This window comes from Sulfurimonas sp. (genome assembly GCF_023228785.1).
In the GTDB taxonomy this organism is placed as follows: domain Bacteria; phylum Campylobacterota; class Campylobacteria; order Campylobacterales; family Sulfurimonadaceae; genus Sulfurimonas.
Genome location: NZ_JALOAN010000002.1, coordinates 56,930 through 101,129, shown reverse-complemented (window position 1 = coordinate 101,129; position 44,200 = coordinate 56,930). Strand labels below are relative to the sequence as shown.

Genomic DNA, 44,200 nt, shown 5'->3' with positions numbered 1-44,200 from the left:
CAAAAGGTGCAAAAGGACCTTATGAGGCAGACTTAGTTGGTCTAAAAATTGAGGACTTGACGCAACCATTAGAGATAATCAGAATCATTCACTCTTATGATCCTTGTATAGCGTGTGCAGTTCATGTAATGGATACAAAAGGCAATAAACTTAGCGAGTATAAAGTTGACCCGCTTTACGGCGAATGTAGTATTTAAGGATTCATTATGCAGAGTAAAGATAAATTAGAAAAAGAAGTAGATGACAAAATAGAGGTGGAGATAGAGTTTACTCCATTTTATAGATGGCATCACTGGATTAGAGTATTTAGTATAATCGCTTTAATTGTAACTGGGTTTTATATCTCAGTTCCTTTTGTAATACCTGCGGTAAACGCTGAGCCAACAAACTTTTTAAATGCAGAGTTTAGAGCAGTACATCAGATATTTGGATTTGTACTGATATCAATGTTTATAGCAAAGACTTACTATTTTCTTTTTGCAAAGAAAAACAAAATGGAAGTCCACTCTTTTAAAGATATATTTTGCCTTAAAAATTGGGTAAACCAAGTGGGTTACTATCTCTTTTTGACAAAGCATCCTAAGATAAGTGGTGCATATAATGTTATTCAACTATTAGCTTATGTAATGTTTTATATAGCTATGGCTGGACTCATCATAACTGGTCTTATATTATATGTTCACAATTATCATGCTGGGATAGGTGGTTTGTTATATGAGCCAATGAGATACATAGAAGCATTGCTAGGTGGCGTAGCTTTTGTTAGAGAGTTACATCATGTCCTTATGTGGGGAGTTATTCTCTTTGTAGTTGGACATATCTATATGGTTGTCTTTAACGCTATTCATTCAAAAGAGGGAACAGTTGACGCTATATTTAGTGGATATAAATGGAAAAGAAAACATTAGTTTTAAAAAGGATTCTTTTTGAAGATTTTAATCTTAGGTATAGGCAATGTCCTCTTTGGTGATGAGGGCATTGGAGCTCATTTAGCAAATTATCTTGATGAGAAGTATGAGTTTAGCTCAAATGAACATGAAGTTGATGTTCTTGATGGGGGAACATTAGCTCATAGATTGATACCTATTATTACTGAGTATGAGGCTGTTTTACTTATAGATTGTGTCAATGTTGCGGATGCTAGTATAGGAGATGTTTATAATTTTGACTTTGATGATGTCCCTGACTTTATAACATGGAATGGAAGTGCTCACGAAGTTGAGATGCTACAAACTCTTCAAATGATAGAGATGCTAGGAGATCTGCCTCCTACGAAAATAGTAGGAGTTATTCCTTTTGTTATCGGTGAGAATAGTACATTTACTATGACTGATGAGGTTTTAAAAGCAGCAATAACTATGGAGAGAGTCATTTTAAAATATATAGAAGATTTTGGAGTGAAGATCACTAAAAAGAAAGATGTCACCTTGGAAGAAGCTTCAAAATATACATATTTAAAGGCTAGTTTATGATATTGGAATTTTCATTTAATTATCTATCATCGTCTTTAATCTATGAGAAGATAATACTAAGAACTCTAGGAAACTTTGCACTTGATTATAAGATGCTAAGAGATAAAGATGAACTTTTTTTATACGTAGAGGGTAGTGATGATGAATTAGAAGCCTTTGCACAGAAGCTCTCACTAGAGCTTCCTCACTCTATATTTTTATATGCAACAGATGCAAAAATTGTAGAAATTATGCCAGAACAAGAAGCTCTTGTTTTAGATAATAAGCCAAAACTCTCAATGCCATTTTGTCCAAAATGTTTAGCTGAAGTTATGGATGAGTCAGATAAAAATTACTATAATATTTTTCATGAATGTGAAGTTTGCGGTTATGATGAAGGTGGTGAATCACGGAGTTATAAAGAAGAGTTAACAGAGATCGCAAAAGAGATAGGCGAGGGCTCAAGTGTTAGCATAAATACATTTTATGGAAAATATTTAGTTGGTAAGTTAGATAAAAACTGCAGTGCGAAAGAGTTTGACATCATTAGTTATGATCTAGGAACTATTGCAAAGTATACAAACGCTACAAATAGTGAAATAGCAGCTCTTGGAGCGATAGAGAAACCACTTATAAAGCTAAAAACAAATGTTAAATTTAAGATGGATTTTGAAGATGTAACAAAGGAGCTTATACGCTTTAAAATGCCAGATGATCTTGTTTTGCATCTTCTTCTTTGTGAACTTAATAAACTTGGAATAGACCTTATTTTTATATCAAAAGATGAAGTTGCTAATAAGAAGAAATTTGAGTTAGTCGAGCAAGCAAAGAAACAAGAGCCTATAGAGATCGTTGTTGGAGATAACCATCTAGCAATAGTAAGTGGTCAAAAAGGTCTGCCTTATGAAAATTTAAAAGAAGACAGAGCATTAGTTCCATATATTGGTGCCTTTTTCTCAGTAATAAAAGAGCATAAGCTAGAAGAAAAAACTGTAGCAGGTATAAATTTAAGTAAAGATTACCACAATAACATTTTGATCTACTCTAAAAAGTTTGGGATGATTGAGTATCTCTCATTTAAGTTTAACTTTGATTCAATTGAAGATGTTTTTAATAAAATAACTGCCTCAGATGAGAGTGGTAAAAAACTAGTAGAGAACTTTAAAAATAGTAATCCTGAACATTTTAACGAGATCAGGGGCATAGTTTTTGAAAAACAAGAGTTTAATGTTTACAAACTATGGGGAATCGTAGCTATAGTTTTAGGTCTTACAAAAGAGAAAAAACCGTTTAATGCGGCAAAAGTTATAGAAGAGAATGCAACTCTATTTTTAGGAACAAAAGGTCCTAGAATAGACTATAAACCAAAAAGAATTGACTCAAAAGTCTACTTAGATCCACTAATGTGCATTAGAACTGCAATGAGCTTTAAACTTGCTAAAATTGATGATCTGACACTTTGTTTTGGGGTAATAGAGAGTTTCGTAGAGTTCTTGTCTTCTGTGCTTGATGAGATAAAAGATGAGATGAAGAGTGACGCGGTGGTTGTAACTGGATCTTTACTACAAAATAGAGGACTCTTTAGTAAGCTAGCTAAAGAAGCCTCAGCAAACCATAAAGTATACTTCAACAAAGAGTTGCCAATTGATGGTAGAAATATTTTATATGGTGGAAATGAGCTGATTTGAAAAGGTTCAGTTATAGTATAAAAGGGCAGGTTCAGGGTGTTGGATTTCGCCCTTTTGTCTATAAAAGAGCAATTGAGCTAGATCTTGTTGGTTTTGTTAACAATAATGAAACTGGGGTAGAGATCCAAGTTCAAGGAAAGGATTTAAATATAGATGCCCTAGAGAGATCTCTAAAAGTTGATCTTCCTCCACTTGCTAGAGTTGACTCTATAAGTAAAAAAGAGATAACTCTTCTAAAAGAACCAAGCTTTAAAATAATAGAAAGTTCACAAAGCTCAAAAAACTCAAAATCAGCACAAGTAGCTTGTGATATTGCTATATGTAAAGATTGTTTAAGAGATATAAAAATCAAAGGCAGATTTTACAACTACTTTGGCACAAACTGCACAAATTGTGGACCTAGATACTCCATAATAAAGGGTGTTCCTTATGATAGAAAAAAGACTTCTATGCAAAGCTTCTTAATGTGCAACGAATGCCAAAAATCTTATGAAGATCCACATGATAGACGCTACCATGCACAGCCGATCTCATGCAATAACTGCGGACCAAAACTATCTCTTTACCGTGATAATATTCAGATAGAGACACAAGAGATCTATAAACGAGTTGCTTCTTATATAAAAGAAGGCAAGATAGTAGCTATAAAAGGTATTGGCGGTTTTCACATAGTTTGTGATGCAAGCAGTGATGAAGTTGTAAAGAAGTTACGAGCATATAAAAACAGACCTACAAAACCATTTGCCCTAATGTGTAAAAGTCTTGAGCAAGTAAAGAGTTTTGCCTGTGTTAGTGAGAAAGAAGAAGAGCTTTTAAGTTCCAAAGAAGCACCTATAGTTATTTTACAAAAAAACAAAAAAGTGGATGATGAGATCTCATTTAACATAGCTCCAAATATAGATAAAATAGGGTGTTTTTTGCCTTATAGTGGCTTACACCATCTCCTTATTGAACATCTACAAAACCCAATAGTTGCTACAAGTGCGAACTTAGGTGATGAGCCTATTATTACAAATAAAGAGACAATAGTTCAAAAGCTCCCTTTTGTTGATGTTATACTCGATTTTGACAGAGAGATAATTAATGGTGTGGATGACTCTTTAGTTCAAGTAGTTGACGAGGAGATTCAAATACTTAGAGCTTCTCGTGGATATGCTCCAAAAGTTGTAAAACTTCCATTTGCATCTACAGAGAAAATCCTGGCAGTTGGAGCAAACCAAAAAAATTCCATAGCTTTGGTTATGGATGAAAATATTATAATATCTCCGCATATTGGAGATTTAGGTTCATTAGAGGCTTTTGGTTACTTTGAGCGAACACTTGAGACTTTTAAAAATTTTTACGACTTTGAACCTGAGCTCATAGTCCACGACAAACATCCAAACTATGAGACTACAAAGTGGGCGAAAAAACAAGATAAAGATCTAGTAGAGCTTGGGCACCATTTAGCTCATATCTATGCTTGTAAGGCAGAGTTTGGGCTAGTTGGTGACTATTTAGGTTTTAGTTTTGATGGCACTGGTTATGGAGATGATAAAACTCTTTGGGGTGGAGAAATATTTGTGGGAGATTCTCGTAAGTACCACTTTAAAAGGGTTAAGCTTTTAGGCGGAGAGAGGGCTATAAAAGAGCCTCGTAGAGTTGCTCTTAGTATGCTTTTAGAGGAGCTTAGTTTTGATGAGATTATAAAGCTTGATTTAGATGTTGTAAAAGCATTTTCTAAAGATGAGATAAAGATGCTTCATCAAAGTTTTACAAAAGATCTAAATGCTCCAAAGAGTTCCTCAGTTGGAAGACTTTTTGATGCTATCGCTTCATTTTCAAACATTGCTCAAAGCATAAGCTATGAGGGAGAGAGTGGACTTTTATGTGAGAGTTTTTATGACAAAAGTATAAAAAAATGCTTCAACTACACCATTGAGAGTGGCGTGGTTGATATGAATGTAGTAGAATACATTTTAAAGTATAAAGTAGATAAAAAAGAGTTAAGCACGATGCTTATAAATACGCTAGTAAAAATCATTATAGAGATCTCGAAAATCGAAAAACTAGAAGTGATTTTAAGTGGCGGAGTCTTTCAAAACAAAACACTCTTAGAGCTTGTTTGTAAAGGCTTAAGAGAGGAGAATATAAAATTTTACTCTCAAAAAGAAACGGTTATTAATGACGGTGGCATCGCTTTAGGGCAGGCTTATTATGTTTTATCAAAAAAAATTAAGGATATAAAATATGTGTAAAGATTGTGGTTGCTCAATAACAGAACAAAGAGAGAGTCATGGACATCATCATGAGGGTTCTCATGACCATCAAGAAGCTCATGCTCACCTACATGATAACCCTCAGTTAAACGATCCTAAAACGATCTCAATTATTACTAAAATCTTAGATAAAAATGATCATGAAGCAAAACATAACAGAGCACACTTTGACTCGCATAATGTTTTGTCGATAAACCTTATGAGTAGTCCAGGAAGTGGAAAAACTGCACTCCTAGAAGCTTTAGCAGATCTGGCAAGCTTTAAATTTAATGTAATTGAGGGAGATCTAGAGACTAGTCGTGATGCAGATAGACTAAAAGCAAAGGGCATTGAAGCTCATCAGATCCAGACAGGTTCAGCTTGCCACCTTGATGCCTTTATGGTTCACAAAGCTCTTCATCATATGGACTTGGGTAGTGTAGATGTCTGTTTTGTAGAAAATGTTGGAAACCTAGTTTGCCCTGCAAGTTATGATGTTGGAAGTCACTTAAATGTGGTTCTTGTGAGCATTCCAGAGGGTGAAGATAAGATTGCAAAGTATCCTGTAATGTTTCGCCAAGCAGATCTAATCCTCTTTACAAAAGTAGATCTACTCCCTCACTTTGAGTATGACATCAAAAGAGAAAAAGAGATGGCAAGAGCACTAAAACCGAGCGTTGATATACTAGAAGTTAGTACAAAAGATGAAGAGTCGATCAAAAAAGTAGCGGCTTGGATAGAATTTAAATTAGGAAATAGATAATGTGCCTCTCAATTCCAAGTAAAGTTGTCAAAATAGACAAAGAAAACGAGATCGCAACTGTTGATACTATGGGTGTACAAAGAGATGCTTCTTTGTCACTTATGAGCGAAGAAGATATAAAAGTAGGTGACTATGTACTCTTACACATTGGTTTTGTTATGAACAAGATCGATGAAGCCGAAGCACTAGATAGTTTGGAACTCTACAAAGAGATCATAGCCGCCATGAATGAAGAAGATAGGCTCGAAGCCATATTAGAAGCAGATGAGTGTCCAAACAGAGGAGCATAGCGTGGAGTTAGAACTTGTAAACTTATATGATGATTTTAGAGATGCCAACACTATAAAAGCTTATGCAAAGATCATAAAAGAAGATGCTAAGAAGTTAAAAACCCCTATAAATATCATGGAGGTTTGTGGTGGACATACTCACACAATTATGAAGTTTGGTCTTCCTCAACTTCTTCCAGCAAACATAAAGTTCATTCATGGTCCTGGTTGCCCTGTTTGTATCATGCCAAAAGAGCGGATAGATCATGCTTATGTTTTGGCGATGCAAGAGGATGTTATCTTGGTAACTTTGGGAGATATGATAAAAGTGCCAGGAAGTAGTGGAACTTTACAAGATGCAAGAAGCAAAGGCGCTGATGTTCGTTTTGTTTACTCGCCCCTAGAGTGTATAAAAATTGCTAAAGAGAATATAACAAAGAAAGTCATCTTTTTTGCTATAGGCTTTGAGACAACAACACCGATGACAGCGGCACTAATCGACTCTGTAATCAAGCAAGATATTAAAAATATCTACTTTCACATAAACCATGTAACAGTTCCTGAAGTGATGCGCGAGTTAATCGACTCAAGAGACGAGCATGTCGATAGTTACAACAACAAAATAGACGCTTTTTTAGGGCCCTCACATGTGAGCGTAATAAGTGGAAGCAAGATCTATGAAGAGTTCCCAAGAGACTATAACCGTCCTGTTGTGGTCGCTGGATTTGAGCCAGTTGATGTTATGCAGGCTATAAGCATGATAGTAAAGCAGTTTGTAGAAGATAGATGCTCTCTTGAAGTTGAGTACAAACGCCTTGTCTCTTATGATGGAAATGTAAAAGCACAAAATCTGATAGATAAGTATTTTAACAAACGAGATCTCTTTAAGTGGCGAGGTTTAGGTAATATTCCAAAGAGTGGACTAAAACTAAGAGATGAGTTCAAAGAGTACGATGCAGAAATGATCTACAAAGATATTTTGCCAATAGGCGAGATAGAAGATCATAAGCTTTGCATCTGCGGAGATATATTAAGAGGAATGGCAAGCCCACCAGAGTGTACAATTTTTGGAACTGCATGTAAACCAACAAGCCCAGTTGGAAGCTGTATGGTAAGTAGTGAAGGCGCATGTGCGGCTTACTATAAGTATGGGAATTTGGTATAAATTGTTTCTTGTTCCCACGCTCCGCGTGGTAACTAATAGGATTCTTGAGATTGAGAGAGTGATTTATATATGCATTCCCACGCGGAGCGTGGGAACGAGGAGGGAATGAAATGACTAAAACAGTAACCTTAGCACAGGGTAATGGTGGAGAAGAGAATAATGAACTGATCTCTAAGGTTTTTTATAAGGCTTTTAACAATGAGATCTTAGCTAAAAGTGAAGATGCGGCTATTATTCATGATGGCGAGTTAGCATTTTCTACTGATAGTTTTACGGTCTCACCTCTCTTTTTTGCGGGAGCAGACATTGGTAAGCTTGCTGTTTGTGGTACTTGTAATGACCTTGCAATGATGGGAGCAAAGCCTAAATATCTTACTTGTAGTGTGATTATAGAAGAGGGTTTTGCTACTAGAGATCTAGAGAAGATCGTGCGAAGTATGAAAAAAGAGCTTGAAGTTAATGGGGCTTTGGTTGTAAGTGGCGATACTAAAGTTGTACCTCGTGGTAGTGTTGATAAGATTTTTATAAACACTAGCGGGATCGGTGAGGTGATAAAAAAAGGGATCAGTTCTAACAACATTACTATGGAAGATCTCGTCATAGTAAATCGTGATATTGGGTGTCATGGAGCGGCTATTTTTGTCGCTCGTGAGGGCATTGAGATGAAGAGTTCACTAGAGAGTGATTGTGAATCACTCTACCCACAAGTAAAAGCACTACTTGACGCTAATATAAATATAACTGCCATGAGAGACGCTACTAGAGGCGGAGTTAGTGCAGTTTTAAATGAGTGGGCGAAGCAGTCAAATATCTGTATAGAAGTAGAAGAAGAGAGTATTCCTGTGAGCGATGAAGTCAAAGGGATCTGCGAGATGTTAGGCTTTGAAGCTACTGCTTTAGCAAATGAGGGTACTTTTGTTTTGGCTGTAAAAAAAGAGGATGCTCAGAGGGCTGTGGAGATCTTAAAAGGTTTTGAGAATTGTCAAAGAGCTACCATAATTGGTAAAGTCAGCGACACTCATATGCAAAGAGTTATACTAAAAAGCAGTTGGGGAACTTCAAGGTTTTTAGAGACTCCAAGTGGTGAGTTACTTCCTCGGATCTGCTAAGAGATGAGAATTCTTCTAGTTGTATCTGCTTTTAACTCTCTAACTCAGAGAGTTTTTTGTACTTTGCAAGATCTGCGTCATGAAGTTAGTGTTAAATACGCTGTAGATGATAGGAAGATTTTAGAAGAGATAGAGAGATTTAAGCCTGATATTATATTTTGTCCATATCTCAAAAGCTACCTCTCTGCGGATATCTTTTTAAAAGTTCCTACCTTTATACTTCATCCTGGCATCAGAGGCGATAGAGGTCATAACTCACTAGACCACGCTTTAAGAGATGAAAAGAAAGAGTGGGGCGTTGTGATACTTAAGGCTAATGAAGAACTAGATGGTGGAGATATCTACGCGCAAGTAAGATTTAAAATGAGAGAGAGCTATAAGGCTTCTATCTATAGAAACGAAGTCTCTGATGCTACGATAGAAGCACTTTTAGAGCTTTTAAAAAACTTACAAAACAAGAGCTTTCAACCCATAAAGCAACTAGAAGCTCCCTTGCATCCTTATCTTAAACAAGAAGATAGAGCTATAAACTGGCAAAAAGATACAACAAAAGAGATTATAAAAAAGATACATTTGAGTGATAGTTATCCCGGTGTTAGAGATGAGTTTTTAGAAGTTGAGTGTTATCTTTTTGGAGCTCATGAAGAAAAAACCTTGCGAGGAGAGCCAAAAGAGATAATTGCCAAAAGAGATGGAGCTATTTGCGTGGCAACTGTTGATGGTGCTTTGTGGATAAGTCATCTCCAAGAGATAGGTAGCTTTAAACTTCCCTCGACTTATGTTTTAAAAGAAAAGATAATAGGTGTTAAAGAGATACGCATTCCTTTAATAAGCGAGGTAGGAGAGAAAACCTTTCATGAGATAAGTTCTAAAATTATCGGTGAGGTTGGATATCTCTACTTTAATTTTCATAACGGTGCAATGCATTCTGAACAATGTATAAGACTAAAATACGCCTTTGAATACTTAAAGGAGAGTTGCAGGGTTATAGTTTTAATGGGTGGAGTTGATTTTTTTAGTAATGGCATCCATCTAAACATATTGCAAGACTCAAAAAAGCAGGGAGAAGATGGTTGGAGTAATATAAATGCTATGAACGATCTTGTGAGATCTATTCTTTATGCAGACGATGTTATAACTGTCGCATCTCTGGGCAAAAATGCAGGAGCTGGTGGAGTGTTTTTGGCACTTGCATGTGATTATGTAATTGCAAAAGAGGGTGTTGTCTTAAATCCTCACTATAAAACTTTGGGGCTTAGTGGGAGTGAATATCATACTTTTACCTTGCCAAAGAGAGTTGGCGAGGAAAAAGCTCAAGAACTTTTAAATGAGTGCTTGCCCATAAGCGCAAATAGTGCATTTGGGATTGGTATGATTGATGAAGTTTTTGAAGCTGATGGTTATTTTGACTCTTTAGATGCATTTGCTCAAAAACAATGCGAAGATGAAGAAATATATAGTGATTTTTTATATGAAAAAGAAGATAATCTATCTCAAAATAGTTCTACTCTGGAGCTAAAAAAAGAGCAAGAGTTAAAAGCAATGCATCCAGAGTTTTGGGATGAAGATAGCTCTTTTCATAAACTAAGATATGATTTTGTACACAAAGTGTGTGCTTTAGAGACACCGAAGAGGTTGAAAAATAAAATCAAGGAATAAGAGATGCATGAGTATAGTATAGTTCAATCACTTTTGGATTCGTGTGATGAAAATGCGGCGAAAAATCAAGCTACAAAAGTTACAAAAGTAGTGATAAAAATAGGCGTTATGAGCGGAGTTGAACCAGAACTTTTAAGAACTGCGTTTGACACTTTTAAAGAGAAAACCATTTGTGAAAAAGCCGAGTTTATAATAAATATCCAACCAGTTATTATCAAGTGTAATGGATGCCAAGAAGAGTCAACCATAGAGGGCAACGAGTACCATTGTCCAAAATGCAAAAGTGTAGACTTGAGTGTTTTGGATGGCGAGGATATGTATCTGATGCAGTTGGAGCTTGAGTGATTTTTGTATAAATAATCTGTACTTTTTAAGAACCCTCCAAGATTATGATAGAGTTAGGTTATATAGATAAAATCTATGTAGATATAAAAAAGGAACTCAGATGCAAAAAACAATAGAGGGTATAAGTGTCAATACTTTTGGTGAAGTTAGAAATCAAGCGATAGTTTTTATACACGGCTTTCCTTTTGATCATACGCTTTGGGATGATGTGATAAATGAGTTTAAAGATGAGTACTACTGCATCTCGTATGATGTTAGAGGATTTGGCAAGTCTGAGGTAGGAACTGCTCAGTTTACAATGGAGAGTTATGTACAAGACTTAGAGAGTGTTGTCTTGGGCTTAAAGTTACAAAAACCCATACTTTGTGGGTTTTCTATGGGTGGTTATATCGCACTTCGTGCAAATGAGAGAGAAAGTTATAAGGCTTTGGTACTTGCAAATACTGCAACAAACAGTGACAATGATGAAGCAAAAATAAAAAGAGCTACTGGCATCTTAAACATAGATGCTAAGGGTGTTGAACCTTTTGTAGATGGCTTTTTATCAGTTGCTTTTAGTGAAGACTTTATCAAAAAAGAGCCACTAAAAATAAAGAAAATGAAAGATGGCATCATGAACTTTAATCCACTAGGCATAAAAGCGGCACTGCTGGCGATGATTAGTAGAACTGACACATCTGAGAGTTTACAGATGATTGATATTCCTATTTTGTTGATAACTGCAGAAAGTGACAAAGTGATACCTAAAGAGACGATGGAAGAAATGGCAAGTAAGATAAAAAACTCAACACTTGTTAGCCTAAGCAAAAGTGGACATGTTAGCATGGTAGAAAATTTAGATGGATTTAGTAGTGCGGTGAGAAAATTTTTAAAGAGTCTTTGATGTTTTGTAGGAGAGTGTTCAGAGTTTATGCAAGTAACTTATTGTCATTTTACTTGAAACATAGATAAAGTTTCAAAAAGAACTATTTATGACATATAAAAGTCTACTATGTAGCTCAAAATAGAATAAGGTATAAATTTTTGAATAAATATGCTAAAATGACAGAAACCTGTCACATAAACACACAAAAGGATTAATATGCAAGCTGTAAACTATACAAATGCTCGTAACAATCTCAAGACTCTGATTGATGATGTATGTGATAATAATGAAGAAATCATCATAACCACTAAAAATGACAAAAGTGTTGTATTAATTTCACTTGATGAATACAATCGAACTCATGCTGCTTTGAAACACGAAGTTCAAGAATCAATAAAAGAAATAGAGAGAGGTGATATTATTGGTATTGAAGAAGCTTTTGAGAAGGTTTTAGCAAAATATGAAGATTGATTTTTCTCAAAAAGCATATCAAAGACTTGAGGAATTAGCAGAATATATCTATCAACAAAGTGGATCAAAAAAAACGACAGTTTCTTATATAAAAAAGTTGCGTCAATATATTACCCAGACTCTTAACCACTTTCCCCAAGCAGGCAGACCCAGTGCGGAACTAGCTCCAAATACTAGAAAATTAGTGTATCAAGGTTTTAGTATTATATACCGTATCTCAGATGAGAGTATAGAAGTCCTCACAATTTACCGCGAAAATCTTTATTGATATTCACTTTTAGTTTTATGTTTTGTTCTAAAAAGAACAGGTTTTTGAACTTAAGGAACATTGTATTTGTTATGTAGTTTTTTGGGCAATTAACACACATGTCATGTGTAAGTCATTTTTGTTTTTTTAGGTTATTATGTATATAATGTGTTTGATAAATAGTTAGTTGCCATAAACAAGGAAAATTTCTGTGAAAGAGAAAGTGTATTTTGATTCAGTTAAAGAAAAGCATGAAACTTTCTTCGTCGAGTATCACCCTCCAATGAATAGCGTTCCATTCGCGACACTACATATTAACTATCCAAGAGCTGTAAATACAAAAGAAGTCATAGTGCAACTTGAAATACAGGCAAGTAAATGGGCTAAAAAATATCCAGTCCCAGTTATGGCAAGTGCCTTTGACGAATATGGTGATTTAATTAGTATAGGAAGAGAAAAAGAATCGAGTCACCTTACAGTTATTGAGCGCTATGGTCAATATGAGAAACACTGGAATTTACTTAAAGATGATGAGTTCCCAGTGGAGGTATTAGATACGACGTTCTTATTATCTGTATATTCGGATATTGGTTATCGAACGCAGTCAGATGTAACTAAAGATGCTCATAAAAGAATAAAGCCTATGCGGCAATTAAAGTTTATATTGTTGATTTGGGCGGTCTTTATTCCAGCATTAATCGCAATACTTGAGTTTTTTAGTCCTACATGGATAGCAGTGATTGCTCTCGCTTACAGTCTTTGGAAAGCCTATCAGCAATGGCTACTGATGACTGGGAGAAAAAAGAAATCTGAGGAAGATATTGCAAAGGAAAAAGAAGAATTAAGAATGAGGCATCATCATTACCATTGTGAGCAAAATCCAAATGCATTCAGCCTCATGAAAATAGAAAATTTTAAACGAGAATCTAAAAATCGGATTAAGAGTGAGTTTGACTCATTACCAGAAAGCAACTAACAAGAACGAGGAGACAATAATTCACCTTAGCGGGAAAATTATTGCTCACGACAGCCGTTATAAGACAGGAGAGTACCTTGAAAGAAAAATTAATCTTAGTGACACTATCTAAAAAACAAATTGAAAAAGCCAAAGAAATCAATGGTGCAAGAAAAAAAATCACACATGCACTTCTATGTGGTTCACTTGGTCAAATGTTTGGAACAGAAAAACAATGTAAAAAATACTATTTTGTATGGAATAATATTTTCCCACTTGTGTTTGAAAAAGGAATTGAAACTAGTAATTATGAAATTAGCTATTTTAATTCAACACCTGGATTGGTTAATATTATTCTTGAAAAAAACGACAGTCCAAAAAAAGATATACTACAACAGCCTAAAAAAGGTTTTTTTGCTAAACTATTTGGCACTTAAATTTTAATAATAGTAGAAGGAAAATAATGAAATGTATGTTTGATACAAATATATTTAATGATATTTTAGATGGAAAGATTAATATTAATACTTTTAAAGAGAATATTACTTGTTATGCCACTAATGTTCAATATGATGAAATTAATAAAACATCAGAGACTACTCGTAGAGACAAACTCAATGCAGTATTCTCAAGTTTAGACACTACACGATTAGCAACAGAAACATGTTGTTTTGATACTTCAAGACTAGATACAGATAAACTTGGCGATGGGGTATTATATACAGAGATAAAAGAATTTATGGATAAGCTAAATAAAAAAAAGAAAAACAATGAAAGGGATGCTCTAATAGCTGAGACTTCTATCCAAAATAAGTTAACATTAGTCACTCATGATAAAGAACTATATAAAGCTGTTACAGAATTTAGAGGGTCAGCAGTGAATCTTTATTACATTCTAACTGATTCTTATAGAGATATCTAAAGTATGAGCTGTATTAACCTTATAATAAATACGAGCAAACCAATAGTTTACCCTAGCGGAAAAACTTTTGCTCATGATAAACGTTAAGTTTCTCAAGCCCTTATTTTTGGAACAATTTTTAGTAACGGAAGGATTGTTCCAAATAGAGCTGTATTTTGGAACATTATGAAGTAATCATATTGACTACTCCTTTTTAGCTACATCTTTTATAGCTCTATAGATTGTGTTACGAGCAACATGAAAAAAGTTTGATAGCCATATTACTGACTTTCCTTTTTGATGTTGTTTATATATTACTTTTTTATCTTTATATGAGAGAATAGCACTTCTACCAAACTTTATTCCTTTTGCTTTAGCAGCTGCAATTCCTTCTTTAACTCTCTCATTGATTAAATCACGTTCAAACTCTGCTATAGCACCAAGCATTGTAAAGAGCAGTCTACCTGCAGGTGAAGTAGTATCAATGTTCTGATTTAAAACTTTCAAATCTACCTCTTTATCTTCTAAGTATTTTGCAAACTTGTGTAAGTCTATTACAGACCTAGCAAGTCTGTCTAGTTTTGTTACAAATAGCACATCACCTTCTCGTACATACTCTTTCATGGTTCTAAACTCTTTCATGGTTCTAAACTCTTTTCTATCTGTTGCATTCTTTCCAGATCTTTTTTCTGAGAAAATCTTTTCACACCCTGCAGCTTTGAGCTGTTCTATCTGATTTTCAAGACTTTGGCTTGATGTTGAAGCTCTTAATATTTTGACTATAGCTTTTTTAGGAATTTAATTTATGCTATAATTCAATTAATTATATAAATAATTATTCAAAGGATTATTATGCAAGCCTACAAACGAGATGAGATGATCTCAGTCACTGATCTACTCAAAGGATTTAAAATGACCCTTGAGAAACTAACTTCACATCAGCTTGATAAAGTTGCTGTGATGAAAAACAATAAGCCAGAAGCTGTTATTGTGAGTGTTGATGAATATGAGCGTTTGCAATCTAAACATTATTGGAATCGCCTGGATGAAGCAACATATTTGACAAAAGCTTATGAATCTTTGACAGATACAGATTCCAAAGCAATATCAATTGACGAACTTGATAACAAACTTGATGAAACTATAAGTCGTTATGAATCTTGAATTTTTACCAGCATTTGTAAATAGACTTGAAGGCTTTGTCGAAATCATTGCTGAGGACAAACCCTCAGCAGCTAGAAAGTTTCAAAAAGAGATCATTAATACCTGCAAAGAGATACAACACTTTCCCTATAAGCATAGAAAGTCAATATATTTTGATGATAAAGATATTCGGGATCTAGTGCATAAAGGTTTTGTGATTATCTACAAACTTGATGGAGATACAATAAGAGTTTTTGCTTTCATAAATCGCAATGAATTTTCGGAACGAACAGCCCCCTAGCTGTTCAAAAAAGAACTATATTTGGAATTGTCTAGTTTATAGGGGACATTCCAATAATCTCTTATTTTTAGAATACAAAGCACTCATATTATTTTTCCGTGTTCCACAAAGTGTTCAAAAAGTTAAAACTGTAAAGTTCCACAAATCTTAAGGGATTATTGAACAAAAAAAGTGAGCTTTTAAAAAATATAGTCAGCTGTGAAAGTGTTAAACTGTAATTCCAGATAGGCATTGTCCACTTTTTGTGGCATAAGCCAAACTTCTATAGGTTTTAACTCTATAGAAGTCGGTTTTTAGTTTTTAGCAAGAGGGAACATTGCCACTATCGTTGGCATATTCATAAAAGAAATCATAATAGTGTTCTAAATATTTGTCTTTTAAAGCTTTACTCGGAGTTTTTGGACAAATCTTCTTTAGCTCATCTGCTAATTTACCTTCACTTTTGAATGTTTCCCACTCAAATTGAGAGTGTTGTGAAGCCATTTTGGCACCAGTCATGTCGCAAGAACTCTTTAGTTTTTTAAGGTAGAGTTTTTGTCCCTTTGCAACATCGGCAGATGCGACTGTTGTTCCCACTGCTAGTATCATTGCACTAGCTAAGATCGATTTTATTAACTTGTTCATAATTTTCTCCTCTTTTGTTTTTGTTATTTTGTTGTTTCAATGTGCTTTGCTAAAGCTTCAATTTGAGCATCGTCTAAAGATTTAACTTGACCTTTCATTAAACCCTTCATAGCCCCACCATAAGTTCCATCTTGGTAGCCCTTAAGTGCTGCAATAGTTTTGCTAGCTTCCCAGCCAGTAATAACTTCTGATTTGCCCAGAGCTTTTTTCTCACCAGACGCACCATGACATGCCACACAACTCTTGTAAAGTGCTGCACCATCCGCTGCTGCTATTGTTAGTGAACCAACTACCGCCAAACCTAGTAAGATTTTGTTAAGTGTTTTCATCTTGTACTCCTTTTTTGTTATAGAAGCAGTATATAAAATAATCGTGGAATGATTGAGGAATTTACCAAGAGATGGAGACTTCTGTCCAATGGTCTAGTTTTGATCTTATGTTTATGCTTAAGTCGTACTCACTACAGATCATTTTTACAATGTTTAAACCAATGCCAAAACCGCCAACAATCTTATCAAACCTTGCATATCTCTCAAACATCAGATCTAGATGCTCATCTTTAATGCCTTTGCCTGTGTCTTTGATGGTAAGTCTATTTGGGCTGAGATCTATATCTATGGAGCCATTTATTTTATTGTACTTAATGGCGTTTGATAAGATATTGTCTATGAGTTTTGAGATTTTTTTATTGTCAATATAAAGTACAACACTAGGATCTAGAGTAGTTGTGATTTCTATTTTTTTCATAGCACTAAGAAGAGAAAAATACTCAAGCCTCTCCTCTATTAACTCTTTTAACTTTATATCTTCGTTATTTGAGATGATCCTATTATTTAATATTAGATAGCTCAGATCATCATAAATATTGGAGATCGTTTTTGCTCCTATATCTATGCGGTTAATGCTCTTTAGAAGAAATTTGTCTTTAATGCTCTCTTTATCAATAAGCTCAATATTGGTCATAATCGTACTAACTGGAGTATTTAACTCATGTGTAGTGTCTTTTATAAAGGTGTCTAGTAGGTGCAGAGCATCTCGCATGGGCTTTAGAAAAAGCTTTAGCAAAAAATACCCAACAAGCATCATGGTAATGAAAAACAGAGATCCAAAGATGACAATAGTGTTTATGGTCTCACTCAACCACTCTTTGTCGTCAGTCATCTCTACTACTATGTACTGAGTGTTTAAGTAGTACTTTTCTGGCTGAGTTACATATCTTATGATCTTGTTGTTTGTGTAAGTTACTTCTGTTAGTAGGTTTATGGGGTTCTCAAGAGTTGAGTATATAAGTTTATAGTCCTTGTCGTAGAGTGAAGTTTTAAACTTTTGATCTAGAGGGTATAACAAGGTGTTAGTTTTGTCATTGTGCAGATCTTCTAGTGCCACTAAAAACTCATTTGCATACTCATCTAAGAGGATTGTTTTTTGACTAGATGCAAGCTCTTTTTGTAGAGTGTAGTAGAGTGAGACTGTTAAAGCTAAGATGACAATGCTTAAAAAAACATATAGAGCTAAAAATCTATATAGTGTTTTTTTTTCACTTTGTGGTAAATCTATATCCAAGTTTTTTAATACTGACAATTTTCTCTTTCCCTAGGTATTTTCGTAGATTTTTTATATATGTTCGCAAAGCACTCTCACTTATCTCTTCGCCGTACTCCCAAAGAGTGCTATAAATAGTCTCGTGAGTTACAATTGTGTCCTTATTTTGCAAAAAGAGTTTTAAGAGCTTTGCATCTTTGTTGTTAAGTTTAACTTCCTCGCCATCTATACTTAGCAGGTCGCTTTTAGTATCATAGTAGATATTTTCGTCAATCTCTATTTTATCACTTCTACTATGAAAAAAGTCTCGTTTTAAAATAGTCTCAACTCTTAGTTTTAACTCTTTTAGTGCAAATGGTTTTCTTATGTAGTCATCGCAACCGCTGTCGTAGCCACTCTCTAGATCCCGCATAGAGTTTAGTGAAGTGATGAAGATCGCTGGAGTTGTAGACCCTTGCTCTCTTATGTTCTTTAGGATCTCAAAACCATTTATATCTGGGACATTGACATCAAGGAGCAAGAGATCAAAGTTGTTCTCATAGATAGCGTCAAGCGCACTGTTTCCATCATATACAGGAGTAATACTAAAGCCAAGACTCTCAAAATAATCAACAACAGTCTCATTTAAAGCAAGATCATCTTCAAGTAGCAAAAGTTTCTTTTTCATAGGGTCATTATATCCTAGAAAAAATTAACTATAAATGCCATAAGGTCTTCAAAATGTACCCCATTAAATGAATTTAATATAGCATTCATAAGATAGAAGATATAATTTTTCAAGCTACATAATATTAACTTATGTTAAAAGGATTTAAACATGTCTAAGCTTCTTCCTCCCGATACTTCTGCCTTAAAAAATGTACAAAAGCTTTGTGAAATTACAGATGCTTACGCCTCTAGCGATGAGCTAGATGCTCTGTTTGTTAGTGCATTTAAAGAGATCATCTCTTGGCATAGAAAAAACAATGAGTTTTATAACAAACTAACTTGCGATTTTGATCTCTCTAAGTTACAAAGCGTTGATGATTTAAAAGAGCTTCCTTTCATACATGCTAACTTTTTTAAGATGCATGAGTCTATCTCTATCGATAAAAATAGTGTTACTGAGCATCTCACATCTTCTGGAACATCTGGTCAAAAGTCTCAGATGTTTTTTGATGAGTGGTCGATCTTAAGTGCTAGAAGGATGGTTAAGTTTATCTATAATGAGATAGGTTTTAACTCACCAGAGCAAGAAGCAAACTACCTTTTACTAGCCTACGAACCCCTTAAAAACTTTAAAGTAGGAACTACAAATACAAATATTTTTCTTACCTCTTTCTCAAAACCAAAAGAGGTCTTTTTTGCACTTCGCCAAACGGCAGGAACTCATGAGTTTGACCGTTTTGGGACGGTGAAAAAACTTCAAGAGTATGCAAAACAAGATCTTCCTGTTCGCATCCATGGCTTTCCCTCATTTATGTACTTTGCTCTGATGCAAATGAAAGAAATGGATATAAAAATCAAGCTCCATCCTGAGTCCCTTGTGATGTTTGGCGGTGGCTGGAAAGGTTATGCAAACAAAGAGATCTCAAAAGAGGAACTCTTCTCGCTCATAAATGAGTACTTGGGCATCTCACTTGCAAGGATCCGTGATGCTTATGGCTCGGTTGAGCACTCCATCCCCTACATAGAGTGTGAAAATCATAAACTTCATGTTCCAACATACTCAAGACTTTTTGTAAGAGATGTGAAGACGTTAGAAGTACTTGGCTACGGAGAAAGTGGCTTTATGAACTTTGTAACTCCGTATATAACTTCAGTTCCTGCTGTGAGTGTTATGATGGGAGATCTAGGAGTTATGCATAGAGCAAGTGATTGTTCTTGTGGGGCAAAGACACCTTTTTTTGAAGTTCTTGGTCGTGCCGGAGTTAGTCAAAACAAAAGTTGTGCAGTCTCTGCATCAGAGCTTTTAAAAAAGAGAGGGGTTTAAGATGCAAAAACATTTATGGCAAGGAGAGTGGATAAGTGATGAGACTCTTCAAAATAACCTAGACAACATAACAAGTTTTATAGAACCGGTTTTAGGTAAGCCTTTTGTTATAGAGTATTTTTTAGAACTCTCACAAAAGATGCATAAGGAACTCTCATCTCATGGCGAACTTTTTGAGAAGTTTGTAGATCTCGCTATGAAAACACAAGAGGCTTCAAGACCAAAAGCGGAGGCGATGCTAGGTAGTATTATCTCTTTTATATCTAAGGAAAATCTTGAGAAAAAACTAATCTCTGAGCTTGGAAGTGATAACCCTTTTAGTATCGATAGAAGTTCGATGAAAGAGGAGCATTTTGAAGCTTGGATGCCACTAGGAACACTTGTTCATATCGCTCCTACAAATGTTTTTACCGTTGGAGTTCTTTGTGTATTTGAGGGACTTCTTAGTGGAAATGTAAACATTTTAAAAACTTCTACAAATCAAAACCAACTTCCACAACTCTTTATGGAAGCTTTTTTAGAGTTTGATACAAAAGAGTTACTAAAGCCTTACATCATCATTTTAGAAGTCTCTTCAAAACAAAAAGAGCTACTTCAACAGATCATAGACTCCGCAGATGTTGTGTCTGCTTGGGGAAGCGAAGAAGCGATAAAGAGTGTGCAAAATATGACTCCACAAGGTGTTAGATTTGTACCGTGGGGACATAAGATCTCTTTTGCTTACTTTGCAAAAGAGAAGATAAAAGATAGTAACGCTATGAGAAAAGTAGCAGAAGATATTTGTTTACTAGATCAAAACGCTTGTTCAAGCCCTCAAGATATTTTTGTGGAGAGTTCAAATTTTGAAGAGTTAAAGAGTTTTGCAGATAGTTTTGCAACTATCCTAGGTGAGATTTCACCTACTATGCCAAGATCTACTCCTAGTAGTGGAGCTGAGGCTGAGATCAGTACAGTTGTGAGCATCGCTAAAACTGAAGAAGCTCTAGATCTTACCTATGTTTTAAGAGCAAAAGATCTAAGTTGGAGCGTTATAGCTGACAAACGAAAAAGTTTAGGAGTATCGCCTCTTTTTAGAACTATTCTTATCAAACCTCTTAAAGCAGATGAGATCATATCTGTACTGCATCCTATGAAGAGTTACCTTCAAACTGCGGCACTTATAGCTCCAAAGCACAGAGTTGTAGAACTCTCAAGAAGACTCTTTGGTTCTGGTTGTTTAAGAGTGCGGGAGGCTGGTCATATGCATGATGGGTATATTGGCGAGCCTCACGATGGTGTTTATGCTCTACCTTCTTTTATGAAAAAGATCTCTTTACTCTTGGGTGATGAACTAGATGGAGTTGCTAGTTTTAGAGAGTTTGAGGGATCTTACACAAGAGATCTCTCAAAGATCTCTATTATGAGTAAGGAGAAGTTTCAAGCTCTTGATGTTGAGAGTAAGTTTGTAGATCTAACCTTTAAAAGCGGTGGTTCTTCTGGAAAAACAACTTATTCTTACTACACCTATGAAGATTACCACACCCAAATGAAAGCTACTGCTTATGGTCTCTTTAGTGCAGGGCTAGATCCTAAGAGTGATAGCGTTATAAATATGTTTGCGGCTGGGCATCTCTATGGTGGATTTTTAAGTTTTCATACTATTTTAGAGTACTTAAGGGTTCCACATTATCCTATGGGAATTATGGAAGACACTGAGGTGATAGGAAGACTTATAGTTGAGAAAAACATAAATTCAATCTTGAGTTTGCCAACTTTGATTATGAAGCTCTTTGCAGATAATAAAGAGCTATTTAAAGAGCATAGAGTGGTAAAAAAACTCTTCTTTGGAGGGGATCATTTTCCACAAGAGCAGATAGAGTATCTGAAATCTGAGTTTGGAGTTGAGCTTGTCCGCGCTGCTGCTTATGGAAGTAACGATGCTGGTCCTTTAGGTTATCAGTGTAGTGAATGTAAGTCAAATGAGTATCATCTACTATCTCACATTCAAGAGCTTGAGATCTTTGATCTTGATAGTGAAGTAAAAGTGTCTGATGGAGAGAGCGGAAGACTCATCTTCAGCTCAAAGAAGAGAAAAGGTCAAAATATATTACGCTACGAGATAGGCGATAGCGGTTTTATAAACAAAGAGCCTTGTTCTTGTGGACGAGTAGAGCCAAAATTTACACTTCAAGGAAGAAGTAGTGATGTCTTTAAAGCGGGAGGTCCATTTCTGCATTTTAACAAATTTGCAGACTTTCTTAAAGATGGATTTAACTATAGCGGAGTAGTTCAAGTCCTTCTTACAAATGAGGGTATTGACACAAAACTAACCCTAAAATTAGATGCAACCATTGGTGTGAGTAGTGATGAGATAAGCACTTATTTGCAAAAAAACTATAAAGACTTAGAAGTCAGTGTAGACATAGGCTTAAAGTTTGAGACTCACTTAGTAGATATTGAGGAGTTTGAGATGGTTACTCACTCAGGAAAGATTAAACATATCATAGACAAAAGGATTGCAAAATGAAGAAATTTTTAGATCATGTAAATTTCGTTAGAGAAAACTCGCCTTACTATTTAAAACACTATGAAAATGTGGCGCAAGGTTGCGATGATATCTCAAAATATCCTATAGTAGATCAAAAAGAATTTTGGAGAGCAAATGAGAACTTTGGAAAGGGAGTTCTTACAGCAAAACATGAGAGCGGTTTGGTCTTTAAGAGTGGGGGAACTTCGGGCAATCCAAAATACTCTTACTTCACTGCAAGAGAGTGGGGTGACTTTGCAGAGGTTTCGGGGAGAGGCTTTAGAAACAATGGCATAAAAAAAGGTGATCGCATTGCAAATCTTTTTTATGGTGGAGAGTTATATGCTTCTTTTATCTATATAACAGATCTTATAAAGTGTGCTGATGTTGGTGTGAGTTATCCTATCGCTGGGCAGACTGAAATATCTGTAATGGTAGAGATGCTTGAGAAGCTAAATATAAATGTTATCGCTGGTGTTCCAACTACCATTATGAATATAGTCTCTTACCTTCAAGAACACAAAGAGATAGAGCTAAACATAGAACTAATCCTCTTTGGTGGAGAGTCATTTTATGATGATCAACTTCAAGCTATAAGAGAGTTCTTTGGCGATATAAAAGTTCACTCAGTTCTTTATGCATCTGTTGATGGAGGGGAATTAGGTTACTTTGATGAGGCAACTTGCAAAAATGGTGAGCATAGAGTATTTGATGAGAGTACTATTATGGAAATAGTAGATGAAGATACGCTTGAAGTAATAAGTGAGCCAAATAGAGGAGGCGTACTTTTAGTTACAAACCTAAACAGAAAACTTATGCCACTTATTCGTTACCCAGTTGGCGATATGGCTATGTGGTGTGAGGAGGTAGGAGTCAAGGATAGAAGGTTTAAACTTCTTGGTCGCTCTGAGGAGGGTGCTAGAATAGGTCCAGCTACACTATATGCTCAAGATATTATGGACGTTTTAAAACATTTTAGCGATGAGGTAAAAGTAGTAAACTTTCAACTTCTAGTGACTCATGACGGTAAAAAAGATAGAGCAGTTATAAGAGCAGTTGCCGTATCTTTGCCATCAGATCAAGAACTACTCTCAGCTAAGATCATAGAGTACCTTTATGAGCAAAGACCAATGTTTACAGAGTTGCTTGCTAATAATATAATTCATCCAATCTCAGTAGAGTGGTGCAACTCAGATACTTTAGAAAAAAATGCAAGAACTGGTAAAACAAAGAGAATCTTAGATAAAAGGTTGATCCTTTAGCATGTATAAAACTAGTAAAGTAATCATAAAAAATGATTTTGACTCTATTGAGCCTTTGGTTGGTTATTTAAACTCTATAAGCTCACTCGTAGGACTTAGTAAAAAAGAGACACAAAGACTCTCTTATGCCTTAGAAGAGAGTCTGCAAAACACTATCTCTTTTGATTTTGAGTCTGGTAGTGAAGAAGATATTGAAGTAGAGATCTCGCAAATTGCATCTGGCTTAAGAGTTTCTATCTCAGATAATGGCATACCTAAAAACCCTTTTAAAAAAGTAGATCAGAGTCTTGATGAGATGGTAAAAAATGTCTCTTTTGAGAGCCTTGCAAAGAGTGATGGGGATGATATAAGTGCTCTTAGTGACTTTGTGATTCATAAGCTTTTAGATAAGTATAGATATATAAACAAAGGAAAAGATGGTCGCTCCATAGAGATGACAATCTACGCATCAAATACAAGAATAGATGAAAATTTAGAACTACAACAGGCTATAGAAGAAGATAGGTTTGAACTCATAAGAGTTCCAACAAGCGAGGATATAACCGGGATCTCCCGCCTTTTTTATAAAAGCTATGGTTACTCTTATGTTAATGATTTGGTTTATTACCCAGATAGATTAATCAACAATATAGAAGATAATTCTCTTATATCAAAAGTCGCAATCTCACAGCAAAATAGAGTCATAGGACATATTGCTTTGATGCAACCATTTGAGGGGGCAAAGATAAGTGAGTGGGGAATGGCGATAAGTGATCCTGTGTTTCGTGGGCAAGGTATTATGAGTCAACTTATATCTAAGATTATGCATGAAGCAAAGGGATCTTCATATCATGGGATCTTCTCTCACTCAGTTACAAACCATGAGTTTACACAAAAGATCTGCGTTAAGTATGGCTTTAGTGATGTAGCTCTTTTGGTTGGGTATGCTGGATCTGAGCTATCTTTTAGAAATATAACCAATAGTTTAACTCAAAGAGAATCAACTATCATAAGTTATATAGCTCTAAAAAAAGAGGAGATAGTTGAACTTTTTATGCCAAAAAAACATGAGCAAATGATAACAAAACTCTATGATGGTATAGGTATAAAAGTTAGACAAAAAGCCCCATCAAAAAGGGAAATAACGCCACTAAAAACTCAGATAGTAGATACTATTATACCTGCTATAAACATCGCTGAAATAATTCTTCAAAGCATAGCCTCTGATGCACTAGATCTTGTAAAGTTTCTAACAAAAAAGTTCTCTATTGCTAAGATTGATATTACCTACATATACCTAGATCTAGAGGATGAAAACTTACCAGATCTAGTAGAGAGTCTAGAAGAGATGGGCTATATATTTGCTGGAATATTTCCACACTACCATCACGACAATGCTTTAGTATTTCAGTTTATAAATAACCTAAAGTTTGATTACTCTCTTATTCAAAGTTACACACCATTAGCAAAAGAGTTAAGAGATTATATTTGCTCACAAGATCCAAACCAAATAAATGAGTAAAAAAACTATCTTTTTTATAGCACTGCTCATAACTGGAAATATGGTCGGTGCTGGAATTTTAGCTATGCCTATTGTTGCAGGTATAGCTGGTTTTTACCCATCACTCATGGCAATGTTTTTTCTTTGCATAACTATGCTCTATACTGGTTTTGTTCTTGTTCGTGAGATCAATGAAGCAAAACAAGAGACATTTAATCTGCCTAGTCTTTACGAGCAACACTTCGGCGAGAGCGGGAAATGGCTCACATCTATAGCAAATATGAGTATTTTTTATGGAGTGCTAACGAGCTACCTTGCTGGAAGTACACAGTTAGTTATGATTCTCTTTAGTATAGAGAGTAGTTTTGAGCCATTAATTCTCTTAACTATTTTTGTTTTACTTACGACATTAGCGGTATCTAGTATAGAGATTATTGAAAAGTACAACACATTTTTTATGTTTATTCTTGGGGTTTCGTTTTTATCTCTCGTAGGGCTTGGATCTACAGAGATAGATAGTAGTAGGTTTGCTAGTGCAGATTGGAAATACTTACCAATTGCATTTCCAATGATCATAGCTGGTTTTGTTTTTCACTTTGTTATACCAAGTTTATGCAAAGCTTCTAACTGGAGTAATGAGATATATAAACCGATCTTGTTGGGAATGGGCATAGCTCTTTTTATGAATATAATTTGGCTAATAGTAGGCATAGGAGTTGTTCCTAAGTTTGGAGATATAAGCTTAAATACTGCATATATAACAGGGGTTCCTGTGACTGTAGAGATGTCAAAGATCTTAGGCTCAGAACTCTTTTTAGTAGTAGCTACAATCTTTGCCATTGTAGCAATTACCACTTCATTTATATCTATAGGAATGTCATTAAAAGACTTTTTAAAAGATATATTTTCCAATAGTTTTAATATAGAAAATAGATATCTTCTTTTTGTAGTGGCTTTTTTACCGCCTCTTATTATTTCATATCTATATGCAGATATTTTTTTAAAGGCTCTTAGTTTTGTTGGCGGTGTTGGAGTTGTGATCTTATTTGGAATACTGCCTAGTATCATCGCTTATAAGAGAGCCAAATCAAAGAGCAGCAAGCTTGTTTCAATCTTCTTCATTCTTGTATTTTGTGCTACGCTTGTGATAACATTACTGCAAACATTTGCTATTATAAGTATAAACCCCACTTAAAGGATAAAAATGGAAGTTACATCATTTCTAGAAGAGAAAACACTTATAGTTGTACCTAGTGGAAAACTAGATACTTTTAATGCACCAAAGTTTGGAGCGGAACTTGCAAAACTGCTAGAAGAGAGACCAGAATCTTGTTTGCTAGATCTAAGTGAGGTTACATTTCTCTCTAGCTCAGGACTACAAGTTCTTTTAGCAGGGGCTAAGACTTCTAAAAAAGAGGGGATTGAGTATAGAGTGTTTGGAATGCAAGAGATGGTAAATGATGTCTTTTTTCTATCGGGTTTTAACAACTTTATAGAGTCATTTGGAACAAAGCAAGAGGCTCTAGCATAAAATTATGGCAACATTTGCAATGAACCTAGATCAGCTAGAGGGAACTCTTTTAAAAATAGAAGAGTATCTTGATGGGGCTGATGAAAAAACCAAATTTAAAGCGATGTTTATCTGCGAGGAGTTGCTTACAAACTTAGTTCGCCATGCCGACTTTGAAGGTAGAACCCCTTCTATTACTATTGAGATAGAGACTGATAAAAAAAGTGGATTTATAATGGAATATAGAGATAACTCAAAAGCTTTTAATCTTCAAGATCATAAAGATCCAAACATAGATGCACAAATACAAGAGAGAGAACTTGGTGGTTTAGGTATATACTTAGTCAAAAAATATGCACCAAACTTAGAGTACAAACAAGAAGGTGGTTTTAATGTCTTAAGGCTTAGTCTGTGAGTAGTATATCTATAAGATTTGCTCTAGCTTCTGTCTCTGTTGCACTTTTGATTTTAGCTTTTACAGGAGGAGTAAACTACCTCTTTTTAAAAAAAGAACTCTTAGAAGATGCCACACAAAAAGCGCAACTTATGGAGCAAAACAGTAGATACCAAATCGAGACTCTAATTTTAAAAGCAGAAAAAACATCTAGAAGAATAAAAAAAGTTTTCCAAGAGGGCGACTTTAGTGAAGTAGCTATCAAAGATGGCTTAACACAAATGCTAGAAGAAGAGGACTCTTTTTTTGGTACAACTATAGCTTTTGAGCCTACTAAGATTTACAAAACTCCTTTTTCACCCTATTACTACAAGGAAAATGGCGAGATCCACTATAGAGATCTAGCATCAAAAGATTATAACTATCTTACAAAAGAGTGGTACAAAATACCTCTAGAGCAAAATGAGCCTATATGGAGTGAACCATACTTTGATGAGGGCGGTGGAGATATGCTAATGGCAACATATAGTAATCCTATCTTTTATCAAGAAGAACTCGTAGCTATTCTCACAGTAGATCTCACCCTGCAAAAGATCCAAGAGATGATCTCAACCATTGAGATACTTGATTCTGGATACGCTTTTATACTCTCAAGTGAGCATAAAATTTTAGCTCATAAAGATCCCGCTCTTGTTATGCAAATCTATGATAAAAAACAATTTAAGCATAATGAGATGATAAAAGAAGAACAACACTGGACTTACTACGCCAATATCAAAAACACTAAGCTAACTCTTGCTATTGTCTTCCCTATAGACGAACTCTTCTCATCTTTACATTATATGTCTATCATCTACATCATCTTAGCTACCATTGGAGCTATCTTGCTTATAATTACGATGTCTCTTATATCTCGTAGAGTAACTGAGCCATTAAGAGAGCTTACTCGCATTACAGATGACATAGCAAAGAGTGATTTTAATATAAAGATAACTCTTCCAAAGACTCACGATGAGATCTATAGACTCTCTTTAGCTATTGATACTATGCAAAAAGCAATAAAGAAGTACATAAAAGATCTAAGAGATGCTACCATGCAACAACAAAAGATCGATAGTGAACTTGATATTGCAAAGTCTATCCAAAGAAGTATGTTGCCAAAGGGCTTGGCTAAAAATGAGAACATAACACTTTGTGCAATGCTAAAACCAGCAAGAGCAGTTGGTGGAGACTTTTATGACTTTTTTTATATAGATGATGAGCATCTATGTTTTTTAATTGCGGATGTCTCAGGAAAAGGTGTTCCTGCTGCTATGTTTATGTCAGTTACAAGGAGCTACTTAAGAGCCTACTCAACCATAGGCTTATCAGCATCAGAGATAGTTGTTAAACTCAACAACACCATCGCATCTAACAACGATGCGAATATGTTTGTAACACTTTTTTTAGGGATACTAAACATTAAAAGTGGAGAGCTAAATTACGTTAATGCTGGACATGATGAACCTTATCTTTTAAGTGATGGTAAAGAGTATAAAAGGCTCAAAGCAGTTGGAAACACAGTTGTAGGAGCTTTTGAAGATCTTCCTTTTAGGGATGAGACTATCTTTTTAACTAAAAATTCTAAACTCTTTTTATATACTGATGGAGTAACAGAGGCTTTTTCTAAAGATGATGAGCAGTTTTCAGATAAGAGAGTAAGTGATGCACTAAGTGTTTCAAGTCAAGATAGTGTAAGCCAAACAATGCAATTTATGGAAAAATCAATAACAAACTTTACTAAAGATTGCGAACAAAGCGATGATATAACTATGTTGGTTTTAGAATTTAAAACACCTTAAGACTTATCTACTTCAATAAGTTTCATGCTATTTTTTAAAAGAGTAGAAATTGCTTCAAGCTCTTTTTGCATCTTCTCTTTTTGTAGGTTTGTTTCACAGCTTTTTATATCTTGTTTGAGTTGTGTTTTTTTTAGAGATAATTTTTCGATTATCTCTTGAATCTTCTCTTGTTTTGATTTAGCTAACCTATCATCTGCAAGATATTTTTTGATTTTACTTACAATTTTACTTAGTTTCATTGGTATGCTCTCCTATCTCTTTGATGAGCTTGTTGTCTATAAATAGAATAGTTGCCATCTCTAGCAGTTTCTTTTGAGTAGAGTAGATTGTAGCACTATCATTCATAAGTGAAGTTGCCATGGTTGCTTTTATATGTCCTTCTCGTATTAGCTTGTCGGTTTTTGCTGTATTTGTCAGATCATTTGCCTGTATGGTTGACTTTAAGACCTCAAGCTGTGTGAGTCTCTCTATCTCATCCTCAGTTGAGTTTATAATGTTTATATCTATCAAGATAGCCGCTAACTCTTTTCTTAACATATTGTACTCATTTTTTATAAAACTATTTCTACTCTTAAGGTAAAAGTTTAGGTTTTTTTGGATATCTCTTGTATCTTTTAAAACCTCTACTATAAGCTTTGCACTTCGCTTTAGTTCACCTATCTTTTGCTGTTGGGAGCTTGTCATGTTTTCTTGAGCAAAAGATGAATACTTGATGATTTCACTATAGAGTATTTTAAGATTTGATTGGTAGATCTCATCTATGTCGGTGTTTATTTTTGTAACTTCTTTTGAGATCTGAACTTCTAAATCCTCTTTTGTTTTTAGGTTAGATGTGTGTAGATTTATCGCATGAAGCATTGCCCTTTGGCAATTTTCATATAGATTTATAATCTCTTTTTTAATGGAGACAATAGCCGCTTCTGGAAGGGTTAAGTTTGCATCAAGTAGATACTTTGGCTTTGAATGAGCAGAGACCTTTTTCTTTATAAGTCTCTCTGAGAGGCTTACTATCTCAGAGACAAAAGGTGAGAGGATTAAAAGACCGATGACACTAAAGAGAGTGTGAAAAAGAGCTAGTTTCATTCCATAGTTATCATCATCTATGCTAAGGTAAGGAGCAAAGAGATCTACAAAATTACTAATATAAGTTATAAAAACAGTAACTATAATGGCTGTAACAAGGTTAAAAACAAAGTAGGCAAAAGCAACTCTTTTTCCATTTTCATTTGAGGTTAAAGAGGCTAAGATAGCTGTAAGAGTAGTTCCTAAGTTTGCCCCTATAACTAGTGCTAGAGCATTTATATAGATGATACTATCTGCATTTAATGCGGTGATGACAATGGCTAGAGTTGCAGCACTTGACTGAATGACAACAGTTACAACTATCCCTATAACTATGTAGACTAAGATCCCAAGAATGCCCTCCATGGAGTAGGCAGCTAGATCTATGGAGTCTTTTAGAGTGTCAAAACCCTCTTTCATATAAGCTATACCTAAAAAGATAAAACCTAGACCTAAAAGAACATTTCCTAAACCTTTATAAGCGTTATTCTTTGAAAACCTTAAAACAACACCAAAAACTATAAGAGGCATAGCGTATAGTGAGATCTTTACATCTACACCAAGACTAGAAATTATCCATGCGGTCGTTGTACTTCCTAGGTTTGCTCCAAAGATAATCCCTACACCTTGAACTAAGGTAAGAAGCTCAACTGATAAAAAAGAGATAACTATAAGTGAGGTAATAGTTGAACTTTGAACTAGAGAAGTTGAGATTACTCCAGTCAATATAGAATAAAAAAGATTACTTGTAAATTTTTGAAGTAACTTATCTAAAATACCACCAGATAGTAGTTTAAAGCCATCTTGCATAAAAACCATACCAATTATAAAAATGGCAATTCCACTAAGTAAAATAGCAAGATCTTGTGAAACAATTACAAAATATGCAAAAAAAAGAAAGCCTAGAGGAAGAAGCAATTTTTTAGACATATATATATCCTAATGGTATTTTAAAAACTGGACATTGTACCTAATTTTAGAGCTAGATTGTACTTTCTTATCACAGCTCTTTAGTGGTGTGACGCATAGTAAGCGTGTTTTTTTAGATATAGATTCCACCTCAAAAGAGGATGGAACGATAAAAATCAGTAGTGAAGCTTTTTTTCTTTTTATGCAAAGTGAGGACGAATAGAATCACACCATGATTTTATTCGCTTTGGACTTTGGTCATCTTGGTTGTCTTCATCTAATGCTAAGCCGACAAACATATCATCAATAACAGCACTTGACTCATCAAACTCAAAACCATCAGTAGGAAAGGATCCTACAACATTTGCACCCAAAGAGACTATTTTTTCATATATAGTTCCCATGGCAGATAGAAAATGATCAGGATACTCTTCTTGATCACCAAGTCCAAAGAGTGCAATGGTTTTGCCACTTAGCTCTGCATTATCAAGGTTGTCGATATAATCCTCCCAATCATCTTGAAGATCTCCATCACCCCAAGTCGAGATACCAAATATTAGAGCATCGTACTTTGTCATCTCATCATTTGCAGACTGAGCAATGTTGTGCATAGTTATGTCTAAATCACCCAAAGACTTTTTAATCTCTGTTGCCATATCTTCAGTGCTTCCTGTTGAGGAAGCGTAAAAAAGTCCTATTTTTTTCATAATTTTCTCCTTTTACAGTTAATCTCAAAAAGAGTAGGGATAGATCTGATCTCTCTTTCTTCTTAAGATAATAGAGAGTTAAAGCTTAAACAAGCATAATAAATAGATCTTATAGTTATATTTTATGAAAGAGTAGATCTGTTTTTAAGGTTAGCATAGCTTTTAAAATTTTCATCTTTTGACGCATTAAGGTAATCTTCTCTTACAAACCTATACTTAGCATCTGCATACTCTTTGCTTTTATCTCTATTTAGCCCGATGCGAGATGAAGAGAAGATTTTAAAATCTTTTTTACTAGATCTAACTAAAGAGATCTTCTCTTTGTGCTTATAAAAATAGTCTTGAAGCTCTCTGTGTTGTGCAATGCTACTGCTTATCAAAGATGCAAGATATTTCTTTACTGTAGCACTTCCTGCAAAATAAGAGTTTTTGTGTTTTATACCTCTTATTAGGATACTTCCTAGAAATTTTCCATCTCCAAATGTGATGCCAGCACCTCCACGTTGCCACGCTTTTTTATGTACATATATGAAATTTTTAGTATCTCTTAGCAGACTATCTTGATGGACAAAAGGATCGCTGTGAGTCTTGCTTTGATAAAAATAAAACTCTATCTCCGTTAGCTCTATCTCAAGATCTTCTATTTTTAACATCATCTCATTTAAGATGCTATTTGCAGTACTTTTAAAAATCACTTCTAGGGATGTAATAGATTTATCGCTTTTATCAATCTTATCGTGAAGTTTGCTAAACCATATTTTCAAAAAGACTTTCCCCTTTTTCTAACAAAATTAATAACAAGAGCACTTAGTAAAAAGACAAAAACCATAATACTTAAAACACCAAGCGTGCCACTAGATCCATTAGTAAATGGAAGTCCGCTTGTGTTGATTCCAAAAAAACCAACTATAAGGTTTAGTGGTAAAAAGATAGCCGAGATGATAGTTAGTGTGTAGATAAGGTGGTTCATTTTATCATTTATACGAGCTGTGTAAAAACTGTAAAGGTAGTCTAGTTTTGAGTATTGAAGTGTTGCTGAGCGAAGCGTTCTATCTAAATGTTCATGAAGATTTATAAAGTTGTTAATGGGAAAATTATCTTTTGTTTCATAATGCTCTATCATCTCATCCATAGTCTCTGCTGTATGCATCAAAACTCTCTCAATGCGAAGAATATCTCTTTTTAACTCTAACCATTTTTTCATAAAACTATCTATATTTTGGTTGTCATATAGATCTTCTTCTATGTCGGCTATTGTCTCTCTGTATCTCTCAAAAGCTTTTAGCAGATTATCGATGATTTTATTTAAAATATTGTGTGTAGTTACAAACTTATCATCTAGTTTTGTTAGCTCATCACTAGATCTATCATACAAAAAACTATCTTCTTGTGTGATGATAAAACCAACTGAGCTAAATTTTAGCTCATCTTCAACTATAGGAAGTCGCACAATAAGCAGATCGTACTCATCATTTACATCAAAGAGTGATGGATGGATTTCGTTTTTTAAATCTTCTAGGTGAAGTTTGTCAAGGCTCTCTTTTATATTTAACATCGCACTATTTTTTAACATAAAATTCTATACCCTCTTCATGAAGTCTTTTAACTATCTTTTGGCTTAGTTGAGATTTGAACTCCATGATCTGATGATATGGCGTTACATACCAAACATAGAGTATAAAACAAGGCTCAATAGGATCTGGAATAAGATGAATACGAGGTCTAAAGTCGCGAGAACGCATATCGTAACGCTTTTTAAGATTGCCATACTGTTTTGAGGCTACTTCCATATATCTCTCAGTTACTTCAAGAGTTATCTCGTTTGTTATATCTTCAACTTTAGCAGTATCAGAAGCAAAAGGAATCCTAAACTCTATAAGGTCATAAATGGTCTTCATTTTGTCGTGGGTGTAGTTGTAGACATAGTTAGTTACAAAGTAGTTGTTTGGTACAAAAACGACTCTTCCTGCTCTTTTTAGTTGCAAAGATGTAGTGTTATTTATACTCTCATAGATGGTCATTTTAAAGGGAGAAATATCTATGATCTCACCAATAATTGGATTGCCATTCATATAGAGCAGAACTCTATCGCCAATCTTTACAGATCCACCAAAAGAGAGATGCATCCACGCTACTATGCTTTGAAGATACTCTTTCATGGAGATAGTAATAGCAGCTGCAATAAAACCTATAAGAGTTGCTGCATAGATAATGTTGTTGATATTAAATGCTATGATGACTAAAAAAAGAATAAGAAAAAATGAGATATTTAAAACTTTTTTTACCTTAAAGAGCTGATCTTCATCTCTTGTTTTTTTGATCATAAAGTATTTTAGGAAGTGAAAAAGCACAAAGATAAGCACAATTACAGCGATATTAATACCATGCCTTGGAAGTTGTGTTATTTCATAACTTTTTAGCTCATGCAGATAGGTCTCTTTTGAGTGCTTTAAAACTTCTTTTTTATGTTCAAGCAGATCTTTTGCATTGTCGAAAAAGTCAATTGCTTTACGAAGTTGTTCCTCTTTTTTTATATCTTTTTTTTCTTGAGATTGTGTAGCACTTAGTTCTTTGCTTAAGTAGTCTTGAGCATCGTCGTACTCTTTTTCTAAAAGGGTGAGTTTTTGGTTTTGGATATTGAAGTTGTTGTTTTTATTTTTAAAGAGATACTCGATGATATTTACCTCTTTTGCATCTTGAACTACACCGATTTTCTCTAGCATTCCATCAAAAGATTGTGGAAGTTCATCTAGGATCTTTCTCTTACTTGTTTGAAGTTTTAAAAGTTGAGCAAGTTCAGCCTTTTTCTTGCCACTTGATCTTAGAACTTCATTTTTTAGTATTTTGATCTCATCATCTAGGTTATGTGCTTTTAGCGAGTTACTATATACTTGAAGCCAAGTGTTATTTTTTTTATCAAGATAGTCAAAATCTTCGGAATGAACGAAGCTAGAAAGTAGAAAAAGAGCTAAAACCAAGGTAAGTAAATGTTTCAAAACCTCTCCAAAATAGTTATATAAATTAAAGTATTATACTCTTAAAAAAACAAAAATAATATAGAAGCATTAGGTTTAAGATTTATAACAATAAGGATATAATAGCGACAATTTTGAGGTTAATGGGTGGCTTAAGATGAAGATTATTGGTAGGAGAGAAGTTATATCTATTTTGGATTTAGAGCTTTATAACTTAGATGCAAAAATAGATACAGGGGCAGACTCTAACGCTTTGCACTGCGATGATATACATATAGATGATGAGGGATTTGTCCACTTTACACTCCAAGACGCAGTCCATGAAGCATATCATGATAAAAAGATAGTTATGCCACTTCACTCCATAAAGAGAGTCAGAAGTTCAAATGGAAAACTCCAAGAGAGAGCATCTATAAAAGTGAGTGTAGAATTTTTTGGTAAGAAGTATAAAACAATTATCTCTTTAGCAGATAGAGCAGATATGAAGTATCCGATGCTCATAGGTAGAAAGTTTTTAAGTGGAAAATTTTTAGTAGATGTATCAAAAGAAAATTTAGCAAAAAAATATGAAAAGGTAAAAATATGAGAGTCTATATATTATCAAGAAATAAAAATCTCTACTCTACAAAAAGGCTTGTAGAAGCAGCCCAGCAAAAAGGTTGGGAAGTAAAAGTTATAGACTATTTAAAATGTAGTATAGAGATTATGAAAGGACAACTTCATATAAACTATCTTGGATCTCAACTGCCAATTCCAGATGCTATTATCCCACGAATAGGGGCAAGTAGAACTTTTTATGGAACTGCGATGATAAGACACTTTGAGATGATGGATGTTTTTTCAACTTCTGGGAGTTTAGCAGTTGCAAGAAGTAGAGATAAGCTAAGGAGCTTGCAAATTCTCTCAAAACAAGATGTAGATATGCCAAAAACTATCTTTGCATCTAACAAGTCAAGTGCAAAAGATGTTATAGCTCTTAGTGGCGGAGCACCTTTGATACTTAAGATCTTAGAGGGAACTCAAGGTGTTGGAGTAGTTTTAGTAGATAGTGAAAAAGCTGCAAAGTCAGTTCTTGATGCTTTTTATGGTATGGATGTAAATCTTCTTGTTCAAGAGTACATAGAAGAAGCAGGTGGTGCTGATATACGCGTTTTAATAGTTGGCGGCGAAGTAGTGGGAGCTATGAAGCGTCAAGGAGCAGAGGGAGATTTTAGATCCAACCTACATCAAGGTGGAAGTGCAACCGCACATAAATTAACTCGTAAGGAGAAGTCAACTGCATTAGCTGCTGCAAAAGCTATGGGACTTGGGATCTGTGGAGTAGATATGATTGAGTCAGCTCGTGGTCCGCTTGTTATGGAAGTAAACTCATCACCTGGACTTGAGGGGATTGAAAAATCTACAAATATAGATATTGCTGGAAAAATTATGGATTATATTGCTTCAAATGTAACTCCAAAATCTGATCTATTAAGTAAAAAAAGAAAGATTAAAAAAGATAGCATAGGAGCGTAGGTTTAGATGCAAAAAGATAAGTTTATTTTGGGAAATGTTGAAGTAGCTCGAGGGACAAATACCACCATATATCTTGATCTACCTAAACTATACAACACTCCAACACAACTGCCTGTGAGAGTTATGAGGGGCAAGAGAGATGGTCCGATCGTCTTTGTCAGTGCTGCCATTCATGGAGATGAGTTAAATGGTGTAGAGATTATTAGGAGACTAAGAAAGCTAGAGATTCTTAAAAAATTAAAAGGTACACTTATCTTAGTGCCCATCGTAAATGTTTATGGCATTATGACACTCTCTAGATATCTACCAGATAGAAGAGATCTAAACAGAAGTTTTCCAGGAAGTGTTAAAGGCTCACTAGCTAGTCGTGTAGCTAAGATATTTTTTGATGAGATTGTCTCAAAGTGTGATTTGGGCATAGATCTACACACCGCTTCCATCCACAAATCAAATCTTCCTCAGATCAGAACAAACATCTACAATGAGTACACATTTAATCTAGCAAAAGTTTTTCAAGCTCCTGTAATCCTTCACTCAGAAGTAAGAGATGGCTCACTAAGAGCTGTAGCACAAGAAAAAGGTGTACCTATACTTTTGTATGAAGCAGGTGGAGCTTTGAGGTTTGATGAGACTTCTATACGCATAGGTGTTCATGGAATTGTAAATGTTTTAAGAGCAAATGATATGCTTCCTAGAGTATCTAAAAGAGTAAAAAAACTCCCCATCGTTACAAAAAATAGCCAATGGACTAGGGCTAACAAAAGCGGAATGCTAAGAACTATAAAAGCACTAGGTGATACAGTTCTTAAAGATGAAGTTGTAGCATATATAGATGAGCCTTTAAGTGATGCTACTATGGAAGTAAAATCACCCTTTGCAGGAGTTATTATCGGCAAATCAGAGATTCCACTTGTTCAAGAGGGAGATGCTATCTTTCACATAGCAAAGTTTAGAAACTTAAATGTTGCAGATGATAAGATAGAGTATTTTAATGAAGATGCGATAGAACATAGCGAGTTTAATGAGTTAAATGATGAAGATATTATAGAGTAGAGAAGTTTTATTTTTCAAATTTATTAAATAAATTTCACTTATTATTTGTTAATCTACACTATGTTAAAGTAAAAAAATTCAAATAAGGTATAAAATAATGGATCAATTTAAATCACTTGTAGCAATAGACTTCTCAGAAGATAGTTTTACAGTTTTAAAAAGAGTGATGGAATTTACACAAAAAATAGGTGGCACTGTAGATGTTGTTCATATTGTAGAGAACTCCTTTTTTTCACCCAAAAAAGATATAAAATATATAAAAGAACATAGTTTAGAAAAACTAAAACATACATTTGCTAACTTTGATGAGAAGCATTTTCATTGTGTAGAGGGCAACACAAAAAAAGAGATTGCAAAAATTGCAAATATTCTTAAATCAAAACTTATTATAATTGGTAAAAGTGGAGAGACTTATAGCTTTAGCGAGGTCTATTTGGGATCACATACAAAACATATTGTAAGAAGTGCAGATGTTCCTGTTTTGGTTCTTAAAAAAGATAGTGAGATTATTACAAACACTATTTTACTTCCTACAGATCTATCTTCAGCCTCAGCCCAAGTAATTTTAAAGATAGCTAAGCTATTTCCAAATGCTTACTTAACTCTTGTACATTTTTTCACGATCCCGTTTGAAGCACGTCTTAATAGTTATGGCTTTAGTGACGAAGATACTATAGAATATATGTCTGTGATGAAAGAACAAAGCGAGAAAAATCTAGAAAAATTTATCCAAACAATAGATATTCCTCATGGATTTGCTATCTCTTCTAAAGTACGCAAAAGCTCCCTAAATCCAAAATTATTTGACAAAGAAGTTGAAGATATACCTCATGATATACTTGCCCTGCATACTACAGGCAAGATTAGTTTTTATGCTTTTGATATCCTTGAGAGTTCAATAGAGAATGTTTTAATTCTCAAGGTTTAAGGGTTTATGGCGCAAATCTCTTTGCCGCGATGCTGTAGGATAAAACAGTAATCATAGGAAATACAGATGCAAAAGCGATAAGACCAAAGCCATCCATTAAAATATCGCGACCTGGTATATTTGTAGCAAGATAGATGCCAAAAGCTGTGACTAAAGGGACAGTTATCTCTGAAGTTGTAACACCTCCTAGATCAAAAGCAAAGGCATGCATCTCTTTTGGTGCAAAGAAGGTCAAAAACACTACAAACCCATATAAAGAAGTGATAAGTATCCAAATATTTAGTCCCTCAACTATTTTGTAGGTTCCAAGCAAGATCCCACATCCCACACCAAGTGCAACAAGAATACGAATTAGTGTAACATTTAAACTTAACTCTGAATATCTATCAGCTTGTTTGATAACTGCCACTAAAGCAGGTTCAGCCATAGTTGTTCCAAAGCCTATTAAAAAAGCAAAAAGATATATATAAAAATGACTGTTCATCTCCACAAGACTACTTGCGATTGACTCACCAATAGGAAAAAGACCAAGTTTTATACCTACGATAAAACCGTAAAGACCAAATACTAAGAAGATAAAGCCGATGATAACACGCCCTAAATTTGGAATGCGTTTACGAAGTACAAGATATTGAAACACAAAAATACTAAGTAAAATTGGTACTATATTTGTAAATGTATCAACAATTCCACCTAGTATAGTCATAAAAGTGTAATCAGCGATAGTTTTTACTTTTTCTATATTTGCATCTATGGCAATATCTGCGATATTAAAGTTGTCACCTAGTGCAAAAATACCATATAGTTGAATACTTACCATAGGAGTTATGGCAGCTAAGGCAACAAAACCAAAACCATCTTTAAGCACACTTCGTCCACTGAGTGAAGATGCTATTCCTATACCAATTGCAACAATTAAAGGAACCGTTGCAACATTTGTAGCTACTCCACCTGAGTCATAAGCAAGCCCTATGATCTGAGGAGGAGTCATCGCTGTAATTGCAAGGACTAAGATATATCCACCGATAATAATCTTTGATACTGACCAACCATAGAGTGCACGAATTACACCAAAAGCTGTAATAGCACCTACAGATGTAGCAATAATGAGACGCAGAGTAAATGCATCTATAGCACCTCTTGTAATCCCTTGTGCTTGCATCGCTACAGCAATAATTGCAGGTTCAGCAATAGAAGCAGAAAAACCTATGAAAAAGCCAAAAAGAGTAAATAGTAAAACTGATTTTTTTTCTAAAAATTCATTTGAGAGTGAGTTTCCAAGAGGAAATACCCCAAGTTCTAAGCCGACTAAAAAGAAAGCGACTCCTACAATAACGATTAAAAAGCCAAAAGCAATAGAGAAGATCTCATCAGGCATAGTTTGAAATACTAAAAATTGAAAGCCTGTTATGATAATAAGTATAGGTAAAATATTATAAACAGACTCTAAAAGAGTAGCTCTTAATTGCTTGAAAATTTCATTCATACAAAGCCTTATTCGACCATTGCAATAAGATAATCACTCAAATCAGTTATACTTAGAACTCCTTGTAATTCATTGCTATCGGTTACTACTACTCTTTTGATATTATGTTCTAGCATTATTTTAGCTGCATATTTAACATCAATTTTAGAAGAGACAAAAAAGGCAGGTTTTTGATAAATATCAAACACATTTAAAAGTTCTATATCTCCATCTTCTGCAAGAACACTATGGAGTATTTGAGAGTTGGTAATAATTCCATAAGCATCACTTGGGCAGTTTTTATCAACTACAAGTGACTTGACTCCTTGTACCTTCATAACTTGCAGTGCTTCTTTAAGTGTTGCATGTGCTTTAATGGTTGTTACATTTTTTTTCATCAGATCTTCAACTAGAACTTTCTTCATTAGAGTATTTCCTCATCTTCAATATTTTTTTCAAACTTACTTATTAGAGATTTATCAAGTCCAACTATACTTGAAATAGGCATTGTAAATGCAAGGGCATCCTTTTCCTCTTTTTCTATGAAAACTTTAATAGCTTTTAAAACTGAGCGAGACATATTCTCCTCTAAAACATAGAGTAAAACGGTGTGATTTCCCTCAAAGGTAAGAGAGAAAAAACTTTTTTTCTCTTCAATTCCACTTCCTTTTGCTTGGATCACAGTAGCACCACTTGCTCCTGTATCTTTTGCAACTTTTTTAAATATATCTTCATATTCAGAAGGAACTATAACAACAAGAGCAACAAACTTCATAAAGGACTCCTTTTTTAAAGATTATACTCAAAAAGAAAAAACGATAAAAATAGGCTGAAGCAGGTTTTTATATATACTTTTTTTTTGTAAAAAATAGTATAATTTCTAGCTCAAGATAAAGATCCTTTTATACTAAAAAGAGACCTTTGAGTCAGAAAAGATATCACTAGATATTTTGGGGTTTTTTGGCTGTGTTTGATCTAGTATCAAACAAATTTTTCTTATGTTAAACATAACAATTTTTTTGAGGACACAATGAACATTTCTGATGTAGTATTTGAGATGGAACTTAGTGGTGTTGATGCTCGTGATATTGAAAGCATCGTTGAACTCTGTCGTGATAAGGGGTTTAATAGTGAACTTTTAGATGAGGAACTTGTAAAAAAAGGATATCCTAAAATCTTTAGTGTTAACTATGAAGAGTATGATGATTTTGATGATGATTACTTTGCAGTAGAGAAGTTTCCATATAAAAATCAATATATAGATTAGAAGATAAAAACTCACTTCACACTTATGGTGAGTGAGTCTTTAAGATTAGTTGCTAAAAGTCCTATTTAAGGCACTAAACATAGCTTTTATAGATGCTGTTGCTATGTCATCATCGATACCTACACCAAAACAAGATAGAGTCTCCTTGGACTCTACTTCTATGTAGGCGATAGCTTTTGCACTGCTCTTATCTCCACAAGAGTGTTCTGAGTATGAGTTTATTGAAAACTCATTTTCATAGTCTTTCATTAAAGCATTTTTACAAGCGTCTATAGGACCATTTCCTTGTGCAGATGCTACTATCTCTTTACCTTTGTAGTTGTAGATTAGAGTGCAAGTAGAGACTTTTTTTAGTGACTCAACTGTAACATCTACAAAAATAATATGCTCATTTGGCTCAAAATATGTTTTATTGAAAATATCTAAGATCTCACTTGGATCTAGCTCTCTTCCCTCTTCATCAGTTATAGCTTGAACGATCTTACCAATCTCTGGATGCATAGCTTTTGGAAGCTGATAACCAAAGTTTTTCTCTAATATATAAGCTACTCCACCTTTTCCAGATTGTGAGTTGATGCGAATGATAGACTCATAAGAGCGACCTACATCTTTTGGATCAATTGGTAGATATGGAACTTCCCAAAACCCATCTTGGCTACTTTTTTGATACGCTAAACCTTTATTTATCGCATCTTGGTGTGAGCCTGAAAATGCAGTGTAGACTAATTCTCCGACATAAGGATGTCTAGGGTGAGTAGGCATCTCAGTACATTTTTCGACAATTTCTAAGACTTCATCTACATTTGAGAAGTTTAACTCTGGGTTTATGCCTTGAGTTAACATATTTAGCGCCAAAGTTATGATGTCAACATTTCCTGTTCTCTCACCATTACTTAAAAGTGTCCCCTCAACTCTATCAGCACCTGCTAAAAGCGCTAACTCTGTTGCAGCGATGGAAGTTCCTCTATCATTATGAGTATGAGTTGAGATGATGACATTTTTACGGTTATCTAAATGCTTTGACATCCACTCGATCTGATCTGCATAAACATTTGGAGTTGACATCTCCACTGTTGCTGGAAGGTTTATAATTACCTTTCTTGTATCAGAGATACCCCATCTATCAGTTACAGCATTTGAAATAGCTGCAGCAAACTCTAACTCAGTTCCTGTAAAACTCTCAGGAGAGTACTCTAAAAATATCTCTCCATCATGCTTTGCTTCAAACTCTTTTACTAGGTCAACACCTTCTATAGCCAAAGCAATAATCTCTTCTTTGCTTTTTCCAAAAACTATCTTTCTTTGAGCACTAGAAGTTGAATTATAAAGGTGAATAGTTGCTTTCTTTACACCCTTAAGTGCTTCAAAAGTCTTAGCAATAAGATGCTCTCTTGCTTGAACTAAAACCTGAATCGTTACATCATCTGGAATAAGTTTGTCATCAACTAAACGGCGTAAAAAATCAAACTCTACCTTAGAAGCAGAAGGAAAACCTACTTCTATTTCTTTAAATCCGAGTTTTAGTAAGAGTGCAAAAAGTTCAAGTTTTTTATTCATGTCCATAGGGTTGACTAGTGCTTGGTTTCCATCACGTAAATCTACACTACACCACTTAGGAGCTTTTGTAATTGTATTGTTAGGCCACTCTCTATGTGGCAAATCTATTTTTGGGTAAGGGCGATATTTGCCCACTTTGATATGATTCATTTTGAATCCTTAAAACTTGAAATTTTGATCATTACACTCTTACATATGATAATCAAGATTGAAATTATATCAGATTTTGTATTAGGCTTTTGTGAGTCGAAATTTATCTAGTTGGTTGTCGCAATATTATTGTAAAGAAAGCTCCGTCTTTTGTGTTGTGGACATTGATAGAGCCATGATTTTTTTTGAGAATTTGTTCACTCATATATAGACCTATTCCAGTCCCTTTATCTTCTTTTTTTGTAGTTACATTTGCTTTGAAGATATCATTTATAACGTTAAGAGGAACTCCACCTGCATTATCCTCAACTTCTATATAAGTGTTTTTGTTTTCTTCATAACATCTAATATGGATTTTTCTATAACGTATGTTTTTTTCATTAAAAGAGTCAATGGAGTTGTTTATGAGGTTTATAAAGAGATGTTTAAACTCATTTTTATTTCCAAAGATACTAAGATTTTCATCTATCTCTAAACATAAAAGAATATTTTGAGATATAAGCTCATCTTTCATAAGAACTTGAACACTCTTAAGGGCATCTAAAAATGTAAAATCTTCATTTTTAGTATGAGGTCTAAAAAATGTACGAAACTCACCTAGAGTGCTAATCATATGATCTATCTGCATATGAATATTTTCATCAAGTTCTTGGATGTAAGGTTCATCGACATTACCATCTTTAAAGTCTTCTCTTAACATATCACTCATCATACTTATAGAGTTTAATGGCTGTTTCCATTGGTGTGCGATAGCATCTATCATCTCACCCATAGCAGCAAGTCTGGATTGTTGTTTTAAAAGTTCATCTTTTTGCATATCTCTTTGGTTAGCTATTATATTTCTTCTATCCCACTGCTTTAGAAAGTATTCATTTTGTTTTATAGTTTTTTGATTTTCTTTTTGTTCTGTTGTGTAAAAGCTTAGGACAGATTCGATTTTATTTGCTAATTGAGCATCTGTTTTTTTTGATTGGAGGATAAGCTCATTTAACATGAGTTGAGTAATTTTATTTGACATCTTTTACCAACTAATAATTTTTAACTAAATTATAGCAAAAAGTATGATTTTGAGCAAAAAAAGAGAGATATATTTTTATTCTCTAGCTTTATAGCTAGAGAATATGTTTTAGCATTGGTAAGTTGTTTTAAACTCATAAGCAGTAGGACGACCCTCATCAGGCCAAACATCTCGCTCAAATCTATAGTGTCTGTAGGCTTCTAGAAGTTCATCACTAAAGATAGGTTTTAAGTACTCAAAATCTCTAAATAGCGATTCTAGTGAGCCACGAAGGGTGTGTGGAAGTTGAGGGATACCTTTTTCACGGATCTCATCTAAAGAGAGTTCGTATAGGTTTTCATCCATAGGTCCAATAGGAATATCTTTGTTTTTAATACCATCAAGACCAGCCATAAGCATTACAGCAAAAGCAAGGTAAGGACAAGAACTTGAATCTGGAAAACGCATCTCAACACGAGTAGCTTTTTCTCCAGCACCATAAGGAATACGGCAAGATGCAGAACGGTTTTGAGAAGAGTAAGTTAAAACATTTGGTGCTTCAAATCCAGGAAGAAGTCTTTTGTATGAGTTTGTTGTAGGGTTGGTAAATGCGGCAACTGAGCGAGCATGTTTAAAGATACCACCTATGTAGTGTAGCCCCATATCAGAAACATTTGCATAGTTTCCTTGTTTGTAAAAGAGGTTTTTACCATCCTTCCAAAGTGATTGGTGAACATGCATACCATTTCCATTGTCACCAAACATCGGTTTTGGCATAAAGGTAGCAGTTTTTCCATTTAGATGAGCTACCATTTTTATAACATATTTATATTTTTGAACATTATCAGCAGCTGTAATCATATCTGAGAAAACTATACCGATCTCGTGTTGACCTTGAGCTACTTCATGGTGACC

At 34.5% G+C, this 44,200-nt stretch carries 49 protein-coding genes (1 of these 49 only partly in view); 32 read left to right on the top strand and 17 right to left on the bottom strand.

The features are described 5' to 3' along the window. From M0Q24_RS01055 to M0Q24_RS00975, 17 genes are all read left to right on the top strand, one after another. Nucleotides 1–197 (top strand): nickel-dependent hydrogenase large subunit (locus M0Q24_RS01055; RefSeq protein ID WP_295045966.1); only part of this gene is annotated, 197 nt, incomplete at its 5' end. Nucleotides 198–206: 9 nt separating this feature from the next. Then, on the top strand, nt 207–908 hold the full coding sequence (gene cybH, locus M0Q24_RS01050; RefSeq protein WP_295045965.1) for a Ni/Fe-hydrogenase, b-type cytochrome subunit: 702 nt from the start codon (nt 207–209) through the stop codon (nt 906–908). Nucleotides 909–926: 18 nt separating this feature from the next. After that, nucleotides 927–1,472: a HyaD/HybD family hydrogenase maturation endopeptidase gene (locus M0Q24_RS01045; protein WP_295045963.1), complete on the top strand. Its 546-nt coding sequence runs from the start codon at nt 927–929 to the stop codon at nt 1,470–1,472. Next, nucleotides 1,469–3,139, top strand: coding sequence for a hydrogenase (locus M0Q24_RS01040; RefSeq protein ID WP_295045960.1), 1,671 nt, complete (start codon nt 1,469–1,471; stop codon nt 3,137–3,139). Before M0Q24_RS01045 ends, M0Q24_RS01040 begins: the two co-directional genes overlap by 4 nt. Then, nucleotides 3,136–5,376: a carbamoyltransferase HypF gene (hypF, locus tag M0Q24_RS01035; protein ID WP_295045956.1), complete on the top strand. Its 2,241-nt coding sequence runs from the start codon at nt 3,136–3,138 to the stop codon at nt 5,374–5,376. Before M0Q24_RS01040 ends, hypF begins: the two co-directional genes overlap by 4 nt. Beyond that, nucleotides 5,369–6,139, top strand: coding sequence for a hydrogenase nickel incorporation protein HypB (gene hypB, locus M0Q24_RS01030; RefSeq protein WP_295045953.1), 771 nt, complete (start codon nt 5,369–5,371; stop codon nt 6,137–6,139). The genes hypF and hypB overlap by 8 nt, the downstream gene beginning before the upstream one ends. After that, nucleotides 6,139–6,429 (top strand): HypC/HybG/HupF family hydrogenase formation chaperone, encoded by a 291-nt coding sequence (locus tag M0Q24_RS01025; RefSeq protein ID WP_295045950.1) that lies wholly within the window; start codon nt 6,139–6,141, stop codon nt 6,427–6,429. Before hypB ends, M0Q24_RS01025 begins: the two co-directional genes overlap by 1 nt. Beyond that, nucleotides 6,404–7,573 (top strand): hydrogenase formation protein HypD, encoded by a 1,170-nt coding sequence (hypD, locus tag M0Q24_RS01020; protein ID WP_295045947.1) that lies wholly within the window; start codon nt 6,404–6,406, stop codon nt 7,571–7,573. Before M0Q24_RS01025 ends, hypD begins: the two co-directional genes overlap by 26 nt. 110 nt (nt 7,574–7,683) lie before the next feature. Beyond that, nucleotides 7,684–8,682 carry a hydrogenase expression/formation protein HypE gene (hypE, locus tag M0Q24_RS01015; RefSeq protein ID WP_295045944.1) on the top strand — a complete coding sequence of 333 codons (999 nt, stop codon included), beginning with the start codon at nt 7,684–7,686 and terminating at the stop codon, nt 8,680–8,682. 3 nt (nt 8,683–8,685) lie between these two features. Then, complete coding sequence (locus tag M0Q24_RS01010) at nt 8,686–10,341, top strand: hydrogenase maturation protein (RefSeq protein WP_295045941.1); 1,656 nt, start codon at nt 8,686–8,688, stop codon at nt 10,339–10,341. A gap of 3 nt (nt 10,342–10,344) precedes the next feature. Beyond that, on the top strand, nt 10,345–10,686 hold the full coding sequence (gene hypA, locus M0Q24_RS01005) for a hydrogenase maturation nickel metallochaperone HypA (protein WP_295045939.1): 342 nt from the start codon (nt 10,345–10,347) through the stop codon (nt 10,684–10,686). 100 nt (nt 10,687–10,786) lie between these two features. After that, entirely contained in the window at nt 10,787–11,569 is a 783-nt protein-coding gene (locus tag M0Q24_RS01000) for an alpha/beta hydrolase (protein WP_295045936.1), read from the top strand. 198 nt (nt 11,570–11,767) lie between these two features. Further along, the gene (locus tag M0Q24_RS00995) at nt 11,768–12,022 is read left to right on the top strand and encodes a type II toxin-antitoxin system Phd/YefM family antitoxin (protein WP_295045930.1); all 255 of its coding nucleotides are present in this window, start codon (nt 11,768–11,770) and stop codon (nt 12,020–12,022) included. Continuing rightward, nucleotides 12,012–12,290, top strand: a complete 279-nt coding sequence (locus tag M0Q24_RS00990; protein ID WP_295045926.1) for a type II toxin-antitoxin system RelE/ParE family toxin — start codon at nt 12,012–12,014, stop codon at nt 12,288–12,290. The genes M0Q24_RS00995 and M0Q24_RS00990 overlap by 11 nt, the downstream gene beginning before the upstream one ends. Nucleotides 12,291–12,480: 190 nt before the next feature. After that, nucleotides 12,481–13,245 (top strand): hypothetical protein, encoded by a 765-nt coding sequence (locus tag M0Q24_RS00985; protein WP_295045923.1) that lies wholly within the window; start codon nt 12,481–12,483, stop codon nt 13,243–13,245. Between the two features lie 77 nt (nt 13,246–13,322). Then, the gene (locus tag M0Q24_RS00980) at nt 13,323–13,661 is read left to right on the top strand and encodes a hypothetical protein (RefSeq protein WP_295045920.1); all 339 of its coding nucleotides are present in this window, start codon (nt 13,323–13,325) and stop codon (nt 13,659–13,661) included. Between the two features lie 35 nt (nt 13,662–13,696). Beyond that, nucleotides 13,697–14,146 carry a PIN domain-containing protein gene (locus tag M0Q24_RS00975; RefSeq protein WP_295045916.1) on the top strand — a complete coding sequence of 150 codons (450 nt, stop codon included), beginning with the start codon at nt 13,697–13,699 and terminating at the stop codon, nt 14,144–14,146. 183 nt (nt 14,147–14,329) lie between these two features. Here M0Q24_RS00975 and M0Q24_RS00970 read toward each other — a convergent pair whose 3' ends face one another. After that, nucleotides 14,330–14,899 (bottom strand): recombinase family protein, encoded by a 570-nt coding sequence (locus M0Q24_RS00970; protein WP_295045977.1) that lies wholly within the window; start codon nt 14,897–14,899, stop codon nt 14,330–14,332. A gap of 78 nt (nt 14,900–14,977) precedes the next feature. On the opposite strand from M0Q24_RS00970, the gene M0Q24_RS00965 reads away from it, so the two are divergent. Continuing rightward, nucleotides 14,978–15,289, top strand: a complete 312-nt coding sequence (locus tag M0Q24_RS00965; RefSeq protein ID WP_295045913.1) for a type II toxin-antitoxin system prevent-host-death family antitoxin — start codon at nt 14,978–14,980, stop codon at nt 15,287–15,289. After that, entirely contained in the window at nt 15,279–15,569 is a 291-nt protein-coding gene (locus M0Q24_RS00960) for a type II toxin-antitoxin system RelE/ParE family toxin (protein WP_295045910.1), read from the top strand. Before M0Q24_RS00965 ends, M0Q24_RS00960 begins: the two co-directional genes overlap by 11 nt. Nucleotides 15,570–15,869: 300 nt before the next feature. Here the strand turns inward: M0Q24_RS00960 and M0Q24_RS00955 are convergent, their stop codons facing one another. The 4 genes from M0Q24_RS00955 to M0Q24_RS00940 all read right to left on the bottom strand — a co-directional run bounded on the left by M0Q24_RS00955 (nt 15,870) and on the right by M0Q24_RS00940 (nt 18,402). Beyond that, the gene (locus tag M0Q24_RS00955; protein WP_295045906.1) at nt 15,870–16,193 is read right to left on the bottom strand and encodes a cytochrome C; all 324 of its coding nucleotides are present in this window, start codon (nt 16,191–16,193) and stop codon (nt 15,870–15,872) included. 23 nt (nt 16,194–16,216) lie between these two features. Next, nucleotides 16,217–16,522 carry a c-type cytochrome gene (locus M0Q24_RS00950; protein ID WP_295045903.1) on the bottom strand — a complete coding sequence of 102 codons (306 nt, stop codon included), beginning with the start codon at nt 16,520–16,522 and terminating at the stop codon, nt 16,217–16,219. Between the two features lie 61 nt (nt 16,523–16,583). Further along, complete coding sequence (locus M0Q24_RS00945) at nt 16,584–17,774, bottom strand: HAMP domain-containing sensor histidine kinase (protein WP_295045900.1); 1,191 nt, start codon at nt 17,772–17,774, stop codon at nt 16,584–16,586. After that, on the bottom strand, nt 17,731–18,402 hold the full coding sequence (locus M0Q24_RS00940; RefSeq protein WP_295045897.1) for a response regulator transcription factor: 672 nt from the start codon (nt 18,400–18,402) through the stop codon (nt 17,731–17,733). Before M0Q24_RS00940 ends, M0Q24_RS00945 begins: the two co-directional genes overlap by 44 nt. Nucleotides 18,403–18,552: 150 nt before the next feature. Between M0Q24_RS00940 and M0Q24_RS00935 the strand changes: the two genes are divergently transcribed. From M0Q24_RS00935 to M0Q24_RS00900, 8 genes are read left to right on the top strand one after another with little or no spacing between them, the layout of a single operon-like run. Continuing rightward, nucleotides 18,553–19,707: a hypothetical protein gene (locus M0Q24_RS00935; RefSeq protein ID WP_295045894.1), complete on the top strand. Its 1,155-nt coding sequence runs from the start codon at nt 18,553–18,555 to the stop codon at nt 19,705–19,707. A gap of 1 nt (nt 19,708) precedes the next feature. Further along, nucleotides 19,709–22,213 carry an acyl-CoA reductase gene (locus M0Q24_RS00930; protein ID WP_295045891.1) on the top strand — a complete coding sequence of 835 codons (2,505 nt, stop codon included), beginning with the start codon at nt 19,709–19,711 and terminating at the stop codon, nt 22,211–22,213. Next, on the top strand, nt 22,210–23,475 hold the full coding sequence (locus M0Q24_RS00925) for a hypothetical protein (RefSeq protein WP_295045888.1): 1,266 nt from the start codon (nt 22,210–22,212) through the stop codon (nt 23,473–23,475). Before M0Q24_RS00930 ends, M0Q24_RS00925 begins: the two co-directional genes overlap by 4 nt. Before the next feature lies 1 nt (nt 23,476). After that, nucleotides 23,477–24,976 (top strand): GNAT family N-acetyltransferase, encoded by a 1,500-nt coding sequence (locus M0Q24_RS00920; protein WP_295045885.1) that lies wholly within the window; start codon nt 23,477–23,479, stop codon nt 24,974–24,976. Continuing rightward, the gene (locus tag M0Q24_RS00915) at nt 24,969–26,150 is read left to right on the top strand and encodes an aromatic amino acid transport family protein (RefSeq protein WP_295045882.1); all 1,182 of its coding nucleotides are present in this window, start codon (nt 24,969–24,971) and stop codon (nt 26,148–26,150) included. Before M0Q24_RS00920 ends, M0Q24_RS00915 begins: the two co-directional genes overlap by 8 nt. Before the next feature lie 9 nt (nt 26,151–26,159). Beyond that, nucleotides 26,160–26,486 carry an STAS domain-containing protein gene (locus M0Q24_RS00910; RefSeq protein WP_295045879.1) on the top strand — a complete coding sequence of 109 codons (327 nt, stop codon included), beginning with the start codon at nt 26,160–26,162 and terminating at the stop codon, nt 26,484–26,486. A gap of 4 nt (nt 26,487–26,490) precedes the next feature. Then, nucleotides 26,491–26,880 carry an ATP-binding protein gene (locus tag M0Q24_RS00905; protein ID WP_295045876.1) on the top strand — a complete coding sequence of 130 codons (390 nt, stop codon included), beginning with the start codon at nt 26,491–26,493 and terminating at the stop codon, nt 26,878–26,880. Continuing rightward, a complete protein-coding gene (locus tag M0Q24_RS00900) occupies nt 26,877–28,700 on the top strand; it encodes a SpoIIE family protein phosphatase (RefSeq protein WP_295045873.1) in 1,824 nt (607 codons plus the stop codon). Before M0Q24_RS00905 ends, M0Q24_RS00900 begins: the two co-directional genes overlap by 4 nt. Here M0Q24_RS00900 and M0Q24_RS00895 read toward each other — a convergent pair. The 6 genes from M0Q24_RS00895 to M0Q24_RS00870 all read right to left on the bottom strand — a co-directional run bounded on the left by M0Q24_RS00895 (nt 28,697) and on the right by M0Q24_RS00870 (nt 34,374). After that, nucleotides 28,697–28,939, bottom strand: coding sequence for a hypothetical protein (locus M0Q24_RS00895; protein ID WP_295045870.1), 243 nt, complete (start codon nt 28,937–28,939; stop codon nt 28,697–28,699). The two genes, M0Q24_RS00900 and M0Q24_RS00895, sit on opposite strands and share 4 nt — an antisense overlap. Continuing rightward, a complete protein-coding gene (locus tag M0Q24_RS00890) occupies nt 28,926–30,692 on the bottom strand; it encodes a Na/Pi symporter (RefSeq protein ID WP_295045867.1) in 1,767 nt (588 codons plus the stop codon). The genes M0Q24_RS00895 and M0Q24_RS00890 overlap by 14 nt, the downstream gene beginning before the upstream one ends. Before the next feature lie 179 nt (nt 30,693–30,871). After that, nucleotides 30,872–31,378 (bottom strand): flavodoxin, encoded by a 507-nt coding sequence (locus tag M0Q24_RS00885; RefSeq protein ID WP_295045864.1) that lies wholly within the window; start codon nt 31,376–31,378, stop codon nt 30,872–30,874. Between the two features lie 122 nt (nt 31,379–31,500). Continuing rightward, on the bottom strand, nt 31,501–32,142 hold the full coding sequence (locus tag M0Q24_RS00880) for a hypothetical protein (protein WP_295045861.1): 642 nt from the start codon (nt 32,140–32,142) through the stop codon (nt 31,501–31,503). Next, on the bottom strand, nt 32,139–32,951 hold the full coding sequence (locus M0Q24_RS00875; RefSeq protein WP_295045858.1) for a CorA family divalent cation transporter: 813 nt from the start codon (nt 32,949–32,951) through the stop codon (nt 32,139–32,141). The genes M0Q24_RS00880 and M0Q24_RS00875 overlap by 4 nt, the downstream gene beginning before the upstream one ends. Next, complete coding sequence (locus M0Q24_RS00870) at nt 32,938–34,374, bottom strand: mechanosensitive ion channel domain-containing protein (RefSeq protein WP_295045855.1); 1,437 nt, start codon at nt 34,372–34,374, stop codon at nt 32,938–32,940. Before M0Q24_RS00870 ends, M0Q24_RS00875 begins: the two co-directional genes overlap by 14 nt. 136 nt (nt 34,375–34,510) lie before the next feature. Here M0Q24_RS00870 and M0Q24_RS00865 point away from each other — a divergent pair, with 136 nt between their 5' ends. The 4 genes from M0Q24_RS00865 (at nt 34,511) to M0Q24_RS00850 (ending at nt 37,849) form a co-directional block, all read left to right on the top strand. Then, the gene (locus M0Q24_RS00865) at nt 34,511–34,939 is read left to right on the top strand and encodes a RimK/LysX family protein (protein ID WP_295045852.1); all 429 of its coding nucleotides are present in this window, start codon (nt 34,511–34,513) and stop codon (nt 34,937–34,939) included. Continuing rightward, entirely contained in the window at nt 34,936–35,868 is a 933-nt protein-coding gene (gene rimK, locus M0Q24_RS00860; RefSeq protein WP_295045850.1) for a 30S ribosomal protein S6--L-glutamate ligase, read from the top strand. The genes M0Q24_RS00865 and rimK overlap by 4 nt, the downstream gene beginning before the upstream one ends. A gap of 6 nt (nt 35,869–35,874) precedes the next feature. Further along, nucleotides 35,875–36,921 (top strand): succinylglutamate desuccinylase/aspartoacylase family protein, encoded by a 1,047-nt coding sequence (locus M0Q24_RS00855; protein WP_295045848.1) that lies wholly within the window; start codon nt 35,875–35,877, stop codon nt 36,919–36,921. A gap of 97 nt (nt 36,922–37,018) precedes the next feature. Beyond that, entirely contained in the window at nt 37,019–37,849 is an 831-nt protein-coding gene (locus tag M0Q24_RS00850; RefSeq protein WP_295045845.1) for a universal stress protein, read from the top strand. A gap of 4 nt (nt 37,850–37,853) precedes the next feature. Here the strand turns inward: M0Q24_RS00850 and M0Q24_RS00845 are convergent, their stop codons facing one another. Genes M0Q24_RS00845 through M0Q24_RS00835 form a run of 3 tightly spaced genes read right to left on the bottom strand, consistent with a single transcriptional unit; the run spans nt 37,854 to nt 40,089 of the window. After that, nucleotides 37,854–39,335 (bottom strand): DUF1538 domain-containing protein, encoded by a 1,482-nt coding sequence (locus tag M0Q24_RS00845; RefSeq protein ID WP_295045842.1) that lies wholly within the window; start codon nt 39,333–39,335, stop codon nt 37,854–37,856. Nucleotides 39,336–39,343: 8 nt separating this feature from the next. Then, nucleotides 39,344–39,739, bottom strand: coding sequence for a CBS domain-containing protein (locus M0Q24_RS00840; RefSeq protein WP_295045839.1), 396 nt, complete (start codon nt 39,737–39,739; stop codon nt 39,344–39,346). Beyond that, nucleotides 39,739–40,089 (bottom strand): hypothetical protein, encoded by a 351-nt coding sequence (locus M0Q24_RS00835; RefSeq protein WP_295045836.1) that lies wholly within the window; start codon nt 40,087–40,089, stop codon nt 39,739–39,741. The genes M0Q24_RS00840 and M0Q24_RS00835 overlap by 1 nt, the downstream gene beginning before the upstream one ends. A gap of 255 nt (nt 40,090–40,344) precedes the next feature. Here M0Q24_RS00835 and M0Q24_RS00830 point away from each other — a divergent pair, with 255 nt between their 5' ends. Beyond that, nucleotides 40,345–40,581, top strand: coding sequence for a hypothetical protein (locus M0Q24_RS00830; RefSeq protein ID WP_295045833.1), 237 nt, complete (start codon nt 40,345–40,347; stop codon nt 40,579–40,581). A gap of 45 nt (nt 40,582–40,626) precedes the next feature. On the opposite strand, the gene leuA is transcribed toward M0Q24_RS00830, so the two are convergent. The 3 genes from leuA to glnA form a co-directional block, all read right to left on the bottom strand. Next, nucleotides 40,627–42,288 (bottom strand): 2-isopropylmalate synthase, encoded by a 1,662-nt coding sequence (gene leuA / locus M0Q24_RS00825; protein WP_295045831.1) that lies wholly within the window; start codon nt 42,286–42,288, stop codon nt 40,627–40,629. A 103-nt stretch (nt 42,289–42,391) separates the two neighbouring features. Further along, nucleotides 42,392–43,306, bottom strand: coding sequence for a HAMP domain-containing sensor histidine kinase (locus M0Q24_RS00820; RefSeq protein WP_295045828.1), 915 nt, complete (start codon nt 43,304–43,306; stop codon nt 42,392–42,394). A 108-nt stretch (nt 43,307–43,414) separates the two neighbouring features. Next, nucleotides 43,415–44,200: the 3' portion of a type I glutamate--ammonia ligase gene (gene glnA, locus M0Q24_RS00815; RefSeq protein ID WP_295045826.1), read on the bottom strand. Its footprint extends 645 nt past the window's final position; only the last 786 of its 1,431 coding nucleotides appear in the window; the start codon falls outside the window, past its right edge — the gene reads right to left on this strand; its stop codon occupies nt 43,415–43,417.

Bases quoted from the DNA above. Each gene is read 5' to 3' on its own strand.
- hypA (WP_295045939.1), top strand. From the start codon at position 10,345: ATGCATGAGTATAGTATAGTTCAATCACTTTTGGATTCGTGTGATGAA.
- leuA (WP_295045831.1), bottom strand. From the start codon at position 42,288: ATGAATCATATCAAAGTGGGCAAATATCGCCCTTACCCAAAAATAGAT.
- M0Q24_RS00930 (WP_295045891.1), top strand. From the start codon at position 19,709: ATGCAAAAACATTTATGGCAAGGAGAGTGGATAAGTGATGAGACTCTT.
- M0Q24_RS00910 (WP_295045879.1), top strand. From the start codon at position 26,160: ATGGAAGTTACATCATTTCTAGAAGAGAAAACACTTATAGTTGTACCT.
- M0Q24_RS01000 (WP_295045936.1), top strand. From the start codon at position 10,787: ATGCAAAAAACAATAGAGGGTATAAGTGTCAATACTTTTGGTGAAGTT.
- M0Q24_RS00965 (WP_295045913.1), top strand. From the start codon at position 14,978: ATGCAAGCCTACAAACGAGATGAGATGATCTCAGTCACTGATCTACTC.
- M0Q24_RS00820 (WP_295045828.1), bottom strand. From the start codon at position 43,306: ATGTCAAATAAAATTACTCAACTCATGTTAAATGAGCTTATCCTCCAA.
- M0Q24_RS00955 (WP_295045906.1), bottom strand. From the start codon at position 16,193: ATGAACAAGTTAATAAAATCGATCTTAGCTAGTGCAATGATACTAGCA.
- hypB (WP_295045953.1), top strand. From the start codon at position 5,369: ATGTGTAAAGATTGTGGTTGCTCAATAACAGAACAAAGAGAGAGTCAT.
- hypE (WP_295045944.1), top strand. From the start codon at position 7,684: ATGACTAAAACAGTAACCTTAGCACAGGGTAATGGTGGAGAAGAGAAT.
- M0Q24_RS00905 (WP_295045876.1), top strand. From the start codon at position 26,491: ATGGCAACATTTGCAATGAACCTAGATCAGCTAGAGGGAACTCTTTTA.
- hypD (WP_295045947.1), top strand. From the start codon at position 6,404: ATGAGTGTCCAAACAGAGGAGCATAGCGTGGAGTTAGAACTTGTAAAC.
- M0Q24_RS00875 (WP_295045858.1), bottom strand. From the start codon at position 32,951: ATGTTAAAAAATAGTGCGATGTTAAATATAAAAGAGAGCCTTGACAAA.
- M0Q24_RS00915 (WP_295045882.1), top strand. From the start codon at position 24,969: ATGAGTAAAAAAACTATCTTTTTTATAGCACTGCTCATAACTGGAAAT.
- M0Q24_RS00935 (WP_295045894.1), top strand. From the start codon at position 18,553: ATGTCTAAGCTTCTTCCTCCCGATACTTCTGCCTTAAAAAATGTACAA.
- M0Q24_RS00895 (WP_295045870.1), bottom strand. From the start codon at position 28,939: ATGAAACTAAGTAAAATTGTAAGTAAAATCAAAAAATATCTTGCAGAT.
- M0Q24_RS00865 (WP_295045852.1), top strand. From the start codon at position 34,511: ATGAAGATTATTGGTAGGAGAGAAGTTATATCTATTTTGGATTTAGAG.
- M0Q24_RS00885 (WP_295045864.1), bottom strand. From the start codon at position 31,378: ATGAAAAAAATAGGACTTTTTTACGCTTCCTCAACAGGAAGCACTGAA.
- cybH (WP_295045965.1), top strand. From the start codon at position 207: ATGCAGAGTAAAGATAAATTAGAAAAAGAAGTAGATGACAAAATAGAG.
- M0Q24_RS00995 (WP_295045930.1), top strand. From the start codon at position 11,768: ATGCAAGCTGTAAACTATACAAATGCTCGTAACAATCTCAAGACTCTG.
- M0Q24_RS00835 (WP_295045836.1), bottom strand. From the start codon at position 40,089: ATGAAGTTTGTTGCTCTTGTTGTTATAGTTCCTTCTGAATATGAAGAT.
- M0Q24_RS00990 (WP_295045926.1), top strand. From the start codon at position 12,012: ATGAAGATTGATTTTTCTCAAAAAGCATATCAAAGACTTGAGGAATTA.
- M0Q24_RS00975 (WP_295045916.1), top strand. From the start codon at position 13,697: ATGTTTGATACAAATATATTTAATGATATTTTAGATGGAAAGATTAAT.
- M0Q24_RS01040 (WP_295045960.1), top strand. From the start codon at position 1,469: ATGATATTGGAATTTTCATTTAATTATCTATCATCGTCTTTAATCTAT.
- M0Q24_RS00890 (WP_295045867.1), bottom strand. From the start codon at position 30,692: ATGTCTAAAAAATTGCTTCTTCCTCTAGGCTTTCTTTTTTTTGCATAT.
- M0Q24_RS01010 (WP_295045941.1), top strand. From the start codon at position 8,686: ATGAGAATTCTTCTAGTTGTATCTGCTTTTAACTCTCTAACTCAGAGA.
- M0Q24_RS00845 (WP_295045842.1), bottom strand. From the start codon at position 39,335: ATGAATGAAATTTTCAAGCAATTAAGAGCTACTCTTTTAGAGTCTGTT.
- M0Q24_RS00940 (WP_295045897.1), bottom strand. From the start codon at position 18,402: ATGAAAAAGAAACTTTTGCTACTTGAAGATGATCTTGCTTTAAATGAG.
- rimK (WP_295045850.1), top strand. From the start codon at position 34,936: ATGAGAGTCTATATATTATCAAGAAATAAAAATCTCTACTCTACAAAA.
- M0Q24_RS00920 (WP_295045885.1), top strand. From the start codon at position 23,477: ATGTATAAAACTAGTAAAGTAATCATAAAAAATGATTTTGACTCTATT.
- M0Q24_RS00830 (WP_295045833.1), top strand. From the start codon at position 40,345: ATGAACATTTCTGATGTAGTATTTGAGATGGAACTTAGTGGTGTTGAT.
- M0Q24_RS00960 (WP_295045910.1), top strand. From the start codon at position 15,279: ATGAATCTTGAATTTTTACCAGCATTTGTAAATAGACTTGAAGGCTTT.
- M0Q24_RS00850 (WP_295045845.1), top strand. From the start codon at position 37,019: ATGGATCAATTTAAATCACTTGTAGCAATAGACTTCTCAGAAGATAGT.
- M0Q24_RS00950 (WP_295045903.1), bottom strand. From the start codon at position 16,522: ATGAAAACACTTAACAAAATCTTACTAGGTTTGGCGGTAGTTGGTTCA.
- M0Q24_RS00925 (WP_295045888.1), top strand. From the start codon at position 22,210: ATGAAGAAATTTTTAGATCATGTAAATTTCGTTAGAGAAAACTCGCCT.
- M0Q24_RS00840 (WP_295045839.1), bottom strand. From the start codon at position 39,739: ATGAAGAAAGTTCTAGTTGAAGATCTGATGAAAAAAAATGTAACAACC.
- M0Q24_RS01025 (WP_295045950.1), top strand. From the start codon at position 6,139: ATGTGCCTCTCAATTCCAAGTAAAGTTGTCAAAATAGACAAAGAAAAC.
- M0Q24_RS00855 (WP_295045848.1), top strand. From the start codon at position 35,875: ATGCAAAAAGATAAGTTTATTTTGGGAAATGTTGAAGTAGCTCGAGGG.